This is a genomic window from Methanocalculus natronophilus (assembly GCF_038751955.1).
In the GTDB taxonomy this organism is placed as follows: Archaea; Halobacteriota; Methanomicrobia; order Methanomicrobiales; family Methanocorpusculaceae; genus Methanocalculus; species Methanocalculus natronophilus.
Map to the genome: position 1 here is coordinate 54,955 of NZ_JBCEXH010000006.1, position 41,339 is coordinate 96,293.

39 protein-coding genes (1 of these 39 running past the window's edge) are annotated in these 41,339 nt (G+C 53.5%); 8 read left to right on the plus strand and 31 right to left on the minus strand.

Annotation, left to right across the window (positions count from 1 at the left end):
- The 7 genes from glgP to ABCO64_RS07870 form a co-directional block, all read right to left on the minus strand.
- A protein-coding gene (gene glgP, locus ABCO64_RS07840; protein ID WP_253459184.1) for an alpha-glucan family phosphorylase crosses the window boundary here: on the minus strand, window positions 1–362 show its 5' portion. Its footprint begins 1,777 nt before the window's first position; the window shows 362 of its 2,139 coding nt (coding positions 1–362); the start codon lies at window positions 360–362; its stop codon lies off the left edge, out of view.
- A gap of 83 nt (window positions 363–445) precedes the next feature.
- A complete protein-coding gene (gene malQ / locus ABCO64_RS07845; protein ID WP_253459187.1) occupies window positions 446–1,936 on the minus strand; it encodes a 4-alpha-glucanotransferase in 1,491 nt (496 codons plus the stop codon).
- Window positions 1,933–4,347: a DUF3536 domain-containing protein gene (locus ABCO64_RS07850; protein ID WP_253459190.1), complete on the minus strand. Its 2,415-nt coding sequence runs from the start codon at window positions 4,345–4,347 to the stop codon at window positions 1,933–1,935. The genes malQ and ABCO64_RS07850 overlap by 4 nt, the downstream gene beginning before the upstream one ends.
- Window positions 4,344–6,236: a 1,4-alpha-glucan branching protein GlgB gene (gene glgB / locus ABCO64_RS07855; protein WP_253459193.1), complete on the minus strand. Its 1,893-nt coding sequence runs from the start codon at window positions 6,234–6,236 to the stop codon at window positions 4,344–4,346. The genes ABCO64_RS07850 and glgB overlap by 4 nt, the downstream gene beginning before the upstream one ends.
- Before the next feature lie 20 nt (window positions 6,237–6,256).
- Window positions 6,257–7,402: a glycosyltransferase family 4 protein gene (locus ABCO64_RS07860; protein ID WP_253459196.1), complete on the minus strand. Its 1,146-nt coding sequence runs from the start codon at window positions 7,400–7,402 to the stop codon at window positions 6,257–6,259.
- Window positions 7,384–8,838: a polysaccharide deacetylase family protein gene (locus tag ABCO64_RS07865; protein ID WP_253459199.1), complete on the minus strand. Its 1,455-nt coding sequence runs from the start codon at window positions 8,836–8,838 to the stop codon at window positions 7,384–7,386. Before ABCO64_RS07865 ends, ABCO64_RS07860 begins: the two co-directional genes overlap by 19 nt.
- A gap of 52 nt (window positions 8,839–8,890) precedes the next feature.
- On the minus strand, window positions 8,891–9,661 hold the full coding sequence (locus tag ABCO64_RS07870) for a TIGR01458 family HAD-type hydrolase (protein ID WP_253459202.1): 771 nt from the start codon (window positions 9,659–9,661) through the stop codon (window positions 8,891–8,893).
- Window positions 9,662–9,820: 159 nt separating this feature from the next.
- Between ABCO64_RS07870 and ABCO64_RS07875 the strand changes: the two genes are divergently transcribed.
- Window positions 9,821–10,897, plus strand: coding sequence for a ribonuclease H-like domain-containing protein (locus ABCO64_RS07875; protein ID WP_253459204.1), 1,077 nt, complete (start codon window positions 9,821–9,823; stop codon window positions 10,895–10,897).
- Window positions 10,894–13,158: a DEAD/DEAH box helicase gene (locus tag ABCO64_RS07880; RefSeq protein WP_253459206.1), complete on the plus strand. Its 2,265-nt coding sequence runs from the start codon at window positions 10,894–10,896 to the stop codon at window positions 13,156–13,158. Before ABCO64_RS07875 ends, ABCO64_RS07880 begins: the two co-directional genes overlap by 4 nt.
- Here the strand turns inward: ABCO64_RS07880 and sepS are convergent.
- The 8 genes from sepS to ABCO64_RS07920 form a co-directional block, all read right to left on the minus strand.
- A complete protein-coding gene (gene sepS / locus ABCO64_RS07885; protein WP_253459209.1) occupies window positions 13,124–14,710 on the minus strand; it encodes an O-phosphoserine--tRNA ligase in 1,587 nt (528 codons plus the stop codon). The genes ABCO64_RS07880 and sepS overlap by 35 nt on opposite strands.
- Window positions 14,707–15,603 carry a 4-demethylwyosine synthase TYW1 gene (gene twy1, locus ABCO64_RS07890; RefSeq protein ID WP_253459212.1) on the minus strand — a complete coding sequence of 299 codons (897 nt, stop codon included), beginning with the start codon at window positions 15,601–15,603 and terminating at the stop codon, window positions 14,707–14,709. Before twy1 ends, sepS begins: the two co-directional genes overlap by 4 nt.
- On the minus strand, window positions 15,584–17,251 hold the full coding sequence (gene argS, locus ABCO64_RS07895) for an arginine--tRNA ligase (protein WP_253459215.1): 1,668 nt from the start codon (window positions 17,249–17,251) through the stop codon (window positions 15,584–15,586). Before argS ends, twy1 begins: the two co-directional genes overlap by 20 nt.
- Window positions 17,251–18,528: a peptide chain release factor aRF-1 gene (gene prf1 / locus ABCO64_RS07900; RefSeq protein ID WP_253459218.1), complete on the minus strand. Its 1,278-nt coding sequence runs from the start codon at window positions 18,526–18,528 to the stop codon at window positions 17,251–17,253. The genes argS and prf1 overlap by 1 nt, the downstream gene beginning before the upstream one ends.
- A gap of 121 nt (window positions 18,529–18,649) precedes the next feature.
- The gene (locus ABCO64_RS07905) at window positions 18,650–19,183 is read right to left on the minus strand and encodes an NUDIX hydrolase (RefSeq protein WP_253459220.1); all 534 of its coding nucleotides are present in this window, start codon (window positions 19,181–19,183) and stop codon (window positions 18,650–18,652) included.
- Window positions 19,152–19,823 carry a 7-cyano-7-deazaguanine synthase QueC gene (gene queC, locus ABCO64_RS07910; protein ID WP_253459224.1) on the minus strand — a complete coding sequence of 224 codons (672 nt, stop codon included), beginning with the start codon at window positions 19,821–19,823 and terminating at the stop codon, window positions 19,152–19,154. The genes ABCO64_RS07905 and queC overlap by 32 nt, the downstream gene beginning before the upstream one ends.
- Window positions 19,820–20,434: a 7-carboxy-7-deazaguanine synthase QueE gene (locus tag ABCO64_RS07915; protein WP_253459226.1), complete on the minus strand. Its 615-nt coding sequence runs from the start codon at window positions 20,432–20,434 to the stop codon at window positions 19,820–19,822. Before ABCO64_RS07915 ends, queC begins: the two co-directional genes overlap by 4 nt.
- A gap of 1 nt (window position 20,435) precedes the next feature.
- On the minus strand, window positions 20,436–20,840 hold the full coding sequence (locus ABCO64_RS07920; RefSeq protein ID WP_253459229.1) for a 6-carboxytetrahydropterin synthase: 405 nt from the start codon (window positions 20,838–20,840) through the stop codon (window positions 20,436–20,438).
- 166 nt (window positions 20,841–21,006) lie between these two features.
- Here ABCO64_RS07920 and ABCO64_RS07925 point away from each other — a divergent pair, with 166 nt between their 5' ends.
- From ABCO64_RS07925 to rbcL, 4 genes are all read left to right on the plus strand, one after another.
- Entirely contained in the window at window positions 21,007–21,435 is a 429-nt protein-coding gene (locus ABCO64_RS07925; RefSeq protein ID WP_253459232.1) for a 30S ribosomal protein S12, read from the plus strand.
- Between the two features lie 5 nt (window positions 21,436–21,440).
- Window positions 21,441–22,031: a 30S ribosomal protein S7 gene (locus ABCO64_RS07930; protein WP_253459235.1), complete on the plus strand. Its 591-nt coding sequence runs from the start codon at window positions 21,441–21,443 to the stop codon at window positions 22,029–22,031.
- Window positions 22,032–22,052: 21 nt separating this feature from the next.
- A complete protein-coding gene (locus ABCO64_RS07935; RefSeq protein ID WP_253459237.1) occupies window positions 22,053–24,248 on the plus strand; it encodes an elongation factor EF-2 in 2,196 nt (731 codons plus the stop codon).
- Between the two features lie 85 nt (window positions 24,249–24,333).
- Complete coding sequence (rbcL, locus tag ABCO64_RS07940; protein ID WP_253459238.1) at window positions 24,334–25,626, plus strand: type III ribulose-bisphosphate carboxylase; 1,293 nt, start codon at window positions 24,334–24,336, stop codon at window positions 25,624–25,626.
- Window positions 25,627–26,038: 412 nt separating this feature from the next.
- Here the strand turns inward: rbcL and ABCO64_RS07945 are convergent, their stop codons facing one another.
- The 6 genes from ABCO64_RS07945 to ABCO64_RS07970 form a co-directional block, all read right to left on the minus strand.
- Window positions 26,039–26,938, minus strand: coding sequence for an HdeD family acid-resistance protein (locus ABCO64_RS07945; RefSeq protein WP_253459241.1), 900 nt, complete (start codon window positions 26,936–26,938; stop codon window positions 26,039–26,041).
- A gap of 26 nt (window positions 26,939–26,964) precedes the next feature.
- Entirely contained in the window at window positions 26,965–27,558 is a 594-nt protein-coding gene (locus ABCO64_RS07950) for a YIP1 family protein (RefSeq protein WP_253459243.1), read from the minus strand.
- 60 nt (window positions 27,559–27,618) lie between these two features.
- Window positions 27,619–28,356: a YkgJ family cysteine cluster protein gene (locus tag ABCO64_RS07955; RefSeq protein WP_253459245.1), complete on the minus strand. Its 738-nt coding sequence runs from the start codon at window positions 28,354–28,356 to the stop codon at window positions 27,619–27,621.
- On the minus strand, window positions 28,353–28,775 hold the full coding sequence (locus ABCO64_RS07960; RefSeq protein ID WP_253459247.1) for a hypothetical protein: 423 nt from the start codon (window positions 28,773–28,775) through the stop codon (window positions 28,353–28,355). The genes ABCO64_RS07955 and ABCO64_RS07960 overlap by 4 nt, the downstream gene beginning before the upstream one ends.
- A 74-nt stretch (window positions 28,776–28,849) precedes the next feature.
- Window positions 28,850–30,628 carry a proton-conducting transporter transmembrane domain-containing protein gene (locus ABCO64_RS07965; RefSeq protein WP_253459249.1) on the minus strand — a complete coding sequence of 593 codons (1,779 nt, stop codon included), beginning with the start codon at window positions 30,626–30,628 and terminating at the stop codon, window positions 28,850–28,852.
- Window positions 30,629–31,074: 446 nt separating this feature from the next.
- Window positions 31,075–32,856: a Na(+)/H(+) antiporter subunit D gene (locus ABCO64_RS07970; protein WP_253459252.1), complete on the minus strand. Its 1,782-nt coding sequence runs from the start codon at window positions 32,854–32,856 to the stop codon at window positions 31,075–31,077.
- A gap of 378 nt (window positions 32,857–33,234) precedes the next feature.
- Between ABCO64_RS07970 and ABCO64_RS07975 the strand changes: the two genes are divergently transcribed.
- On the plus strand, window positions 33,235–34,377 hold the full coding sequence (locus ABCO64_RS07975) for a TIGR04083 family peptide-modifying radical SAM enzyme (protein WP_253459255.1): 1,143 nt from the start codon (window positions 33,235–33,237) through the stop codon (window positions 34,375–34,377).
- Window positions 34,378–34,413: 36 nt separating this feature from the next.
- Here ABCO64_RS07975 and ABCO64_RS07980 read toward each other — a convergent pair whose 3' ends face one another.
- The 9 genes from ABCO64_RS07980 to ABCO64_RS08020 are packed head-to-tail and all read right to left on the minus strand — an operon-like array spanning window position 34,414 to window position 39,811.
- A complete protein-coding gene (locus tag ABCO64_RS07980) occupies window positions 34,414–35,904 on the minus strand; it encodes a proton-conducting transporter transmembrane domain-containing protein (RefSeq protein WP_253459258.1) in 1,491 nt (496 codons plus the stop codon).
- The gene (locus ABCO64_RS07985) at window positions 35,904–37,409 is read right to left on the minus strand and encodes a monovalent cation/H+ antiporter subunit D family protein (RefSeq protein ID WP_253459261.1); all 1,506 of its coding nucleotides are present in this window, start codon (window positions 37,407–37,409) and stop codon (window positions 35,904–35,906) included. The genes ABCO64_RS07980 and ABCO64_RS07985 overlap by 1 nt, the downstream gene beginning before the upstream one ends.
- Window positions 37,406–37,783: a cation:proton antiporter subunit C gene (locus tag ABCO64_RS07990; protein ID WP_253459264.1), complete on the minus strand. Its 378-nt coding sequence runs from the start codon at window positions 37,781–37,783 to the stop codon at window positions 37,406–37,408. The genes ABCO64_RS07985 and ABCO64_RS07990 overlap by 4 nt, the downstream gene beginning before the upstream one ends.
- Complete coding sequence (locus ABCO64_RS07995) at window positions 37,780–38,211, minus strand: MnhB domain-containing protein (RefSeq protein ID WP_253459267.1); 432 nt, start codon at window positions 38,209–38,211, stop codon at window positions 37,780–37,782. Before ABCO64_RS07995 ends, ABCO64_RS07990 begins: the two co-directional genes overlap by 4 nt.
- Complete coding sequence (gene mbhE / locus ABCO64_RS08000; RefSeq protein WP_253459271.1) at window positions 38,208–38,483, minus strand: hydrogen gas-evolving membrane-bound hydrogenase subunit E; 276 nt, start codon at window positions 38,481–38,483, stop codon at window positions 38,208–38,210. The genes ABCO64_RS07995 and mbhE overlap by 4 nt, the downstream gene beginning before the upstream one ends.
- A complete protein-coding gene (locus ABCO64_RS08005; RefSeq protein WP_253459274.1) occupies window positions 38,480–38,725 on the minus strand; it encodes a hydrogenase subunit MbhD domain-containing protein in 246 nt (81 codons plus the stop codon). The genes mbhE and ABCO64_RS08005 overlap by 4 nt, the downstream gene beginning before the upstream one ends.
- Window positions 38,722–39,039: a monovalent cation/H(+) antiporter subunit G gene (gene mnhG, locus ABCO64_RS08010; protein ID WP_253459278.1), complete on the minus strand. Its 318-nt coding sequence runs from the start codon at window positions 39,037–39,039 to the stop codon at window positions 38,722–38,724. Before mnhG ends, ABCO64_RS08005 begins: the two co-directional genes overlap by 4 nt.
- A complete protein-coding gene (locus ABCO64_RS08015; protein WP_253459281.1) occupies window positions 39,033–39,296 on the minus strand; it encodes a cation:proton antiporter in 264 nt (87 codons plus the stop codon). The genes mnhG and ABCO64_RS08015 overlap by 7 nt, the downstream gene beginning before the upstream one ends.
- On the minus strand, window positions 39,296–39,811 hold the full coding sequence (locus ABCO64_RS08020) for a Na+/H+ antiporter subunit E (RefSeq protein ID WP_253459284.1): 516 nt from the start codon (window positions 39,809–39,811) through the stop codon (window positions 39,296–39,298). Before ABCO64_RS08020 ends, ABCO64_RS08015 begins: the two co-directional genes overlap by 1 nt.
- A 90-nt stretch (window positions 39,812–39,901) precedes the next feature.
- Here ABCO64_RS08020 and ABCO64_RS08025 point away from each other — a divergent pair, with 90 nt between their 5' ends.
- The gene (locus tag ABCO64_RS08025; RefSeq protein WP_253459287.1) at window positions 39,902–40,381 is read left to right on the plus strand and encodes a DUF2124 family protein; all 480 of its coding nucleotides are present in this window, start codon (window positions 39,902–39,904) and stop codon (window positions 40,379–40,381) included.
- A 68-nt stretch (window positions 40,382–40,449) separates the two neighbouring features.
- On the opposite strand, the gene ABCO64_RS08030 is transcribed toward ABCO64_RS08025, so the two are convergent.
- Window positions 40,450–41,253 (minus strand): hypothetical protein, encoded by an 804-nt coding sequence (locus ABCO64_RS08030; RefSeq protein ID WP_253459290.1) that lies wholly within the window; start codon window positions 41,251–41,253, stop codon window positions 40,450–40,452.
- Between the last annotated feature and the right edge of the window lie 86 nt (window positions 41,254–41,339).

Consider the following 41,339-nt stretch of genomic DNA (forward strand, 5'->3'; position numbering starts at 1 on the left):
AGGAAACCGAGGCCGCCTGCATAGAAGGGGAGTGAATGGTGCAGCCCGTACTCGGCTGAAAAATATGCAATGGTAAACGGTTTTTTATCATAGTGTTCACCAAACCACCCTCTCTTCTGCTTCATATAGGACCGGAGCCGTTTCAGTACCACATCATAGTCCCTGAGGTAGGCGGGATTTTCACTCGCAGCCTCGAGGTAGCGGTACGGTATCTCCCGAAGCATCCGGACAGGATTATGGTTGCTCTCCCGCCATGCCTCCTGGTTGATCTGTTTAAAGAGCATCCGTGCCTCGGGATGCCAGCTCCACCAGAGATTATAGGCAAGTTCCTCAAGTCCGACAAGCCGTTTGGGCAGTCTCATATGATTATCCCGAACGTGATCCCCGCTGGTCATCGATGACCTATTGAACCATACTGATACTTAAGGAACGCGTATCAGGGGAATCATCGTGCCCGGCCATATGTTTCAGTAGCCTGGCAAAGTGAGCTTGTGATCCCGATTGTGCACCACCCTGCGGGAAGGCGCCATCTCCAGTTCCCTGCCTCTGTCCCGGGCCTGTTCATGCGTGCTTCTGATCCACAATTCAGCAGATCCCAGACCGGCACAACCGCGTGCCTCGCAACAGAAGAGAAGGCCATTCTGAGCAGTACATCTGCGATATCATCAGCTGAAACCTCCCTGCCCAGGTAGCGGCGAAGGCAGGTCCGTTCACGCCTGGTGGCATCATCAAGAAACCAGCCCCTGGCCGGAGGGTTGTCGTGGGTGCCGGTGTAGATGTATGCATTCTGCGGATGGTTATGCGGAAGATGAGGATTCTCTGCATCTCCGGAGAAGGCAAACTGGAGCACCCGCATCCCCGGTATGCCAGCTTTCTGCATCAGATCCGTTACTGAATCATCAATTACCCCGAGATCTTCTGCAACCAGGCAGGCATCCGGGAAATGGCGATCTATGGCAGAAAGGAGCGTTTCCCCAGGCCCTTCCATCCACCGGCCCTTTCGTGCGGTCCTATATTCCGCCGGGATTGCCCAGAAGGCTGCAAGACCGCGGAAGTGATCGATCCGAAGCCGGTCATAGAGGGAGAGGGCACGCCCGATTCTCGAGAGCCACCATGTGAATCCTTCTTCTTCATGCTGATCCCAGCGATACAGGGGATTGCCCCACCGCTGCCCGGTGGAGCTGAAATAGTCGGGTGGGACACCGGCAACCTCAGATGGAAGACCACGTGCATTGAGCTCGAAGAGATGGGGATGTGCCCATACATCGGCACTGTCATGGGTGGTATAGATCGGCAGATCCCCAAACAGCTCAATACCATGAGACGATGCATGGGAGCGGAGCGCCTCCCACTGGCGCATAAACAGCCACTGTTCCACCCAAATGGTGTGGATTCGGGCAGCATTCCGACTGGCTGCCCCGGATAGTGCATCCGGATCCCGGTCCCGGAGAGCCGGATCCCATGCTGTCCAGGGAGCATTGCCGTGATCTTCTTTCAGCACCCGGAACAGTGCATAATCAAAGAGCCATCCGGACTCTTCCTGGATAAATGTCTCAAGGTCATCACAAAAACCTGCTGCAGGCAATCGTTTAACCACAGAGTCCATGAGTTTGTCCCGTATGGCACCGGCTCTCGCATACTGTACGGGTCCGATCGGTTGCCTGGCTGCCTGGCATTCTGCTTTTGTAATCAGGCCGTCCTCAGCAAGAAGATCAGGACTGATCAAAAGACGGTTTCCGGCAAACGAGGAGTCCGCATAGTAGGGAGAGCCGTCAGCGCCTGCCGGGTTCAGGGGCAGGATCTGCCAGATCCGCTGGCGGGCCTGCGCGAGAAAATCAATGAACTCAACTGCAGCAGGACCGAAATCACCGATGCCATGGTCTGAGGGGAGAGACGATACCGGACAGAGAATACCGCTTTCACGCGATCCGGTCATAACCTCACCCCGAGGAAGGCTCCGACAGCCTCGTACTGTTCGATCAAGGACCGGCACATCTCCGGGAGCGGGAGGGAGTCGCCGGGTGCCGGATCAAAGGCATCTCTCAGCTGGATAAATGCATTCTGCGCCTCCCAGAGAGGCGGGTCAAGAGATAGTTCGGTTATTGCATCGATAAGCGCGATAATTGATCCGGTGATGGAGGCGTTCTCGGGATCTTTTAGCAGATCCCGGATCAGGTCCCTGAGCCTGTTGCCTGCCAGATAGGAGAGCTGCGTCTTGTCTGGTGAGATGGAAAACCGCTGCATTGCATCAACACACTCTGCTATACCGATAGGATCAGGACGGTCATGGCCAAGTTCCGTGATCAGATCCCTGTTGAGGATGTGTCCAACAGGAACCGCTATTGCCTCCGGGATTGGCATATCCAGCAGGTGCATCGCCTCCATGAGTGGAAGGTATGTCCGGTAGATATCCTGGAACGAATCCTCTATCGATCTGATACTGGTTTTTAGAATGAGCCTGACAACCCTGCGTGCCTCGTCTCTGAGGAGATCCGTTCCCCTCAGACATCCATCTCCAAACCAGCCAGCCAGTTCCCTGTAGAGAGTCTTTGAGTCCGGATCCCAGAAGGCGGCAAATAGAGCATCGCGGATCTCCTGGAGATGCTGATCACCAGCATACGGCACAACCCCGGCTATGAGGTCAGGGCCGCCGGGGTACACCGCTGCATAGCTGAAATCCTTTGATTCGCAGGTTACCAGAGACTGGATACCGGCTTTGCCAACAGCAATCCGCCTCACCCCCTCCTGCTCCCTCTCTTCAGAACAGCGGGTCACCTGGTAGATGTCATGGCGGCTTGTTGCAGGATAGGAACAGAAGAGTGATGTCAGGGCATACTGGCCGCATACCTTCCTCAAATCCGTCCTATACGGGACAACGAGCCTCTGCCAGACCGTTGCACCATCTGACAAGCCGGGCCTGTTGGACCGGGCTTTCCCAAGAATCTGAAGAAAATCCTCTTCAGGATCGTCGCCGCCGGTCAACCGGCAGAGCTGCATGGCCCGGGCAGCATACCACATCACCTGTACAGCCTCAATTCCCGAAATATCATCGAAAAACCAGCCACAGCTGGTATACATCAGCATCAGGTTCCGCTGCATCTCAAGGAGTTCAAGCGCATTGACATGCTCGTCACGGGTTAAGGGATGATCTGCATGCTTCTTTAGGAATGCATCCTGCACCTCCCTGCTTCTCTCATTGATAACCCTGATATAGTCATCACGGGCAGCCCAGGGGTCAGCAAAGATGGCAGAGCCTGCATGCTCAAAATGCACTGCACCACGATCACGCAGGAGATCAAAGGCTGCACGGAGATACCCTCTCCATGCAAGCGACCAGTCAGGATGTGCACCGGTGGAACAGGTGCACCCACCTTTCCACCGGGAGAGGGCGTGGGGACAGCTCCATGCAGTATTTTCATGGATCTCGATCTCCATTACCGGGGGATGATCAGCAAGATATTCGCCATAGACCGTACGTCTCACACCTTCGCTCTCAAGCCTTGAGAGGCAGTATGCAAGTGCCATCTCCCCGAACCGGTAATGGTGTCCATAGGTCTCCCCGTCAATGGCAAAATGGACGAGCTGATCTGTTGGGCGATCATCAAATGCACTTCTCAGGTGGTCAGCAAACCAGTGGCCATCCCTGAGCAGGTTGCCGAATGCAACCTTATGGGCGATCCCGTCATTATTGACAAAAACTGCCATATCCTGGCCGTTGCCTGTATCCACCCGATAGGGAATCGTTGGATCCAGCCAGCCGCCGGGCAGATCCATCCAGTCACCATCTTCGCCGGACCTGACCCGGCGAACCTGGTGCGGCTCGAGGATGACAAACCCGATCCCCTCGTCAGCCATGATCCCAAGTGTCTCACGATCAACGGCGAGTTCCGGGAGCCACATCCCTTCCGGCTCCCTCCCAAACCGGTGATGGAAATCCTCAATACCCCACCTGACCTGGGTTTTTTTATCCCTGAGCGTCGCAAGCGGCATGATCATATGGTTATAGCACTGGGCTATCGCCGGACCATGACCTTTGAAATGGCCTGAACCGATCCGATCGGCCTCAATGAGAGCAAGATACACAGTCGGGTTCTTGTCTTCGAGCCAGGAGAGAAGTGTCGGTCCGGCATTGAAACTGATCATCGAGTAATTGTTTACCACGCTCGTGATCAGGCCGTCTTCATCGAGAATCCTCGCAGCGGAGTTTGGTGCATAGCATTCGGCGGTGATCCGTTCGTTCCAGTCATGGAAGGGGTACGCGGAATCCTGCACCTCTATCCGCTCAAACCAGGGATTTTCCCGGGGAGGCTGGTAAAAATGGCCATGGATACAGATGAAACGGCTCATGATACATCTCCCCTGGGCCTGAGGATGAGTGTTGCAAGCGGCGGCAGGGTGAGAGAGAGGCAGTATGGATGCCCATGCCAGGGTTGACCGCACGCCTCGAGTGCACCGTTATTGCCGCAGTTGCTCCCCCCATAGTATGCAGAATCGGTATTGATCACCTCCTCCCAATACCCAGCGACAGGCACCCCGATACGATAGCCATACCGGGGAACTGGTGTGAAGTTGCAGACCGTACAAGCCAATCGGCCTTCCGGGCTTCTCCGGAGATAGGTGATCACGCTCTGATCCCGGTCACCGTGATCAATCCACGAGAAACCGCGTTCACCGTCATCGTTCTGATGGAGTGCAGGCTCGTTTCTGTAGAGGGAGTTCAGGTCACGGACAAGCCTCTGGACACCCCCGTGCATCCCGTCAGAGAGGTGGTGCCAGTCAAGGCCTGCATCATGATCCCACTCCTTCTCCTGCGCAAACTCCCCTCCCATAAAGAGGAGTTTTCTCCCGGGATGTGTGTACATATATCCATACAGCAGCCTGAGGTTCGCAAACTGCTGCCACCGATCTCCTGGCATCTTCCCAAGCAGGGATCCTTTGCCATAGACCACCTCGTCATGGGAGAGAGGAAGGAGATAGTTCTCCGAGAATGCATAGATGATCGAGAACGTCAGCTCGTCATGATGGTAGGGGCGGTGGACAGGATCCCGTTTCATATAGCGGAGCGTATCATGCATCCATCCCATATTCCATTTCATGCCAAAACCGAGCCCTCCTGTATAGGTGGGGCGGGTGACCATTGGCCATGCTGTCGACTCTTCAGCGATCACCTGGACATCAGGAAATGCAGCATATACGGTCTCGTTTAATAACCGCAGGAACTGTATCGCCTCAAGGTTCTCCTTCCCCCCGTACATATTCGGAGTCCAGTCACCTGATGGGCGTGCGTAATCCAGGTACAGCATCGAGGCAACCCCATCGACTCGCAGGCCGTCTGCATGATAGTAATCCAGCCAGAAGAGAGCACTTGAAAGGAGGAACGATCGGACCTCGTGGCGGCCGTAGTTGAAGATGCAGCTCTGCCATTCGGGATGGAAACCTTTGCTGGGATCTGCATGTTCATAACAATGTGAGCCGTCAAAGACCGCAAGGCCATGGAGATCTGAGGGGAAATGCGACGGCACCCAGTCAACGATCACCCCGATATCTGCCTGGTGGAGCGTGTCGATGAGATACATCAGGTCCTGTGGCGATCCATACCGTGCGGTTGGTGCGAAGTAGCCTGTTATCTGGTATCCCCATGAACCGTAAAACGGGTGTTCCATCAGGGGAAGGAACTCGACATGGGTAAAACCCATATCACTGACATATTCGGCAAGGAGAGGAGCCAGCTCACGGTACCCGGGCATTCTGTCGTTTTCTTCCGGGATACGCCGCCAGGATCCCGGATGCACCTCATAGATTGCGAGGGGAGCGTCAAGGGCGTTTGCCCGAAAACGGCTCTCCATCCATTCCTGATCGCCCCAGGTATAGGAGAGAGAGGCAACAGAGGAGGCAGTCCTTGGCGGTTCTTCCCACTGGAACGCAAGTGGATCACCTTTGAAGAGTCTCCTGCCCGAAGACGTCTCTATCGCATACTTATAGATTGAGCCGGAGGCCATCCCGTCAACCGAACCCTCAAAGATGCCTGAGCTGTCCCATCGGGGGTAGAGGGGATCAACACCCGGAGTCCAGTTGTTTTTGTCAGAGACAACAGATACACCCCGGGCCTCGGGAGCCCAGACCGAGAAGTCCACTCCATTCCGATGCGGTTTGGAGCCGAGGAACTCATAGATCCGGGCATGCGAGCCCTCTTTAAAGAGATAGATATCATACTCGGTTGGATCTCTTTTTTCCATGATGATCGTTCCCTCCGGGATTAGCAGAGAGGAGGCTTGAGAACCTTCAGATAGACGTGGTTCAGCTTCTCCGTCACCCTCTGCCAGTTAAACTGTTCGATGACCTTCTGCCTTCCAGCCACCCCCATAGAGGTGAGGAAGTCGGGGTTGTTGAGGGAATAACAGATCGCCCAGGCAATTGGTTCCGGTGCCGGGGGTACTTTGATCCCGTCGACAAGATTCTCGATATTCATTGAGAGGCCACCAACATCAGATGCCACGACACCTTTTTTGGCACTCCATGCCTCGGTGAGCACCAGGCCAAACGGTTCGTTCCTGCTCGGTATGCAGATGAGATCCGCTGCATTCAGGAGTTCGAGATGTTCGGCATCAGAGATGTAGCCGGTGAATTGGACAGGCAGACCACGTGATCGCGTTTGCAGGAGAGGCAGCATCTCACCCTTGCCAGCAAAGATAAACTGCACATCCCCTCTTCGTGCCAGCACATGCGAGACGGCATCAAGCAGGATATCAGGGCCTTTCTGCCAGCCAAGACGTCCGACAAAGAGAACAAGCGGAGCCAGCTTATGGATTCCGTACCTTTTTTTAATGGCCCCCGGCCGTATATCAATCATGTAGAGAGAGGGATCAGTGCCATTTGGAATAACGGATATCTTCCACTCAAAAACATCATACAGCCACATCAGTTCCACTTTCATGACCTTTGAGACGGTAATAATCTCACGGGCAAGGGCAGCCGATGATCGTTCAATCTCCGATATCTCAATAAATTCCTTCCAATCACCAAAAAAGCCACCGTTTCTCCCATATTCAGTTGAATGAAAGGTCAAAAGACAGTTCCTGTCGGAAAAAGTCTGGAGTGTCTGGTAGAAGTGCCAGTCATGAAAATGGAGGAGATCAAAGGGGGGATCATCATACGCAAGGAACCGCTCTGTCGCCTCCTCGCTCATCTCCCTGCAATGGGAGAGAATGTCGCTCTCTTGTGGCGAGAGGGAGTGAAAGTGAACGCCATTCTTTGTAAAATCCTCTCTTCCCCTGGTGAAGTAATGAACCTCATGGGTTTTCGCCAGCTCTTCTGCAAGATATGTGGCAGCAGGCGCCAGTCCCCCTACCTTCTCTGTATACACAGATTCCCAGGCAAAAAATGCTATTTTAAGCGGTTCCATAAGGTCAAAACCCTCCTGTCAACCGCTTTTTGGATCTCCTCACGGCTCTTCAGGGAATGGATCTCTGTTGCAAGCTTATCATCCCTGACAATATCCCTGATCCAGTTCTCAAAATCCTGTGACTCGGAATGGTGGAGGATACATGCGTCACTGGCTACATCCAGGAGTTTGGCAAACTCTTCCAGTGAATGGGCAGAGAACCCCTCACGGTGATAGGGGGTGCAGAAATGGAATGCATGATCCGGGGAGATGCAGCGGAGAATGCGGACTGCGGACTTTGCCCTGACCAGATTGATCTGCTCCTCCTCAAATCTGCTGAGAGCCTTCATATATTCGGTGAAGTACTGGTATGCATCTGCCTGCGTCCGCTGATCTGTCAGCGTCCCGCATGATCCCGATGTGGTTGCCATGTACGAGAAGTGATCCCGTGCCGTGAGACGCCGGTAGGTTGTTTTGTCAGGCACCCATCTGCCTGCAGTCCTGAGAGCCTCAAGTGCCGTGCATTGCATCATATTAATCGGCCATGCTACCGAGGCTGATTCCAGGAGTTCGTCGGGGATCTCTTCTGGTGAAGAGGCAGCAGCAACCGCCTCTCCGGGGAGGATGCTCTGGACACCTGCATCAGAGAGTGCTGCTGGCAATTCTTCGAGAAAGGTAAATATACCGCTTTCTGCAGGGAAGCGGCCTCCAAAGGCCTCCATATCGACCATGATATGGACGATGCCTTCATGAAATGTAGCGAGCCAGCCTGCATAGGTATCCGGCAAGAGAGGATGATAGTTCCAGTCCACATCTCCGAACCGGATGGCAATATCATCTGATAGTTCACAATGCCGGATGAGTACTGGCATTCCATCTGCCAGGTACTGCTGCTCTAATGAAAGACCGGGTGTGTTTTTCCCAAATACATCGGTGTATACAGCCGAAAATCCCATCTCCCGGGCTGCCATGGTGACAACCCGGTTGAAGACCGAGTCGGGGGCAACCAGTATTGACGGCCTTCGTCCGGAAAAATCCTCAATCAATGACCGGTGCTGATCCACCTGGAACCGGTACTCTTCCCTCTCCCGGAAGAGGGGGATAACAGACTGGTAATATGATTCGGCAAGGGGTTCTGCCTGCCTGTGGGTAATGGCATCCCGGAGCAGATCAGAGAGGTTTTGATCTGCTTCAGTCAGTTCTCCGAGCAGGAGTCCTGATACAAGAAAACTGCAGGAGAAACCTTCATCCATCATCCTGAGCAGGAGCTCCGTAGTCGGGGTATAACTTGATGCCGAGAGGCGACGGAGACGTTTCTCTTCCTCTGCCCGGGAGAACAAAGAGGTATCTCGTCCTTGTTTACCTCTCCCTGAAGCATAGAGGGGATCGACCCTTTGCTGGTGACGGAGGAGAAAGGTCATGCAGACCCGTGGAAGACCCTGAGCCTCACCGCGCATGATTGATGGATTAGGAAAGGAGTACTATAATATACTATTTGTATAATAGGGATCACACGAATAATGCCCTCAGATCTGCTATTGAAGGCAGAATCATATCCGGTTGAATCCCTGACTCCTCCAGGACACGATCAGTATATTTGCCTGTCTGCACGAGCACCCCGAGAAGACCGGCATCCTGTGCACCACCGACATCTGACCTGATATCATCACCTATCATCGCAGTCGATCCGGGACTGCTTCCCATTTGGGAACAGGCAGCACGGAAGGCATCGGGAGAGGGTTTTCCCAAGATACGGGCGGTCTTTCCTGTTGCATACTCAAGTGCTGCGACAAACGGGCCGGCTGCGAGGCTGAGACCGTCTGCTGCCATCCAGTACCTGTCCCGTTCGAGAGCAATTGGCAGTGCGCCATCATGGATCTCACGAAACGCGGCATTGAGCACCTGGTAGGTAAATCCCTCCCCGGCATCCCCGATGATGACTGCGTCCACGCCTTCCCCGGTATCGGTGATGCCTGCATCAAGAAACTCTGATCGGGCAGATTCGGTCATCAGGAGGCGGCATGTCGTGATACCTTCCTCTTCGAGGAGACTGAGGGCTGCAACAACTGGTGTCTGGAGCTGATCAATGGAGATCGTGACGCCGGCTTTCCTGAGCCGCTCAGCAATCTCTTTTCTGCTTCGTTGCGTGGAGTTTGAGATATAGCGGTAGGGAATCCCCTGATCAATGAGCCACCGGATCGCTTCAGGTGCACCGGGAACGGTTTGGTCGCCAACCACGAGTACACCATCAATATCAAGTAAGAGTGCGTCTACCTTCATGAGAATCAATCCATCCTGTTTTGCATTTTCTTTTTTTTTGCATACCAGTATCCCGGCATAAAAGAATTATCGCCGCTGATATCTTAAGCAGCATGCCCGGATCACTTTCACCCTTCGCTCGCGGAGTTTATCCCTGATTACTCTGACAGGTTAACTAGTATGGGACGAACTGCTTGGGCGTTTCAGGATGCGGGTTCGTTCTGGCGGCAGAGGATCAGCGCTACACCGGAATACCCGGTGATTGAGCATGATAATCGCTTCCGGGCAAATCTTGCACGTTCACCCGTCTATGCTTCAACATACCAGGCCTGTAAACGAGAACGGGAGGCGCTCCTGAACGCATATGAGGGGATTGACCTTCCGGAGTGTCTTGCAGGAACTGAGATCTCAACAAAAGAGGGAACCTGCTATGTGATCAGAGACAGACCCAGGTTTTCCGGGTTTGCCCCCGATACAATCCCGGTATATGATCATCTCATCCGCCGTCTCAGGCTTGTTCCGGGTATCGGACCTGTCCGCGAGAGGATGCTGAAAGAGAAGGGATGCAGAACCATCCGCGACCTCCTCTATATACGACGGTTCCGGCATTATGCAGACGAGGTTCTCAAAATCCTTGATGCCGGGGATCCAAAAGAGATTCGGGCTTTGATTCGTTCACGGTTTGGACCAGCAGATATCGATATGATCCTCGCATCCACGCTCATCCCAAAAGAGACCTTTGTCTTCCTTGATATTGAGACACTCGGCGTCTTCTCCCGGCCCGTCTTTCTGATCGGATCAGCAGTTATCACCGGAGAGCACATACAGCTCAGCCAGTTTCTTGCCAGGGATATCGATGAAGAGCTGCCCGCACTCCTCGCATGGGAACAGTCCCTTCCACGGGATGCTGTGATCATCAGTTATAACGGACGATCATTTGATGTACCGTACCTTGCTGACCGGTTCGCCTTCTATGGTCATGACCGCCAATCTCCGGATCAGCAGATCGATCTCCTCCATATCACGCGAAGAGTGCTTGGGATGGACCTCCCGGACTGCCGGCTCGGAACCGTCGAAGAGAAGATCCTCGGTATCGCCAGGGAATCAGATCTCCCCGGTGCAATGGTTCCGGAATCCTATGATATCTACCGGCGGACAAAGAATCCGGGACCTCTTATCCCGGTCATAAATCATAACCGGCAGGATGTCCTCTCTCTTGTCTCTCTCTACAGCCATTACCGGGAGATGACGGCGTGACTGCTTCTCTTCTGAGGACCCTCACAGACCGGTTTGGTGCGATTGATTGCGCGCTGTATACCACGAAGCTCCCCGGACGGGAGGCAGCATATACAGATACCCCCGACAGGCTCAATCCACGTCTCAAAGAGTATCTTCATACACAAAAGATCTCCATATACACCCACCAGGCAGAAACGTACGAAGCATTGGCTGCAGGTTGGGATTGTATCCTGGCAACAAAAACAGCATCCGGAAAGACACTGGCATTTGCACTCCCAATCTTTGACCGGCTCATGTGTGATCCGGATGCAACGGCACTCCTTCTGTACCCGACAAAAGCACTTGCCCGCGACCAGCTTGCCACATTCAGGGAGATTGATGCAGCCATAGGCGCAGGCACACGGCCTGCTGTCTATGACGGGGATACGCCCCGTTCTGCCCGTCCCGGCATCAGGGCATCATCCCGGATCATCATCTCGAATATGCACGAGATCCACCATATTCTCCCCTGGCGGAAACAGTGGGCTGATTTCTTTGGTGAACTCTCCTTCATCGTCATCGATGAGGCACACCGGTACCGGGGAGTCTTCGGGTCGCATATCGCCCAGCTGATCCGCCGCCTGAGACGTGTCCTCGCGTTCTATGATGCAGATCCGGCCTTCATCCTTGCAACAGCAACCCTCGGCAATCCCGAAGAGTTCGGATCCGCTCTTATTGGCCGCTCCTGCCGGCTCATCAGTAATGACGGCTCCCCGCAGAACGGGCGGACAATCCTCTTCTATAATCCATATGCCCGCGACCCCGCGGCCTCCCTTATCCAGGAGACAGCAGATCTCTTCGCACTCTCGCTTGGGGAAGGCCACCAGACGATCTGCTTCTCACCATCCAGACGGCTTGCAGAGGTGATTGCTCTGCGGGCAAGGGATGGGTATGCTCATGATCCCAGGCTCAGAGCCGATATCCTGGCATACCGGGCAGGGTATCTTCCGGAAGAGCGACGGGAGATTGAGGTTGCCATGAAGAGCGGAAGACTGAGAGGGATCGTCACCACGAATGCGCTCGAGCTCGGGATTGATATCGGGACACTTGATACGGTTGTGATGGCGGGATACCCCGGCACCACTCTCTCCTTCTGGCAGCAGGCCGGGCGGGCAGGGAGGAGCGGATCTGACAGTCTCGTTGCCATGGTTGCACGGTATGATCCAATCGACCAGTACTACATGCACCATCCGGACCGCTTCTTCAATACCGCATATGAACATGCCGCAATCGACCTTGAAAACCCCATTGCCCTCTCCGGCCATCTCCTCTGTGCGGCAGCGGAACTGCCGGTCTCCAATGGTGACAGCAGCTACTTTGGCCCGCATACAGCAGACTATCTTGCATCGCTTGCAGACGAGGGGCTGATTGCACGCACCGGGAAGGGATATGTCTATGCAGGGCCTGCACGGGCAACTGAACTGGTATCGTTGACAGGATCAGGTTCCGGCGGATACCGGATCACGCTGAACGGGAGGCTTATTGAGACGATGGACGAGTCGCAGGCGTATCGTGAGGCTTATCCGGGCGCAATCCTCCTCCACCAGGGGGAGAGTTATATTGTCAGGTCAGTTGACCGGAGAGACCATCAGATCCGGGTTGAGCAGACCGATCTGGACTACCATACACGGCCACTGATGAGAAAAGACGTCAGCGTTGACCGGATCATCAAATCAGCCTCTCATGCTGGCATTCAGCTCCTGTTTGCAGGAGTGACCGTCACCGAAGATCTGTATGGGTTTCGGATCGTCAGGTACGACCGCGTGATCGGTTCTTCCGAGGTGGATGCCCCGCCGCTCTCGTTTCCGACACAGGGGCTTCTGATTGGCGTTGATGAGGAGATGCTGGCAGGTTACGGAATTACAAATCCCGATGGCGCCCTCCATGCAGCCGAACATGCGCTGATCGCAGCAATGCCCGGTGTCGTCCTCTGTGACAGGTATGATATCGGCGGGCTCTCGACATCAAGTCATCCGGCAGCAGCGGGGCCTGCCGTCATCATCTATGACGGGTATCTCGGGGGTGCCGGGCTCGCGGCAAAGGCCTATGATCTCATCGGTTCGATCATTGCCCTTGCCGGGGAAATTGTCACGGAATGCCGGTGCATCGACGGCTGCCCCGCCTGCATCTTCTCGCCGAAATGCGGCAACGACAACCAGCCCCTTGACAAGGAGGGTGCAAAGGTGCTGCTTCGGTTGCTTTTGCTTATTCTGCAACAACCCTGCTCTCCACCGTCATGAAGATCGGGCCCCGGAGATCGATCTTCTTCTGGTTATCCGTCACGTAGCGCATCGCGTGCTCCTCGATGCGAATATTCACATCAGATGGGAGTTTTGCCATCTTCACCTGCACGGTTGTGCCTTCCCCGCACCGGGCTGCCTCCTCGATCCGGGCAGCTGCGAGGAGCGAGACCGAATCGACAAACCGGATGCCGGTTGCTATACCGTTTGCCCTGACAGATGCAAACTTCTCTGTATCGGGCACTCCGAGAATTGCACCGTCATGGATGAAGATCTCGTTTCCGCAGGCGGGGCCAAGCAGTCTGGAGTTCTCTTCAGGTTCGGTGACAGAGACATCAATTGCCGTTCCCGAAATCTCACCTGACCAGACCGGAAATGAGCAGGGCGAGGGATCTGCTGCATGAGCTGTTGCGACTGCTGCGATTGTTTTTGCCAGCACCCGTCCGGTTTCTGTGACCGGTTCCTCACGCACCCGGACAAAACGGGCAAGATCATGATCTGTTAATCCGGGTGGATAGAACTGGCCGTAGCTGAGTTTCCTGACATCATCTGCATGGTGGATGATCATTGCAAGCCGCTCAACGCCAAGACCCAGGTTCATCACCGGAACACCGACCCCGTACTCGCCAAGTGCAGACGGGGAGTAAATCCCAAAGGTAGCGACCTCCACCCAGTCATGCACCGGGTGGCGGGCATACACCTCGGTCTGGGTACCCGGCATATAGTATTTTGAACGCTTCTCATCAGGCCGGAACTCAAAGTCGGTGAACCCGAAGGCTGAGAGCAGGCCTTCGGCAACAGCCATTCCCTCATCAAGAGTTACTTCCTCGCCTGCAACGATGCAGGATGCGGAATGGTAGCTCATCAGCCGTGTCGGGCCTTCCTCCTGTTCCCTCCGGAAACACCGGTCAATCGAGAAGAGCCGGATCGGGTGGGGCAGCCGGTCGGCAGATTCGCCAAGCGACATGAACCACCCGGACGTCATGTGGGATCTGAGGGTGGAGCGGGAACATTCAGGCGCAAGTTCCCGGAACTCAGGGAAGACCGCATCCAGGATATGGACAACCATCGCATCATCGATATCGAGGACAAGAGACAGCGCGTGGGTGAGATCGTCGCCATCCACATCACCTTTCTTATAGGCATGCAGGGTGTTTCTGAGTGCATCTTCGGTCTCTTTGCTGACAGTGGATCCAATTATACTCTCGATCCCCTCAATCTGCTTCCGTGCGATCCCGACATTGGGGCGGGGCAGGCCACCAAGATAGAAGACCCGGTCCAGTACCGCCATCGCTTCGGGCCCAAACTGCCGGTATACCTCCTGTTCCTCAACGATAACCGGGTTCATCGCCTCGTCAAAGCCCATGGCAAGGTATGCCTGCCTGAGGCGCTGGATGGTGTCATAGACAGGGTGCGGGCGGGCGCGCCTGTACGTATACCGGGGATACTGGCGGGATACTGGCGGGGTGGAGAGTACCCTGACACCGTCATGCCAGGCCCCTTCAAAATCCTCTTTTGCACGTTTTCTAAACTCTTCTGCATCAAATCTCATAGATCCTCCTCAAGGCAGACAACCCGTGAGACCGGGCTCTCGTCACGGATACGGTACCCGGCGGCACGGGCTACCTTCTCTGCAAAAGACCGGACATAGGCGTGGTCAGGCATCTGCTCCATTGCTAATCTGCTTCGACTGTATCCAAGATACATATATCCTTTGATCTCAACGAATGCCGGGTTTGAATCTGCGATGATCTTCCCGTACTGCCCTGGCGAGTGATCATTCAACCCCTTCACAACAGTCGTCCTGATCGCTGATCTCCGGGATGAAAGATACGAGAGGCTCTCCAGCACCTGCTCCCAGTAACCACCCTTTGGGCGGCAAAGAAGCGCATAGGTCTCCTCATCCGGTGCATCCAGCGAGATATAGAGCTGGGTTGGGAACAGATCAGCTACCACCCATGGGCGTGTGCCGTTAGAGACCACAAAAACGGTATAGCCTTCCTCTTTCAGGGAATCAACAAGCCGGGGCAGGTGTGAATAGCATGTCGGTTCACCTGAGAGCGAGATTGCCACCTGGTTCGGGTGATCGGTTGCTGCCTGCCACCGCGCTTCAGTCACGTCGGGATGGGGTTTATAGCCTGCAAGCCCTTTCCGGTGAAGTTTTTTGATCCCTGAGACGATCTCCTCCGGGGCGAGTTCGCGATCATCATTCATCTCATGCTCCATCGAACGCCAGCAGAAGAGACATTGCTGGTTGCAGCGGAGTGTCGGCGTCATCTGGATGCACCGATGGCTCTCGATGCCGTAAAACTGGTGTTTATAGCACATATTGCCGCCCCGAAGCGCCCGTTTGCTCCACATGCAGGGCTTCACGGATGCGGTTGATTCATTTGAGAGGAAGAGGTATCCCTGCTTCCGCAGGGCATCACATGCTTTCAAGCGCATCGATACCAAGAGTCTCTAATGCTTCCCTGAGGGTATTTCTGGTTGCGTCAACCAGACAGAGGCGGGCATCCCTCCTCTCTCCTTCTGCCTTCAGAACAGGGACAAACCTGTAGAATGAATTGAAGAGATCAGCAAGATCCCGGATATATGTTGCGAGAAGATGAGGGCGGAGATCTGTTACCACGGTATCAAGAACCACAGGGAAACGCGCAAGAGCTTTTGCCAGTGCTATCTCGTGGGGATCATCGTAGGTATAGACGTCGGCAAATGATCCTGCTTTTGCCAGGATTGAAGATGCACGTGCGTGGGCATACTGGATATACGGCGCGCTCTGCCGTTCAAAGTCGAGCGCCTGTTTCCAGTCAAAGACAGTGCTCTTCTCAGGCGACACCCGGATGATATCGTACCGGATTGCACCGACTGCAACAGATCGTGCGATCGCCTGCCGTTCATCCTGAGGAAGATCCGGACGACGTTTCGTCACCTCCTCAAAAGCCCTCTGCGTCACTTCACTGATCAGATCATCTGCTGAGATAAATGTCCCCGAACGTGTGCTCATTGCCCCTTCAGGCAGGGATACAAACTCGAAATGAAGAATTTCTGGCGGCCGCTCCCCGATCAGGCGCAGTGTGGCCTGGAGCTGGGATCCGATCAGCTTATGATCGGCTCCGAGGACATCAATGACCCGGTCATAATTTGCATTTTTCCAGATATGATAGGCAAGATCACGGGCTGCATAGACGCTTGTCCCATCAGCACGCCTGAGAACATACTTCTTCTCAAACCCAGACGAAGAGAGATCAAGTGCGAAAAGACCGCCATCATTTTCTGCTTCATCCTGCCGGGAGAGGAGATCCAGTACCCGCTGCATATCACCGATCCTGACAAACGTGCTTTCACGGACATACCGGTCATGATCGGCATTGAGGTGGAGCAGGGTCTCCCTGATTCCTTCAGTGCAGCAGTCAACTGCCTCCCGGAACTCCTGATCGGCAGAGGGATCCCCCTGTTCGATTCCCTTCATCAGCTCTTCAACCCGTATGTTGATCGAAGCGTCTGCTTCAATCGCCCGGTTGGCCTGTACATACACCCTGGCAGTAAAATGGTCACCCTTCTCATCGGGCTTCCTCTCGATCCCAAGTGTGGAGAGACCAAAGACGACGATTGCTATCTGGCGGCCCATATCATTGAGATAATACTGGACCTCAAGCGGATAGCCGGCCTTCCTGAAGGCGCGTGCAAGCGTGTCGCCGATAACCGTATTCCGGATATGGCCAACATGGAGAGGGCCGTTTGGATTTGCACTTGTATGTTCTATTGAAACCCGCTGGTGCTTTTTTTCTCCACTCCCATACCCGGGTTTTCTCGCCATTTCGACTGAAGAACTGACATACTCCGGGCCAAAGACAAAATTCAGGTATGGTCCTGCTGCAGAGATACTAATGCCTTTTAGTTCAGAATTGCCTTTCAGGCGCCCAAGAAGGTCTGCTGCCACCTGTGCAGGCGGTCTCTTCTCCTTTTTTGCAAGTGCGAACGCAACCGTGGATGCAAGATCAGCATGGTCGCCCCCGTCAACAAGGAGAGGATCATGCTCTCCTGTGCATGCTTTCAGCACGCGTCCAATCAGGTCAGCAGTTTCAGAAAACATTATAGCCCTGTCCTGTACCGCAGGATTGCGGCGATACCGCCGAATGCATTATTGAGCATCGCACCTTCCTCAAAGTCATCGGATATGATCTCAACGTTTGTGCTGCTCTGATCGGCGAGCGTTGTTAGTTCATCAATAATATCGGTCTCTTCTTCCAGCTGGAGCGGAGAGGTGCAGTCCGGGCAGTTCCCAAACTCAATATCAGAGGATTTCTTCCCCGGTTCGGTCTTGACAGTACGCTCCTCGCGATAGCCACAGGCACCGCACCTGATATCCAGGCGGACCTCACGGAGCTTATCAGAGAGGAGAAGCGTATCAACAGCACCGGTCTCAAGGTTTTTCCTGATGCTGGCTTCTCCATATGCGGCAAGCCCGTCATCCTTTGTGAGTTCCTTGAAGAACCGTGACATGATCGCTTTCTCCCTCATCAGTTCGACGCCTTTCAAGGCATCGGCTGCTGCATCAACCAGTTCGGCAAGCCCGCTTTCGTTTGTATACGCAACATCAAAGAGGCCGACCAACCGCTTCTTCACCTCATGATGAAGGAAATCCCCGTCTGCAAACTCTTCTTTGGTTGGTGACGGTCCGCCGATGAGTACACCTTTGAATCGTTCGAAGTAGTCTTTCTCAGAGAGGAAAGCCTCGCTTGATCGCTCCCCGACCTTTTTATAGAACTCATTGATTGCGATCAGCCGGAGCCGCTCAAAACGGGCAGCAGACTGACCACCTTTCCGTTGTTTGCCGGGAACTGTCGAGTTGGTTCCATTTACAGGCTCGATCCGGTTCCCGCGAAGAAAGCCCCAGTACGCTTCACGCCTGTCGATGACGAGGAGACCGTAGACATACTTCTCCTCAAGCATCTGCTTCAGTGGTTCAAGCTCAAAGCCTGAGCTGCACCGGTACATGTACGTGCCAAGCGGTTCAGGTGGCTCAATGATGGTCGTCTCAAACGAGCTCCTGTCACCGCCGATATTGACCGCACCCGAGAAGACTGCCATCCCATGTTCGGGTGGGAAGCGGTAGCTCTTCAGGCGTGAGAGGATCGAGGAGAGGGCGCTCTGTACATTTGTCTTTGTCTGTTTGCTTTTGATATTCGCTGACTGCCCGTATTCATCACGAAGCTGTGCTGTCACATCGGATATCTGTTTATCCGGGGGTATATACAGGGAGATTAATTCTGTTCCACTCCCCTCTTTCTCCTCAAGCCGCTCAAGCATCTTTTTAAATTCATAGCGGCGGCGTGCCTCGTCTTTATCTGCCTGGGTAGTATCTGCCATGCGTATCTGTCACCAGTATAAAACCGTTTACACTTGTTCTTCTGCCCAAATAAAAGTGCTTATGCAGAATAATGGAGCGCCCCGAAAACGCCCCTGCACCAGTATTCGAATGGATCCGGGATCATAATTCCTGGCATCTGAAGAGGAGGGCGATCGTCTTTGCATCAGCGATCCGGCCATCCCGGGCCATCTCTTCGGCAACGGATCGTCTGATCCTGACGACATCAATCACCTCATCCTCATCGGGCTGGTACTCATCTGCCGGCTCAAGATCACGGGCTTCAAAAAGATGGAGCACCTCGTCGGTGTACCCAGGCGAGGTCAGAATAACACCCCGGGATATAAAATTGCCTGATCTGAGGCGGGTCTCCTCGATCAGCTCCCGGTATGCAGTCTCAACCGGAGTCTCCCCCGGCTCCATGGTACCGGCAGGCGCCTCATAGATATAGTCCCCGACTGCCGGCCTGTACTGCCTGATCAGGTAGCAGTCGTCGCCATCACAGGGGAGCATGGCGACTGCCCCGCCGGGATGGACGATGATCGCCTCCCTGGTCTTCCCGTTTGGAAGGGAAACGTTCCGCAGTTCAACAGAGAGACGCTTTCCCTGGTAGATGATCGTCATTTCAGTACTGCTCCCGGTAGGTGATTGGATCATCTATTCCAACAGCCCGAAATGCCAAAAGCCGGTAGTGGCAGGATGAACAGATGCCGCATGCGGGATCGTTGTCCTGGTAGCAGGACCAGGTCTCGGCATAGGGAACACCAAGCGAGAGGCCCTCCTTCAGTATCTCTGTTTTATTCATCCCGGCAAACGGCGCCATGATCCGGATTGGCGTATCTGCCATTGTCCCCAGATCGATGACCCGCTGGAACGCCTCGATGAACTCCAGACGGCAGTCAGGATACCCTGCATAATCACCTGCCTGCACCCCGATGAAGACTGCATCACCACCGCGGGCTTCACAGAAACTCGTTGCAATAGCAAGCAGGTTCGCGTTCCTGAATGGCACATAGGTATTTGGATGAGTCCCGGACGATTCCTCATGGGTTTCAACTGCCATACCGGGATCGGTCAGGCTGCTTGCTCCAAAGATCCTGAAGTAGTCAAGGGATATGACAACCGGCGGTTCTGTTCCGAGGAGATCTGCTATCCGGCGGGCTGAGCGGAGTTCTCTTGTTTCTGTCCGCTGGCCGTAGGTGATATGGAGAGGGAGGAGATCGTAGCCCATATTCTTTGCATAGTATGCAAGCGTTGCCGAGTCCATTCCCCCGGAGAGGAGACACACTGCTTTCATCGTACACCAATCTGTTTGTGAAGCTGGAGCTGAAGCCGGATCCGGTGATCCCAGCTCAGAAGTTCTTCTGCTATCGCCTGGTAATCAGATCCTGCAACCGGAGAGATAAAGATCTCCGCCTCTGTCGGGTGGGACCTGATGATGTCATGGGCATACTCAAGATCAGCCAGGTTCTGGACAACGAACTTGACCGAGTCTTCTGCGCGCAGCCCTGCAAGGAGACTGGTATCGCTCGTCTCACCAGATGACGGGCATTTGACATCCAGGGTGATGGATGCAAACGGAGTGACCGAATCAACTGGTATCGTACCATTTGTCTCAATATCAGTCATATATCCCAGACGGCTGAACTCTTCAAGGAGAGGGAGGAGTTCTTCTGCCTGGAGAAGCGGTTCTCCTCCGGTAATACAGAGATAGCTATTGCCAATCTCCCGGATCGTCTGCAGGATCTCGTCTCCGGTGAGTTCTGATCCTGCACCCGGATCACGCGCCGCAGGCGTGTCGCACCACCGGCAGTTCAGATTACAACCCGCCAGACGGAGAAACGTGCAGCGGAGACCCTGGTTCCTGCCTTCACCCTGAAAACTTGAAAAGATCTCCGCAACCCTCATATTACCGCTCAACCTCGGCAAAACATCCGGCAGACTCCCATACCCGCACCCTGACGACACGGCAGTCAAGACCCATGCTGCGGCAGGAAGAGTCGATTCGATCTGCGATGTCAACAGCCAGGAGCTCGCTGGTTGGATCCCCAGCTGTTGTGACGACATCCTGGTACTCAGAGAGGCATGCAACCATCGGATCATCGCAGTTTAGGATCACCTGGTGGTCATAGACCTCAACAAGATTTTTGATACAGTTGTAATCAAGGAGGATCTGCGTCTTCTCGTCTACTGCCCCTTCAAGCCAGACTTCCGTCCGCCACCGGTGGCCGTGAAGACGGGCACATTTTCCATCATAGTGAAGGAGGCGATGACTTGCATCGAAGAAGACCTCTTTGTAGATGCGCAGAGACATATGGTATACTGATTCGCGAAGATAAGGTATAAGGTTATTATTAGTGACCACGCATGAATGTAGGAACGCGTGGTCTGCGGATAGTATATAAAACACTTCCGCGCAATATGTATTCCAGATTCTGGAACGTCCACCGGATCAAAAACCAAAATATTGAGGTCTATTCATGGGACAGGGAAAATTTGCAGCGAGAAAACTCCAGCGCGACTCAAAGAAGTTCCGCTGGAGTGATTCGAGATATGCACGCCGTGCACTTGAGCTGAAGCTGAAGGCAGATCCGCTGAAAGGATCGCCTCAGGGCCGTGGAATCGTCCTTGAAAAGGTCGGTGTCGAGGCAAAACAGCCAAACTCGGCGATCAGGAAATGCGTACGAGTACAGTTGATCAAAAACGGCCGTCAGGTAACCGCATTCGCAGTGGGCGACGGTGCGATCAACTTCATCGATGAACACGACGAAGTGACGATTGAGGGAATCGGCGGACGTATGGGGCGTTCAATGGGAGATATCCCAGGTGTTCGTTTCGTGGTAACCGCAGTAAACAATGTTTCACTCCACGAACTCGTCCTTGGACGGAAGGAGAAGGCGCGCAGGTGAGTCTGATGACAGAAGAAGAGCAGACCACGCAGAAGGCAATCCTTCTCTTCAACAAATGGGATCCTTCAGAAGTTGTAATCAAGGATCCGGGGCTTGAGCGGTATGTCACCATACAGTCAATGGCTGTTCCGCACAGCTGCGGCCGTCTCACCCAGCAGCAGTTCACCAAATCGGGAATGGCAATCGTTGAGCGGTTGATCAACCGCCTGATGCAGGTTGAGCACAATACCGGGAAAAAGCAGCTCTGCACGCGGATCGTGATGGACTCATTCGATATCATCCATGCAAAAACCAAGCAGAACCCGATCCAGGTGCTCATTGATGCAATTGGAAATACAGGGCCTCGTGAAGAGACGGTCAGGCTGAAATATGGTGGTATCAATGTTCCAAAATCGGTGGATACCGCACCGATCCGCAGGGTCAATACCGCACTGAAATATATCGCAACCGGCGTCTGGCGGGGATCCCACAAGACAAAGAGATCGGTTTCCCAGGTTCTTGCCGATGAGCTGATCGCTGCATCCAAAGGCGACTCAAAGTGCTTCTCCGTCGGTAAAAAGGAAGAAGTCGAGCGGATTGCAAAATCCGCCCGCTAATCAATACTTTTTTGGTGAGTTATGTCACGCGGCAAAAAGATGGTGGAGAAGGTTTCGGAGCTGATGGACAAGCCCGAATTTATCCGAAATATTGGTATTGTAGCACATATCGATCATGGGAAGACCACGTTCTCTGACAACCTCCTCTCAGGAGCAGGAATGATCTCAGAGGAACTTTCCGGAAAGCAGCTCTTCATGGATTCAGATGAGGAGGAGCAGGCTCGCGGCATCACAATCGACGCCTCAAACGTCTCGATGGTCCACGAGTATTCAGGAAAGGAATACTTAATCAACATGATCGATACCCCCGGCCATGTCGACTTTGGTGGTGACGTCACCCGTGCGATGCGCGCTGTTGACGGTGCAATCGTCCTCGTCGATGCAGTGGAAGGGCCGATGCCCCAGACCGAGACCGTTCTGAGACAGGCGCTCAAAGAAGGTGTCCGGCCGGTTCTGTTCATCAACAAGGTGGATCGCCTTATCAATGAGCTGAAAGTCGATCCACAGGAGATGATGATCCGGCTTGGGCGGGTCATTGATAAGGTCAATACACTGATCAAGGGCATGAACGAGAAGATGTACACCGAAGGTGGCTGGAAACTCGATGCAGCAAACGGTACTGTTGCCTTTGGATCAGCCCTCTACAACTGGGCCGTCTCGATTCCCTATATGCAGAAGAGCGGTATCTCCTTCAAAGAGGTGATTGACAAGTGCAATGCAGGCGACATGAAAGCACTTGCAAAAACCAGTCCCCTCCATGAAGTGGTTCTTGATATCGTTGTCAAGCATCTCCCAAATCCAATCGACGCACAGAAACGGCGTATCCCGATCATCTGGCATGGAGACAAGGAAACTGTCGAAGGAAAGGCAATGCTCTCCTGTGACTGGAAGGGCCCCGCTGCAATGATGATCACCGACATCTCGTTTGACCCCCATGCAGGAGAGGTCGCAACAGGCCGTCTCTTCTCAGGAAAGCTCTCCCGCGGCATGGAACTCTATGTCGTCGGAACTGCCGGAAAGCCGAACCGTCTCCAGCAGGTCGGTATCTTCATGGGCCCGACCCGTGTCGAGGTGGAGCAGATCGTCGGCGGCAACATCGCTGCAGTCACCGGTCTCAAAGATGCAATCGTTGGTTCAACAGTCACCTCCAGCAAGGAAATGGTGCCGTTTGAGTCGCTGAAACACTACTCGGAACCGGTCATGACGGTTGCTGTTGAAGCAAAGAACATGAAGGACCTCCCAAAGCTTGTCGAGGTGCTTCGCCAGGTGGCAAAGGAAGATCCAACCATCCGCATCAACATCAACGAGGAGACCGGAGAGCACCTGATTGCAGGTATGGGCGAACTGCACCTGGAAGTCATCTGTGGCCGTATCCGCCGTGACAAGAACGTGGATATTGTCACCTCTGAACCGATCGTTGTCTACCGTGAGACCGTCACCACAAAAGCAGGTCCCGTCGAGGGCAAGTCGCCAAACAGGCACAACAGGTTCTACATTGAAATTGAGCCACTCGAGGATGAGATTGTATCTGCAATTCAGACTGGCGAGGTCTCAATGACCATGAACAACATCGAGCGGCGTGATATCCTGATCGAGCGTGGCATGGACAAGGAAGAGGCGAAGAATGTGAAGGACATGTATGAGACAAACATCTTCATTGACATGACAAAGGGTATTCAGTACCTCAATGAAACAATGGAGCTTGTCCTTGACGGTCTGCATGAGGCGCTTGATGGCGGCCCCCTCGCAGACGAACAGGTGCAGAGAGCCAAGATCCGCCTGATGGATGTAAAACTGCACGAAGATGCGATCCACCGTGGTCCTGCACAGGTAATTCCGGCAGTGAGATCAGCTGTGAAGGCAGCTATCCTCATGGCAAATGACCAGCTTCTTGAACCTGTTCAGAAGATCCAGATTACTGTTCCCCAGGATCAGATGGGGGCTGCCATATCCCAGATTCAGGGTCGGCGGGGACAGCTCGGCTCAACCGATTCCGAAGGCGACCAGATCGTTGTCAATGGTACTGCACCGGTTGCCGAACTCTTCGGATTTGCAGGTGATCTCAGGTCCGCAACAGAAGGCCGTGCCATGTGGAGCACCGAATTCGCCGGGTTCCAGCTTGTCCCCTCAAGCCTTGTCAAAGAAGTTGTGATGGGTATCCGGAAGCGGAAGGGATTAAAAGAGCAGATCCCAACACCAAACGACTACCTCGCATAACCCGATCAACACCCCCCCTGTCTCTTTTTTTCCTCCACCAACTGCAGGAGCGACATTTATTACTTACGTTGACCAAGGAATTGCCATGGCAATCGATTGGTATGACGAGTTTGTTGATCTGAACTATACGCCTGCACAGGATGATATCATCTGTCTCTTCTCCTGTGATCCCGCCCAGGGGATCAGTATGAGGGAGGCGGCCGGCAGGGTTGCATCCGAGAGCTCCACCGGGACGTGGACAACACTCCATTCCCTCCCTCCACGGATGCGGGAACTCCAGGCTACTGCCTTTGAGATCGAAGAGCCCTATATCAGGATAGCCTACCCGATCGGGCTCTGGGAGGAAGGAAATGCCGTCCAGCTTCTAAGCGGCATAGCCGGGAATATATTTGGGATGAAAGCAATCGAGAACCTCCGCCTCATCGATGCAACGCTTCCTGAAGCATATATCAGGCATTTTAAAGGCCCTCATTTTGGAATAGATGGGATCAGGGATCTGACAAAAATTCATGGGCGGCCGCTCACCGGTGCGGTTCCCAAGCCAAAGATCGGGTTCTCTGCTGCCGAACATGCGGATATTGGGTTTGAGACCTGGATGGGAGGCTTCGACTTTGTGAAGGATGACGAAAATCTCACATCCACCGCTTTCAACAGGTTCGAGGAGCGGGTTTTGAAACTGACTGAGAAACGGGAGATCGCCTCCCGCAAGACCGGGGAAGAGAAATCTGCCTTCATCAACATTACCGCCAGCACAGAGACGATGAAACAGCGTGCTGATATGCTTGCTGCAAATGGATGGAATTATGCGATGATTGATGTGGTGGTTGTCGGAACAGCCGCCGTGATGGATCTCCGCGACTACTGTTCAGACCTCGGCCTTGCAATCCATGCGCACAGGGCGATGCATGCGGCATTTGACCGGCACCCACGGCATGGGATGACAATGCAGTTTTTGGCAAAGATGATGCGGCTGATTGGGGTTTCCCAGATCCATACCGGAACAGCAGTTGGGAAACTGGTTGGAACACCTGAAGAAGCCAGAATACTCGCAGACACCCTCAGGGAGAAGAAGACACAGGAAGTCAGCCACGTGGCACTTGAACAGGACTGGGGTGCAATAAAAAGTGCGTTCCCGGTTTCGTCAGGCGGACTGCACCCGGGGCTTGTCCCCGATGTCCTGGACATCTATGGAGAGGAACTTGTTCTTCTTGTATCAGGAGGTATTCACGGCCACCCCGACGGGACACGGGCAGGGGCAGCCGCTTCCATGCAGGCGATCGAGGCATGGCAGGATGGGATCACCCTTGAAGAAAAAGCTGCACATGCACCAGAACTGAAGAAAGCACTTGAGAAATGGGGCACGTACAAGCCGATGTGAGAGAACCATTCAACCTTTTTTCTTTGCCTCCTCTCTATGTCATGTGGGTAGTTTGAAGCAGGTGCGGCGCGGGTATCGGGGGGCGGGGTCAGGCGAAAGAGGCAGGCTGACAGAACTGATACACCCTTGCTCAGGAGAGCAACCTGAAAGGCGATTCCGAAGGAAGCGGGGTGTTATCTGCTTCTGGCAAGCCAAACGGAGCATTCCCGCCCCTCCCGCGCCAGCATCTGCGGCAACCCGGCACGAACCTCCCTTGCGAAGCATTTGCGGACGGGGAGAGGGGCGGTGGGGGCTTCTGACATATGTCGTCATGTACATTGGTCATAAAATAGCCATTTTGAGGCCATTCATGTAGTATGACAGCCTTTGGATAGTACTAGCCTTCAGAAATATGGAGAAGAACCCATTTTTTTCAGACCTCAGACGGCCGCCGTCTCTGCATTCTCATCCAGAGCCCGATGCCCTCCACCAGGAGGGAGAGCCCGATTGCAAGCACAACTGCCCCCAGAATAAGCATCAGCAGTTCTATTGCCGCCTCAGGGAGAAACAGGATGAGAAACGCAAGCATTGCAGAGAGGATACCGACAACAAGACGAAGCCAGAACCCTTCAGGGACGGCTTTTGGCCCGTGAAGTGTCCGTCCAAGGGAGAACCATGCACTTGCCAGTGTCCATGCGGCAAGAACCAGGAGAACAAAGGATTGGAGCTCAAGCACCTCTGCAAAGAGTGCGTTTATTCCAAGAAGCACGATCCCAAACCCAAGTACAAGTCTCCCTGCTGATTGTATCCCAAATGGCCGGAGATGAATTGCATTTTTGAAAAAAGGGATCGAGAGGAGAAAGAAGCCTGCCGGAACAAGGAGAGCAAGGAGACTGCCGAAGGTGATAACCGGCTCAGTTATGATCCATGTGCCAAGCAGCAGCATGACGATGCCGGTCAGTACAATCAGGCGCCATGTTTTCGCCTGTTCGGAGAGTTCTGTTGCAGTATACGATGGGAGTGTCTTTCGCGAGTCGCTGATGAGAGCGGCAAAGGTATCAATGACCATCAGGACGAGCGGGGCATCATCTGCAAGATGCAGGATAGGGTGCTCTCTGGGATCATAGCGGTCAAGATGCACCCGGAATTCAGTTGCCGTCTCATGCAGGTGGTACTGCCCGTGCCGGTAGCTTGCGATTGTACCAGGGCTTGGTATATTCAGCCGTGAGCGTACCCAGTGTTCGGAGAGTGGTGTCTGCACCTCGTTTTTCCGGACAACCACCTCCCAGACCCCGTCATGGAGAGGGGAGAGGAGATCTTCAAGCTGCTGCAATAGAAACTCCCCAAACGAAAAAAAAATCAGGTGATCCGGGGTACAGCCTCTGTTACCTCTGTTATGGTCACGGCAGTTGGATCAACCATCCAAAGCAATAGTGCAAGAACGATGAGAAGGACAAGAACGAGGATCGGCAGGAGGATCGCAACAACAGCCCGCAGTGTCGATATGGCATGATACTCGCGGAACCCCATCACAATCAGGATGAAACCCCATATCCCTGCGAGAAGATTGATAACTGGGATCCAGCCTATTGCAGCATTCGGTGTTTCAGCAAGTGCGCATGCACGCACCGAGGCGGTAAAGTCGCCGCTGCCACCGACAATCTTTGCACAGATATGGAAGATTGCTGCAAGTACCAGAAGAGCGATTGTGCCCATGATAACAAGCCCGATGATGAAGACGATCACCCCCATGATATCATGAATGGGCATAAATGCCATCGGGTGGGATGGACCAAGAAGGTAGGTGACCACTGAAGTCAGGATTGAAAACACGAAGATGACGATCAGGTAATAGACAACTGCATCGGTGAGCGATGCAGACCGGCTCTTTGCAAGCGTCTCACCCGGAGATGTAATCATCCCCCAAAACGTCTCAATAAAGGGTAGTGACATAGGAAATATTAGGGTAGGTTCAAATAAATACTCTTTTGCGGCCTATGGCATCTCAGGCCCCTAAAACCCGCGATGATCATCAATTTTGACGAGATGCTCCTCAAATGATCCCCCTGCATAGACCAGCACGCGCACCGGTTCACCCTTCCGGTACGTCCTGAGTGCCTGATCGTAGGCCTTCCTGACATGCCGGAGGTTCTCTTCATCAAAGAGACGATCAATTGCTTCCCAGAATCCTATCTGCTGCCTGATAAAGTCGAGCTCATAGGAGAAGACCAGGTCAGCAATCCGGCCTGCCTCTTCAGAATCGATCTCACAATGATACTCCCCATGGTCGCCAAGGCCGGCGATCTGCCGCCAGTCCACCACCCCGTCGCCATCTGGTTCCCGGTGGAGCATATAGGGGTAGATACAGCAGATCGAGAAGCGGTTGTCATAGATTCTGCACCGGTTGTCGTCATCCAGAAAGGTGCATCTCCCGTCTCCATGAACCCGCAGGGCATAGCCTGAGACATAGAGGGTGCCATGCTGATCACCATATTCAAAATCCGGTGCGGGAACAAGGGCATCCGGATGATAGCGTCTGAGATACGGGAGATCGCGTTCAAGAAGAAAGACATGCCCGTTATAGGATGCAGTACAGCACCGGCCGCATCCCTCACAGGCAAATCCGACATCCCGGATAATCTCCACCAGTCTGTTGGCAGGATACGTGAGAAGATCTGCTTCTTCACGCCTTCGTGTGAGAATCTGGTTTTGTATGGACCCTTTCCAGCCCGGCCGATATGGAGGAGTCATTCATCTGAGAGGAGAAGAGCCCGGATATACGGGTTGTAGACTGCTCCTCCGCAGGAGACACACTCGATCTCACCGACATCTATGATCTCGGCCGTCACATCGCTTCCTTCCAGAATCATGAACCCCTCTTCCTCCATGATCCTGAAGAAGAGATCAATCTCAAGGTAGGGGCGTGCTTTTGGAGGAACCATAAGGTAGTCGGTGAGATCCTCGTTCATGGTCGAATGACGTGCAATATGCTCATCAAAAAAGAGATAGACCTCGATTGTATATTGTGCATGCAGATCCTGCAGTTCGGGGAGGCCAATTCTCAAGCCGGGGATAATACCGAGAGCTTCACATTTTTCAGATGCGCTGCTCCCGGCAAGCTGCTGGTATTCCTGCCAGGGAGTGGTGGTAGAGGGATGGGTATCTCTCATGCTGAACTGTACCTTCGTAGTAACAGACAATAAAAGCTAGCCCAAACAGCAACCAGCAGATCAGACCCAGCAGATCAGATGATAAATACCACGAGATAGTAGACGAAGAGAATCGCAGCCATGACCACGAGACTCATGCCGGTTTCATGAACCGGGGCTCCATTACCGGGATACTGCGCAATGAGCTTTTCAAGCTGTGGATCAGAACGCCTGCCCATCCCGACAGCTGCCTGAGCCCTGAGCAGATTCCTTCGCAACATGATCACAGCCCCCATAAGCGGATTTTTCACAAGCCAGCAGCTTTTCCTGCCAATCGTTGTGATAATACCAGACATTGCACCTGCAACTGCCGGGAGTGTGAACCGTGAGATCCGGAGTATTCCATGTCCAGCTTTGACATAGAGAGCCATCATATCCGGCGGGCTATATGTAATCGGCCTGATGATGTTCCTGGCAACCCAGAGATTCAGGATGACAGCTGCAAAGATGATGATCATCTCGAGGATATGTGCCATTCCAAAGACATTGTGGAACACCGGATAGGGGAGAATCCCAAAGAGCACCCCTGGATAGACACCATAGACGAGACAGGCAGCACCCAGTGCTGCCATTGGTATCTTCATTGGGAGCGGGGGATCAGATGCCACGATACCCTGCTTCTCCTTTATGAACGCATAGTAGTTCAGTTTGATAAAGGAGAGGAATGTCCCGACTGATCCGATCAGCAGAAGTGTTTCCAGGGTGAAAAAGCCGCTCTCTGCCGCAGCAGCAACGATCAGTTCCTTGCTGACATACCCTGAAAAACCCGGAACTCCGGCAATTGCGGCTGATGCAAGCAGGGATGCCGCAAACGTGAGAGGCATCTGTCTCCTGAGCCCCCCAAGTTCCTTGAGCCGGTATCGTCCTGTCTGGAGAATGATTGCACCTACCACCATGAAGAGGAGGGTCTTGTAGATGATATTGTTGAAGAGGTGAGCCATCCCTCCATTGATCGCAAGGGTTGTCCCGATCCCGATTGCAGTGACCATATACCCGACCTGGCTGATGATATGGTAGGAGAGAAGGGAACGCATATCATCCTGGAGAAGAGCGAAGACGATGCCATAAACGACCATGATCGCTCCCAGGTACATCACCACCTCAGATCCGGGGAGCACCCGTGCCAGAAGGTAGACTGCTGCTTTTGTCGTGAAGATGCAGAGGACAACAGACCCTACAATCGATGCCCGGGGGTAAGAATCGGGGATCCAGACATGGAACGGGATAATGCCCGCGTTGAGGCCGATTCCAATCAGAAAGAGGAGTGAAACCAGTCCCGGCCCGGCAGCGGTGATAGCAAGCGATCCGGTTTCAGCAAACTGCATGGCTATTGCGCCAAGCAGGACGGCACCACCAAGGATATGCAGCATGGCATACCGGTATCCTGCACCTTCCGCATATGCACCTCCATACCAGATCAGGATAAGCGACGAGAGTGCCAGCAGCTCCCAGAAGAGGAAGAGGGAGATGAAATCACCTGCAAAGACAATCCCGACACCTGATCCGATCTGGAGCAGGGTGGCTGCCTGGTGCCAGAGCCTGTCCTCCCCGTGTGCATAGATAACAAGCAGTACACCAACACCTGCAAAGGCATAGCCTACAAGGATAGAAAGCCCCTCGACTGCAAGGAGTGTAAGACTGATACCGGGGAGGAGCTGGAGATGCCACCCCGAGTGCCCCGGTTCAAGGAGTGTAATGCCGGCAAGGCCGATAATTGCAACCAGGAGCAGAAATTCATGCCTGAGCCTTTTTGGGATGACAGGCAGCAGGAGAGCGCCGAGGAGATAGACGAGAAAGGGAGGGAACAACATCATGGAAGAGCCTCCCGCGAGAAGAGCGTCCGCTCACCATCTGCATCTGATCTCTTCTGTATCTCCTGTCTATTCATATCTATCAGTCCAAACAAGATCCTATCATGACTTTTTTTTACATTCCTGGCTCTCCGGGGAGGCAGGTATTGTTGGTAATTTTGCCGGATATCAGACACGTGCCGGATGGACACCCGTCCCGGCAGGTTATCTATCGCGAAGAGAGAATAGTGAGGAATCACGTTGATTCAGTAGCATATCGTTGTATCTGCTCCTGTCGGTTGAGAGGAGAATCATACATATACTACAACCCTGGAGATAATAAGTTTTACCGGCAATTTTCTCTTCAATTCCAAAGTTCGCATACCATACCCGGCTTTTGTGGGAGTTGATCTGGAAAGTGACGCTGGATCCGGCTGCAGTTTTGCTTCATCTGCAGGCAGACAAGCCGCCTAGAAGATGAAGACCGTGAGAAAGTAGGCAAATATAATCAGGGATATGAGAACCGGCCCATACCTGGCATCGATTGCCTGCGGATCAGTTCCGGGATACTGCGACTTCAGAAGACTAATCCGCTCCTGCTGATGACGCCTTGCTGCCTCAATAGAACAGATTCTGAGGTATGCTGAGCGGGCAAAAATCTCAACAGCCAGCACCGGGTTTTGCATAAACCAGATAACCCCTTTCACAGCAGAGGTGATCCACCCGGTGAGTGCAACTGCAAGGGCAGGGAGTGTCTCCCTGGAGAACGCAAGAGCGGCAGCACCAAGCACCCGGTAGAGATCCATGAAGTCCGGGGGGATGCCTGCAGGCATCCGGATCCTGCTTCCGGCTTTCCAGAGGATCAGCAGGATCAGCCCGAAGATGACGATCATCTCGATGACATGAACCGGCGCAAGCACCGTGTGTGTCACCGGATACGGCAGGATACCAAAGAGGAGAGCCGGGTACAACCCATAGAGAATACAGGCAAAGGCGGTGGCACCCATTGCAAGCTGCATTCCAGCCGGAGGATCGCTTGTAGCAATCCCCGGCTTCTCCCTGAGAAAGGCATAGTAGTTCAGCTTGACAAAGGAGAGGAATGTACCGACTGATCCGATTAGGAAGAGGATCTCAAGGCTGAAGAGACCGCTCTCTGATGCAGCAGCGACGATCATCTCCTTGCTGATATAACCATTGAAACCCGGAACACCAGCAATCGCAGCAGATGCGATGATGGAGAATGCAAACGTGAGTGGCATCTGCTTTCTGAGGCCCCCAAGATCCGAGAGGCGGTGAAACCCGGTCTGGTAGATGATCGCCCCGGCGACCATGAAGAGAAGAGCCTTGTAGAAGATATGGTTGAAGAGATGGGCGATACCTCCATTAACTGCAAGTGCGGTTCCAATCCCGATTGCAGCAACCATGTATCCGACCTGGCTCACGATATGGTAGCTGAGAAGTGTCCGCATATCATCCTGGAGCAGTGCAAAGACGATGCCATAGACGATCATGATCGCTCCAAGGTACATCACTGCTTCCGAGCCGGGAAGAGTTCTGGCAAGGAGATAGATCGCAGCTTTTGTGGTAAAGACACAGAGTACGACTGAGCCGGCTATCGAGGCTTTCGGGTATGCGTCAGGGAGCCATGCATGGAGCGGAACCATCGCCGCATTCATCCCGATACCAAGGATGAAGAGTATGGTGGCAAGACCGGGTTCTGCAAGGCCCACCATGAGCGACCCTGTCTCCCTGAACTGGATTGCGATTCCGCCAAGAAGAAAGACGCCGCCGAGGATATGCATCAGGGCATACCGGTACCCGGGACCAATCGAGCCTGCCCCTCCGTGCCAGATAAGGAGCAGCGACGAGATGGCAAGCAGTTCCCAGAAGAGGAAGAGGGTGACAAAATCACCTGCAAAGACGATACCCATGCCAGCTGCCACCTGGAGGAGTGTTGCTGCCTGGTGGGTGATCCGCATCTCTTTGCATGCATAGAGAACCGCAAGGATGCTGATTGCAGCAAAGATATACCCGACCACAAGGGAGAGGGGATCAACCGAGAGAAGGATCAGGTCAATACCCGGGAGAAAGGGAAGAATCCACCCGGAATATACCTCCGGAAGGAGCGCAACACTCAGAAGACCCAAAACCGTAACGCCTGCGATCCAGCCATGTCGGAGGCGCCCTGGAATTACCGGAAGCAGAAGGGCTCCAAGGAGATAGATGACAAAAGGAGCGATGATAGTTCCCATTTATCCCTCCTGACAGGGAGATGAGCTGCCAGGGCAGAACTGTTCCGTCCAGTTTCCTGTACTCTCCTGCATGTGCGGCACGAAACAATTCTCCTTCCAGCGTATTCCGGACTATCCACATTCTCCGGAAGAAAGAGGGTGGAAGAGATGGAGTGTGCCATCCCACCCAGGCATTCGTCCTGAGAAAAAGTTAGTATAGTATCTCCACATCAGCCAATAAAGTTTCCCGGGTTTTTTTGAAAGGAAGACAAAAGAAATGACGAGATCCCAAAACCCCTTGCAGTGCCGGCCGTTGCCCCCCTGCCCTGGTGGAGAGAGGATTTTCTGCTGCAGAGACGAATACCATTAAGGAGTATCCAAAAAAACCGGAATACTACAATGAAAAATCCCTTCCATATCATGATCATCCCCACGCTTGGCTGCCCTTCAGACTGCGCATACTGCTGGAGTTCTGATCCATCGTCACCGGTGATGACAAGAGACACAATCCTTGCTATCAGGGACTGGCTCTCGGATTACCAGGAAAACCCCGTCACCATCACCTTTCACGGAGGGGAACCACTGCTTGCAGGTGCTGATTTTTACCGGGAGGCACTCCCGGTTCTCGCAGACGGTCTTGCGCATCTCACCCCGGAATTTGCGCTCCAGTCAAACCTCTGGCTGATGACACCTGAGCTGGCGGAGGTGCTTGCCACATACAATGTTCCGATTGGATCCTCAATTGATGGTCCGGCTGATATCACCGATCTCCAGAGGGGGGACGGTTACTTTGAAAAGACGATTGCGGGATACAGAATTGCCCGCGACCATGATCTGATCGTCAGGTTCATCTGCACCTTCACCAACCGGTCTGTTGCACGGCGGGAGGAGATCTTTGACTTTTTCATGGAGAATGAATTCCCGATGAAACTCCATCCGGCACTCCCGTCGCTTCGGTCCGGGCAGCCGGATGAGTGGGCGCTCTCACCTGAAGCATATGGAGAACTGCTCGTCTATCTCCTCGACCGGTACCTGGAGAACCTCAACCAGTCGGTTGTGATGAATATCAATGATCTCGTCAAAGCCGTCATCACCCGGCACGGGACGGTCTGCACCTATGTGGACTGTATGGCAAACACCTTCGCAATCGGCCCGGACGGTGGGATATACCCCTGTTACCGGTTTGTCGGGATGCCGGAGTTTCTGATGGGTAATGTCGCTTGCAAACCAACAAAAGAGGACCTGCAGGAGACCCGTCCATGGAAGATGCTGCAGGAGTTCAAAAGCTATGTCGATTCAGCATGCGGCAGCTGTTCCCATATCCAGTACTGCCGTGGCGGCTGCCCCTATAATGCAATTGCACCCACGAACGGGAGAATCGAGGGTGTCGATCCCCACTGTACCGCATACAAGCGTATCTTTACAGAGATTCATGACCGGCTCAATGCCGAGATGTTTGAGACGGATTCAGTCCGTATGCGGAGACGACGGCGATCAAAGCCAGGTGTCATGGCGCTGATGCAGAAGATCATCGCTGAGTGACCTTTTTTTTAAAAAAACAAACGGATATACGGCAGATTATGGCCGTATATCCACCAGTATCTCTGAAACGGCAATCTCGATGAGATCAAAGAACGGGAGTGCCGGGAAGAAGAAGATCATAACCGAGATGACTGTTGTGATGATGATTGGAACAAGCATAAAGAGCGGGGGCTCAGCCACACCTTCAAGAGCAGACTCATCGTCTGGCATATCCAGAACCATCGTGTAGATGACCGGGAAGAAATATGCGGCATTCAGAACGGCACTTGCGATGATGACCAGCAGGAGGATGGCCATCCCGCCTTCGACTGCGCCAAGTGCCAGGTAGATTTTGCTGATTACCCCTGCCATCGGAGGTATGCCGCAGATGCCGATTGCAGCAAAGGCAAACATCAGGCAGGTAATGGGCATCTTCTTCCCGATACCTTTCATATCAGAGATATATTCCCTGCCTGCGGAAACGATCACCGCTCCCGCAACAAAGAAGAGGGTGATCTTCAGGAAGGCGTGGATCGGAATATGTGCCATTGCCCCGATCATACCGGCAACAGAGAGCATCGCAACACCAAGGAGGATGTAGGAGAGCTGGCTCACTGTTGAGTAGGCAAGCCGCAGTTTAAGGTTATCCTCCATGAGAGCAAAGAGCGATGCGACGATGATGGTAAAGGAGGCGATCACCGCAAGCAGGATGCCAAGGCCAAGTGTCTCCATCAGCTCAAGCCCAAATACCCATCCTGCCATCCTGACGATGCCAAAGACCCCGGCAGTGACGACGGCAACCGCATGGAGAAACGCGGAGACCGGTGTCGGGGCAACCATCGCTGCGGGGAGCCATGCATGGATCGGCATCCAGGCAGCCTTCACAAACCCGACCATGAAGAGGAGGAAGAGGATCTGCAGGGTGAGTGCGGGTGCAGCCCCGGCAAGGAATCCGCCGGGGACAAACCCGGTTGTTCCTGTCAACAGGTAGGTCATGATGACCGCAGCCAGAAGGAAGATACCCCCGATCAAAAGGTATGCGAGGTACTTCCTCCCCTCTTTCATTGCCTTTTCCGTCTCAACGTGGACGACGAGCGGGTAGGTGATGATCGTCAGGATCTCATAGAATATGAAGAGCGTCAGGAGATTAGCCGAGAAGGCTATACCGACTGCTGCGGCGATGGCAACTGCGAAACAGAAGAAGAACCTGGTCTGCGCATGCTCGTTCTTTGCCCGCATATACCCGATTGCATAGAATGAATTGAGGAGCCAGAGGAGGGCGGCAGTGAAGGCAAAGAGCATTCCAAATGCATCCACCTTCAGCACGAGATCGCCGCCCGGCACCATCGGAACAATCAGGAGTGTGATCTTTTCTCCTGAAAGAATCGCAGGCAGCATTGCGGCAACTGTTCCAAACATTGCAGTGGCAGAGGCTATTGTCACGCCATCCCGGATATTTGGGTATCTTCCGAGGAGCGGGATGAGAATAGCTGCAATAAGCGGTATTGTGAGTGCAACAGCCGGGAGAACGCTTATGATACCCTCCATCAGGCACCTCCAAGGAGCAGTGCTGCTGCCGGGCCGACGATGCCCATCACCGGCTCGATACAGATGCCGAGGAAGAGGCAGAGGAGGGCAAGGGAGACCATTGGTGCGAGCATCGAGACCGGTACCTCACGCCCCAAAAACGCAGGTTGCGGTGCATGATCTCCATGATCCCCGCCTGCAAAATAGGCGATCTCAATGAAACGCCAGATATAGACGACCGCAAGCAGGCTTCCGGCAAGGAGGATTGCGGCATATAGCCAGAGCCCGGCATCCAGTGCCCCGAGTACCAGGTAGTATTTGCTCATGAACCCGATTGTCGGAGGAATCCCAATCATCGAAGCTCCGGCCAGGGCAAATGCCGCACATGAGATCGGCATCCGGGTGGCGATCCCCTTCATATCGCTGAGCCGGGATGTCCCTGCCTGGTAGATGATTGCCCCGGCAACCATGAAGAGGCAGCCTTTCATCACGGCGTGGCCGAGGATATGCAGAAGACCGCCTTCAAGTGCGATCAGGTTCGCAACTCCAAGAGCGAACATAATATACCCGACCTGGCTGACGCTGGAGTAGGCAAGAAGCCTCTTCAGATCGGTCTGTGCAATCGCAAGTACTGCTCCTGCGATGATCGCAATTGTCGAAACAATCAGGATAAAGTCGGTTATCGGGAAGCTTTCGATAATATAGGATGGTGTAAAGACGGAGAAGAGCATCCTGAAGAGGGCATAGATACTGACTTTTGCCATCACGGTTGAGATGAGAACAGTCACTGCGGACGGGGCTTCCGTATATGCATCGGGGAGCCAGAGATGAAGCGGGAAGAAGGCTGCTTTAATCGAGAACCCGATGATCATAAAGAGGAAGGCTGCATGAACGGTGGAGAGCTCATAGGATGCAGGGAGGAGAACCGCAAGCTCTGCCATATTCAGTGTGCCCGTGGTGACATAGAGATTGCCGATGCCAAGAAGGATAAAACCGGCTGCAATCGATCCGAGGACGAGATAGTTGAATGCCGCGACATACGAGTACGATCGCCTTGAGGTTGCTATCAGGGCATAGGCGGCAATCGAGGAGATCTCAAGGAAGACGTAGAGGTTGAAGATATCGCCTGTGATCGTCATCCCGATGAGGCCGATTATGAGGAGCTGCAGCAGAACATAGAACGAGACGGTCTTTTCATATGGAACCTCTTTTTCGATGCTCTTCTTCAGGTAGATGACAGATGCAAGGGCGAGGAACATGATGGTTACCAGGATGAACCCGCTGAAGGAATCGATAACGAGTTCGATACCAAGCGGAGGCAGCCATCCACCCACATAATACCGGACTGTGCCTTCATTCATCACCCTTGTAAGCAGGAGCACCGAGACAACAAACTGGAAGATGATCGTCAGCAGTACAATTCCATAGCAGACAGACCGGTTATACCATCCCGCACCAAGGACAAGGAGCGTTGCAAGCATTGAGAGGATAACAAGGAGTATTGGAAGCTGGTCCAGAAGCATCATCTCTCTCTCACCGCCTGCACCAGCTCATCTGTCTCGATTGTTCCATATACTTCAAATATCCTGATGATCAGCGACAGTGCAACGGCTGTGATGCTCACGCCAACGACAATCGCAGTCAGGATGAGGACATGCGGCAGCGGGTTCACATAGAGCGCCGCTGCTCCCTCAGGCAGGTAGATTGGCGCAGTACCGCCCCGGACCTCTGCAAATGAGATGTAGAAGAGATAGATCGCCGTCTGGAAGATGTTGAGCCCTATGATCTTCTTCACCAGGTTCTGTTTTGCGATGATGGCATACAGCCCGATCAGCATCAGGATGATCGCCATCCAGTAGTTGTAGCGGGAGAAGAAGACATCCGGAATGAACTCGATCATGATGAGTCACCCCCGGTATCGGTCATGTAATAGACAATTGAGATCATCACTGCCATCACGGTGATGCCGATGCCTGCCTCAACAATATCGATCAGGATGCCATGAAGGTGGGGGATGCCGGACGCCTCCTCGATGACTGCCAGTTCGAGGAAATTTCCCGCATACAGGAGGGAGAGCAGCCCAATTGCTGCATAGATACAGATACCGATGATTGAAGCATACATGATCCCCCGGTTCCCAAAACGTGCCCTGACATCGGGAAGGCCAAATGCAATAACCATCAGGATAAATGCCGCCGCAAAGGCGACACCGCCCTGGAAACCGCCTCCGGCACCGGAAGCCCCGTGCACGATGACATAGAGGCCAAACACCTGGATGAATGGAACCATCAGGCGTGTTACCGTCCTGATGACGACGTTCTCCCTCATAGGCGCCCACCCCGGCCGAGGAGAAGTATCACGGCAATTCCTGCAGTAAAGATGACCACCACCTCTCCAAGGGTGTCAAAGCCACGGTAGCTGACCAGTATCGCGGTGACGATGTTTGCAATCCCGGTATCCTCGTATGTCCGCTCAACAAAGAGCTGGCCGGTATATGCTGTTGCCGGGGAATTTGGATCGCCAAATGCAGGCATATCCTCTACCGCCCAGAAGAGGATAATGCCGATGAACAATACCGCGATGAGAGCTTTTGTCTTCAATCTGATGAACTCCTTTTCGTTCGTGCGATGGTGGCAATAAAGAGGACGGTGGTGATCCCGGCACCAACAGCTGCCTCGGTAAATGCCACATCAACTGCATTCATCTCCGCCCACAGGATGGTCATGAAGAGCGAGTATGCTGCAAAGATGATCGTTGCATGGAGGAGATCCCGGACAGTGATCGCTGCTGCTGCACAGAGGATCATGAAGAGGAGGAGGGCAAAATCAAGCTCCCAGATCATCGCCGCTCATCCCCCTTCTTCCAGGGTACAACTCCGCGGGCATGGGCGGCATTGACGAGTGCATGGACAGCTGTCGGTGACGAGATGAAGATGAAGAGCACCAGGAGCAGGAGCTTCACTGCAATCAGGGAGAAACCCTCATACAGCATGAACCCGATCAGCATCATCCCTTCGCCAAGGGTATCGCACTTGCCGCTTGCATGGGCACGGGTATAGAAATCCGGAAGCCTGACAAGGCCGACTGCACCCACAACCATGAAGAAGAGGCCGATGATGATGAAGGCGAGCGAGAGCGTATTGATGATCGTCAGCACAGGCATCCCCTCTTGAGGTACTTTGCTATTGCAATCGTTGCGATGAAGTTGATCATCGCATAGATGATCGCGATATCCAGAAATATCGGCCTCTCATAAATAAAGCCGATTAAGACCAGGAGAACGATCGTCTTGGTACCGATGGTGTTGACCGCAATCAGGCGGTTCTCTACCCCGGGTCCTGCAAGCACCCGGTAGAGGCAGAGGAAGACCGTCAGGATCAGGATGATCATACTGGCATAAAAAATGTCATACATCAGTTCTCACCAAAAATCCGTGCCAGGTTATTCTGAATATCCTTCTCCTGGTGGAGTTCTCTCTCTGAAGATTCCAGCACCAGTGCGTGAACGACATATCTCCCGTACCTGACATCGACTGTGACTGTTCCCGGTGTCAGGGTCATCGCATTTGCAAATGCCGTCCTCAGGACGTCGTTATAGAAATCTGTCTGTAGCGTGATCATCCCCGGATCGATCGGCATCTTCGGGTGGAGGATCCGGTATGCCACATCGATGTTGGCAACCAGGATGGCCACAAAAAGTTTCGGGATATAGAGGACAAACCTGATGAAGGATACAGCAGACTCCTGGAACTGTGCATCAGATCGGAGGAGAAGGTCTCCTGATATGAGCGTCACAATCACACAGCAGATGATCCCGGCTATGATATAGAATGGTTCAAGATAGCCGGAGAGGATATACCAGAAGAGCAGCAGGATGGAGAAGGTTACAATCATGTTGCCAATAGATCCTGGATCTCGTCCCTTTCCCATATCTTGTCCTCCGGTAAAACTGAATTGCATAATTTTGGTAGGTGGAATTTATAAACCTGTGTTCCTCATTCTCTGCTGGTGAGAAAAGAGGTGAGTACAGTTACGACCCAGAAGGGAGTCCCCGGAATTCTCCGTCCATTCAAGGAATACCTGGCAGGTAAGCAGCTTGATCCGGGATCGCAGGTTGTCTATTACGGCTGTGTCGGTACATGCACGCCGTTTGTTGAGCTCCTCGCATATGCAACACGGGATATGGATATCCACCAGGTGTATGTCCCCCTCCTTGACGAGGGAGGAGCCCGCCTGCTGAAGAATGTGCCCGGAGTCGGCATCCAGGCAGGGGAGCGGGTCAGTGTGAAGCCGGCTATCATCGTCCTGATGGGAGGGTTGTCCATGCCGGGTGTTCCTGTTCTATCCGATGAGGCAAAGGCGGTTGTACAGAGGCATGGCGTCCCGGTTGTGGGCATCTGCTTCATGAACATGTTTGAGCGGCAGGGGTGGAGTAGCGAGATCCCCTTTGAACTGCTGATCGACGCAACAATCGACCCGGTAAAGATAATAAAACCCTGAAGAGACAGGCATCATCATCTCCCTCTCGTGGATTAATTGTTCCAAACCTATTTTGCCAGATGCACCCCTCATGCATATCCAGGGGGTGCTCCATCATCTTTTTTGTTCACAAACCTGCTTGCAAATGACCGTATATCATCTTCATATCGTGCAATCAGTTCGGGATCAAATGCTTCGGCAGGGAGTTTTGTCGCCTCTTTCATCATGATCAGGGTTAGCTGAAAGAGCGACTCCGGTGTCATCTGCAGATGCATATCCGTGCCATTATAGAGTGCCATTTGGAGTTCAGTCATCCAGTAGAGATCACCTTCACGCCGGTAGGTGTTGATGTCGGCAGTGAACCAGTCCTCATCAAGCACACCGACAGAGAGGGCATACGCCTCCTGAATCCGGCCTCCATACAGGGCTGTCAGATGCTTCAGAGCCGATATGGCGGACTGCTCGTCTTTTTCATCATCATCTACATGTTTCTGGAGATCGTCAAAGAACGGAGCGGCGTTGATATGGCAGGCTGTCGCAACGATCATCGTTGCATTATGCCCAAGAACCATCGTCAGGGCATTGACGATCCGGGAGAATGTCCGGCGATCGGTTGCATCCACGAGATGATACTCGAATATATCGCGTATCTGTTCAACCAGACCCGGATTTTTATGAATCATCTCGCCAAAGACCCTGATATCGCGGATGAATTCTTCAGGTACGGTTCCCTCTTCCTTCTCTTCAGCTGGTTCGCCAAAGAGATCTGTTGTGCCGGACGTGGTCCCGTTTGTATCAGTATGCGGGGAATTGGCGGCATCCCCGGATTCATTGGATTCGGTAGCAGCCGGTATCTCATCCCGAACCGGATCGTCGATCAGTTCATCTGCCATCTTCTGGTAATGTTGGATTCAGAAAGCATAAACCCTGAACTCCCGGAAAACGTAGTCACATGATTTCAAGTGCTTCAATAATGAGC

Coding starts and splice junctions, on each gene's coding strand:
- ABCO64_RS07905 (WP_253459220.1), bottom strand. CDS start 19,183: ATGATCCAATCACCTACCGGGAGCAGTACTGAAATGACGATCATCTAC.
- ABCO64_RS07975 (WP_253459255.1), top strand. CDS start 33,235: ATGAAAAATCCCTTCCATATCATGATCATCCCCACGCTTGGCTGCCCT.
- ABCO64_RS07935 (WP_253459237.1), top strand. CDS start 22,053: ATGTCACGCGGCAAAAAGATGGTGGAGAAGGTTTCGGAGCTGATGGAC.
- sepS (WP_253459209.1), bottom strand. CDS start 14,710: ATGAGATTTGATGCAGAAGAGTTTAGAAAACGTGCAAAAGAGGATTTT.
- ABCO64_RS08030 (WP_253459290.1), bottom strand. CDS start 41,253: ATGGCAGATGAACTGATCGACGATCCGGTTCGGGATGAGATACCGGCT.
- glgB (WP_253459193.1), bottom strand. CDS start 6,236: ATGGAAAAAAGAGATCCAACCGAGTATGATATCTATCTCTTTAAAGAG.
- ABCO64_RS07980 (WP_253459258.1), bottom strand. CDS start 35,904: ATGGAGGGTATCATAAGCGTTCTCCCGGCTGTTGCACTCACAATACCG.
- ABCO64_RS07990 (WP_253459264.1), bottom strand. CDS start 37,783: ATGATCGAGTTCATTCCGGATGTCTTCTTCTCCCGCTACAACTACTGG.
- ABCO64_RS07965 (WP_253459249.1), bottom strand. CDS start 30,628: ATGATGTTGTTCCCTCCCTTTCTCGTCTATCTCCTCGGCGCTCTCCTG.
- malQ (WP_253459187.1), bottom strand. CDS start 1,936: ATGACCGGATCGCGTGAAAGCGGTATTCTCTGTCCGGTATCGTCTCTC.
- ABCO64_RS07850 (WP_253459190.1), bottom strand. CDS start 4,347: ATGAGCCGTTTCATCTGTATCCATGGCCATTTTTACCAGCCTCCCCGG.
- ABCO64_RS07960 (WP_253459247.1), bottom strand. CDS start 28,775: ATGAGAGATACCCATCCCTCTACCACCACTCCCTGGCAGGAATACCAG.
- ABCO64_RS08005 (WP_253459274.1), bottom strand. CDS start 38,725: ATGATCTGGGAGCTTGATTTTGCCCTCCTCCTCTTCATGATCCTCTGT.
- ABCO64_RS07930 (WP_253459235.1), top strand. CDS start 21,441: ATGACAGAAGAAGAGCAGACCACGCAGAAGGCAATCCTTCTCTTCAAC.
- twy1 (WP_253459212.1), bottom strand. CDS start 15,603: ATGCGCTTGAAAGCATGTGATGCCCTGCGGAAGCAGGGATACCTCTTC.
- ABCO64_RS07950 (WP_253459243.1), bottom strand. CDS start 27,558: ATGTCACTACCCTTTATTGAGACGTTTTGGGGGATGATTACATCTCCG.
- ABCO64_RS07865 (WP_253459199.1), bottom strand. CDS start 8,838: ATGCGCGGTGAGGCTCAGGGTCTTCCACGGGTCTGCATGACCTTTCTC.
- ABCO64_RS08015 (WP_253459281.1), bottom strand. CDS start 39,296: ATGTATGACATTTTTTATGCCAGTATGATCATCCTGATCCTGACGGTC.
- ABCO64_RS07970 (WP_253459252.1), bottom strand. CDS start 32,856: ATGGGAACTATCATCGCTCCTTTTGTCATCTATCTCCTTGGAGCCCTT.
- ABCO64_RS07995 (WP_253459267.1), bottom strand. CDS start 38,211: ATGAGGGAGAACGTCGTCATCAGGACGGTAACACGCCTGATGGTTCCA.
- rbcL (WP_253459238.1), top strand. CDS start 24,334: ATGGCAATCGATTGGTATGACGAGTTTGTTGATCTGAACTATACGCCT.
- ABCO64_RS08020 (WP_253459284.1), bottom strand. CDS start 39,811: ATGGGAAAGGGACGAGATCCAGGATCTATTGGCAACATGATTGTAACC.
- ABCO64_RS07955 (WP_253459245.1), bottom strand. CDS start 28,356: ATGACTCCTCCATATCGGCCGGGCTGGAAAGGGTCCATACAAAACCAG.
- queC (WP_253459224.1), bottom strand. CDS start 19,823: ATGAAAGCAGTGTGTCTCCTCTCCGGGGGAATGGACTCGGCAACGCTT.
- prf1 (WP_253459218.1), bottom strand. CDS start 18,528: ATGGCAGATACTACCCAGGCAGATAAAGACGAGGCACGCCGCCGCTAT.
- ABCO64_RS07985 (WP_253459261.1), bottom strand. CDS start 37,409: ATGATGCTTCTGGACCAGCTTCCAATACTCCTTGTTATCCTCTCAATG.
- ABCO64_RS07915 (WP_253459226.1), bottom strand. CDS start 20,434: ATGAGGGTTGCGGAGATCTTTTCAAGTTTTCAGGGTGAAGGCAGGAAC.
- argS (WP_253459215.1), bottom strand. CDS start 17,251: ATGTTTTCTGAAACTGCTGACCTGATTGGACGCGTGCTGAAAGCATGC.
- ABCO64_RS07925 (WP_253459232.1), top strand. CDS start 21,007: ATGGGACAGGGAAAATTTGCAGCGAGAAAACTCCAGCGCGACTCAAAG.
- ABCO64_RS07875 (WP_253459204.1), top strand. CDS start 9,821: ATGGGACGAACTGCTTGGGCGTTTCAGGATGCGGGTTCGTTCTGGCGG.
- ABCO64_RS07870 (WP_253459202.1), bottom strand. CDS start 9,661: ATGAAGGTAGACGCACTCTTACTTGATATTGATGGTGTACTCGTGGTT.
- ABCO64_RS07920 (WP_253459229.1), bottom strand. CDS start 20,840: ATGTCTCTGCGCATCTACAAAGAGGTCTTCTTCGATGCAAGTCATCGC.
- ABCO64_RS07860 (WP_253459196.1), bottom strand. CDS start 7,402: ATGGAACCGCTTAAAATAGCATTTTTTGCCTGGGAATCTGTGTATACA.